This is a genomic window from Kitasatospora sp. NPDC023118 (genome assembly GCF_055560875.1).
In genome coordinates this window covers 115,344-169,545 of the sequence record NZ_JBVHHW010000015.1, presented here as the reverse complement: position 1 = coordinate 169,545, position 54,202 = coordinate 115,344, and the positions used below count along the sequence as shown (strand labels likewise).

Sequence of the window (54,202 nt, the reverse complement as noted above, 5' to 3'; positions counted from 1 at the left end):
GGTGACGCCATGGCGACGGTGAAAGCCCGTCTGGACGGCGGTCAGGAGATCACGGCGGCCGTCACCGCGGACGCCGTGAAGGACCTCGGGCTCGCCGAGGGCGCTGCCGTGCGCGCCATGGTGAAGTCCACGGAGGTCTCGCTCGCGACCGGACCGGTGGCCGGTCTGAGCATCCGCAACCAGATCCCCGGCACGGTGGTCGACGTGGCGGCGGGGGCCGCCATGGCGACGGTGAAGGTGTCCGTCGAAGGCGGTGAGTTGACCGCGGCCATCACCAAGGACGCCGTGACCGCACTCGGGCTGGCAGCCGGCTCGTCGGTCGTCGCGCTCATCAAGTCCACCGAGGTCTCGCTCGCCACGGCCTGACCCACCGCGGACAAGGCGCCCCTACCGCTCGTACGTCATCTCCGGGAACCGCGCCGAGGGCCCGTCCAGCAGGTGGTCGTCGTGGCCACGCAGCCAGCGGTCGAAGAAGGAGGCGACGTAGCTTCGGGTGGCCAGCTCGGCGCGGTCGGGGCGGATGTCGCCGACGTCCTCGGCCAGCTTCTCGGGGCTGATCGCGCCCTGGCGGGCGAGCTGCGGGAGCAGGGACTGCGCGTCGGTGTAGGACCCGTGCCGGGACCCGTCGAGGGTGAGGTCGGCGTGCCAGCCGGTGCTGTGCTGCCATAGGGCGTCCCAGCCGGGCTGCTGGTGGTAGCTGCCGGAGTCCGCGTTCCGCGTGCCCATCAGCAGGAAGGGACGGTCCAGGCCGTCCTGGGCGACGCTGGGCAGGAAGACACCGTTATTGCCGTCCGGGCCGGGGAAGTGCAGCTGCCCGTCCAGGTTGATCCCGGCCGCGATGCGGGGGTCGTCGTGCATGGTCTGCAAGGCGGTGAAGCCGCCCGCCGAGTGACCGACCATGCCGATCCGGTCGAGGTCGAGCGAGTCGGCGAGGCCGGCCGGCAGGCTGCGGTCGCGGCGCAGCCCGGCGAGCTGGTCGAGCACGAAGCGGGTGTCGTCGACGCGGGTCTGGAGCGAGGTGCGCAGCACGGCCCCGATGTCCAGGTCGGGTCGGCCCATCAGGTCGGGGAAGACGGAGGTCGCCAGGTCGCCGCCCGGGAACTGGACCTCGGAGGCCTCCCAGGTGTGGTCGACGGTGACCACGACGTAGCCGCGCGAGGCGAGGTCCTCGACCAGGGCGGTGCCCCAGGTGCGCGGGTCGCCGAGGCCGGGCGAGTACAGCACCACGGGGCGCCTGCCGCCGGCGAGGGCGGGCGCGTCGGCGCGCGCGTGGGTGCGGACGTCGGCCCAGTCGGTGCGGCCGGCTTCGAAGCCGTAGTTCGCCCGGCCGACGCTCCCGGCGCCGCCGAAGTGCGCGGCCGCGGCGGGTTCCATGTAGCGGGCGCGGTCGCCGCCGGTGGCGGGGCGGGCGGTCGGGTACCAGAAGCTGATCATCAGCTCGCGGGGCCGCCCGGGCCTCAGCGGGAACTCCCGCTCCTTGTCGGTCAGTTGCACAGTGGTGGTGCCGATCGGGTACGGCCCGGTCGGCTGCGGCAGCCACGCTGTGGCGTGCCGCTGGCCGCCGGTGTCCTCGGGCGCCGCCAGCGCCCCGGGCGCGCCCGCCAATCCGAGCGCTGCCGACGCTGCCAGCAGTACCGCCGCCACAGCCCGTCCCCGCCTGACCATCACGTCTCTCCTCATCTCCGGCCGATCTCTCCGTATCGACCTGGCATGCGGGAGACAGTACGGGCGCGGACGGGCCACGGCCGTCATACCGTGGAGCCAACTCACCCCTGGTTCCCAGGTATGACGCCTTCGGGTCACCGGTTGCGGGTCACCGGTACCTCTTGAGCTCCCGGCGGGCCAGCGAGCGCTTGTGCACCTCGTCCGGCCCGTCGGCGAGGCGCAGGCTGCGGACGCCGGCCCAGAGCTGGGCGAGCGGAGTGTCCTGGCCGGTGCCGCCGGCGCCGTGGGCCTGGACGGCCTTGTCGAGGATCCACTCGACGGTGATCGGGGTGGCGATCTTGATGGCCTGGATCTCGGTGTGCGCGCCGCGGTTGCCGACGGTGTCCATCAGCCAGGCGGTCTTGAGGACGAGCAGCCGCAACTGCTCGATGCGGACCCGGGATTCGGCGATCCAGTCCTGGATCACGCCCTGCTCGGCGAGCGGACGGCCGAAGGCGACGCGCGCGCTGGTCCGGCGGCACATCAGCTCCAACGCCCGCTCGGCCATGCCGATGGCGCGCATGCAGTGGTGGATGCGGCCGGGGCCGAGCCGGGCCTGGGCGATGGCGAAGCCCGTGCCCTCCTCGCCGATCAGGTTCTCCACCGGCACCCGGACGTCCTCGAAGAGCACCTCGGCGTGGCCGCCGTGGTCGGAGTCGTCGTAGCCGAAGACCGTCATGCCGCGTTTGAAGGTGACACCCGGGGTGTCGCGCGGGACGAGGATCATGCTCTGCTGACGGTGCGGGTCGGCGTCCGGGTCCGTTTTGCCCATCACGATCAGAATCTTGCAGTCCGGGTTCATCGCCCCGGTGATGTACCACTTGCGGCCGTTGATCACGTACTCGTCGCCGTCCCGGACGATCCGGGTGGCGACGTTGGTGGCGTCCGAGGAGGCCACCTCGGGCTCGGTCATCGCGAAGGCGGAGCGGATCTCGGCGTCCAGCAGCGGGCGCAGCCAGCGCTCCTTCTGCTCGGCGCTGCCGAACTCGGCGAGCAGCTCCATGTTGCCGGTGTCGGGGGCGGCGCAGTTGAGCGCGGGCGGGGCCAACTGGGGGCTGCGGCCGGTGATTTCGGCGAGCGGGGCGTACTGGAGGTTGGTCAGCCCGGCGCCGTGCTCGCCGGGGATGCTGTGCTTGTCCACAAAGAACAGGTTCCACAGGCCCTGCTTGCGGGCCTCGGTCTTGAGCTCGGCGATCACCGGCGGGACGGCCCAGGCTCCGCGGGCCGGGTCGGCGAGTTGCTGGGCGAGGACGGGCTCGGCCGGGTAGACGTGCTCGTCCATGAAGGCGAGCAGCTGCTCGCGGAGTTCGTTCGTCCGGGCGTCGTAGGCGAAGTCCATCAGTTCTCCTTGAGGGTGCTCAGGCCGTGCCGGGCGAGGATCGGGGCCATCTCGCCCGCGCGCTCGAACCCGGCGCCCAGGGTGCGGCCCTGCTGGAAGCGGAAGTAGATGCCCTCGGCGACGGCGGCGAGCTTGAACGAGGCGAAGGCCACGTACCAGTCGAGGTCGGCGGCTTGGCGTCCGGTCAACTCGGCGTAGTAGGAGACGATTTCGTCGGGCTTGGGAAAGCCGGGGGCGGTCATGGCGGAGGGGATGATGCCGCCGCCGACGCCGGCGAGCTCGGTGTACATCACGAGCAGGCCGATGTCGGTGAGCGGGTCCCCGAGGGTGGACATCTCCCAGTCGAGCACGGCGGTGATCGTGTCGCTGTCGTCGACCAGGACGTTGTCCAGCCGGTAGTCGCCGTGCACCAGGGCGGGCGCAGGCGAGGTCGGCAGGCGCTCGGCGAGCAGGGCGTGCAGCCGGTCGAGGTCGGGGAGGTCGCGGCTGCGGGAGGCGGCGAGCTGCTTGGACCAGCGGCGCAGCTGGCGCTCCAGGTAGCCATCGGGGTGTCCGAAGTCGGCGAGGCCGACGGCGGCCGGGTCGATCCGGTGCAGGGCGGCCAGGGTCTCGACCAGACGGCGGCCGAGCGCGTTGACGCGCTGCTCACCGAGCGTGGCCAGCGTTTCGCGGTCCCGGTGCGCCGTGCCGGTGACGTACTCCATGAGGTACCAGGGCGCGCCGAGCACGTCGGTGTCGTGGTCGATCAGCAGCATGCGGGGAACGGGCACGCCCGTGCCGCGCAGGGCGGACATGACGCGGTGCTCGCGGCCCATGTCGTGGGCGGTCGCCAGGACGTGCCCGAGCGGGGGACGGCGAAGGACCCAACGGGACACGCCATCGGTGAGGACGTACGTGAGGTTGGAGCGGCCCCCCTCGATGAGGTCGGCACGCAGCGGGCCCTGGACGGCACCGGGCAGCTCGCGGTCCAGGTGGGTGCGGAGGCGAGCCAGGTCCAGGCCCGGCGGGTCGGCGGGGGCGTCGGGCATCGGGCGGCTCCTAGGAGGTCGGTTCCGTCTCGTTGACTAAGCGCTTGCTTAGCATCAAGCCGAAGGAGGCCCCCTGTCAATGCGACGAGCCCCCGGACCAAGCGGTCCGGGGGCTCGTCGGCCAGGTCAGAGATCAGAAGTCGCCGAACTCGCCGGAGGCGGTCGCGGCGACGAAGGACCGCCACACATCGAGCGGGAAGACGAGCGCGGGCCCTTCCGGGTCCTTCGAGTCACGGACCGGAACCACACCAGGGAAGTCGGGCGATACCTCTACACAGGAACCGCCGTTACCGGAGTGCGACGACTTGAACCAGGAAGCTCGGGACAGGTCTGGGCGGGTCATGGGTCAAAGTTCCTTTCGGGCCTTGCGAATCAGGTCGAGGGACGCAGCTCTGGTCAGCGCTTCCACCTGCAACCGATCGTAGGCCCTTTCCCATGCCCTGACAGTCCTGTCTTCCCGCACGACATAACCATGCTCGGCAGATTCCGTGTAGCCGACCACAGAACGGTCGGCGAACGTCAACAAAGTGACGAAGGAACGGAACGGGGCATGCTCGGCCAGGCTGAACGGGGCCACCTGGAAGATGACATACGGCTTGGATGCCATGTCAGCCAGGTGATCAAGCTGCGCACGCATGGTCTCGGCGCCGCCCACCGGGCGGCGGATTCCACTCTCATCTATCACCGCATGGATGACCGGCGGCTCAGGCCGCTTGAGCAGCCGCTGCCGCGCAACAAGGAATCCCACTCGCTCCTCAGCCTGGTCCGGCGTGCTGCTTCCTCGCTGCACTGCTGCCGCTTCGATCGCGGAAGCATAGGCCTTGGTCTGAAGGAGCCCAGGGATGACGTTCGGTTCGTAGATCCTGATCTCCGACGCGCGGGCCTCCTGCCCAGCGTGCTCGGGGAAGCCCTCCAGGAACCCCTTCCGCCTCATCCCGACCCACATCAACTCAAGCGTCTGCCCCGTCCCGAGCGCCTTGTCGGCCGCCCTGACGAAGTCCCGACTGGTGGACTTGCGGCCCGTTTCCACTGCCGAGATGTAGCTGTCCGAGTACCCCATGGCTGCGGCCAGATCCTGCTGGGTCCAGCCCAACGCCTCGCGCGAGCTGCGAAGCAGTGCACCGAAGGACTCACGAGGGGATGACGTTGGATCAAGTTCCTTGCGGTTCACAGCTCACATCCAATTCCACTTGAGCCGCAGACAAGTTGAACGATTCCCAAGCTTAGCCGACAGTGGACACCACCGGTAGTCGTTTCGCTACAGAGAGGAGCGAGCGGTGAGCTGCTCCACGCCCCCGCAGACCCTGCACCGCCCCCAGGTGGTCATCTACCTGGCCAAGACCAACTCCCGGTTCCCCGAGCGCGAGTTGCGCATGTGCGAGGCCTACGCCCACGCCTTCCGCTGGGACATCTCGCTGATCGTCGTGGACGACGAAGCCGCCGTGAAGGGGCCCGAGCACCGCCCCATGCTCCAGGCCGCCCTCCAGCGCCTCCTCGAAAACCGCGCCGGCGCGATCCTCATCCCCAGCAAGGCCACCATCTCCCCCATCGACGGCGAGTTCAACGAGTTCGCCGAGCGCGTCGAGAAGGCCTCCGGCTTCATCCAGGTGGCGACCCGCCGATGACAACCGACCGCTACACCGCCGTCCCCGCCGACGCCCCGCACGGCGCCTCCTTCCAGGCCTGGGTCATCCGCGACCGCAGCACCGACCTCCTCGTCAAGGCCCTCCCCCCGGCCGAAGAGCCGCTGCGCTTCTACTCCTACGCCCACGCCCAGGCCTGGATCCGCAAGAACGAGCCGCCGCGCACCGCGTACGAGATCCGCCTGATCGACTCCACGAGCCCGCACTTCCTCCAGCTGGAGTGCTGGGGCCTCTGGGACCTCGCCAACCACGAGTACCTGCGCATGCCGGGCTCCTCGGACCGGATCCGGCGCTTCTACACCCGCGCGGGCGCCGAGGCCTTCCGGCGGCATCTCAGCCGCTCTGAAACGTAGGGAATGCGCTCCCAGGTCCAATGTCCCCGGTGCTCCGCGCTGCGCACCGGGGTGCACCGCCGGACCCGTGCGAGGTGCGACCGTCACCCGACGGGGCCGACGTCCTGCTCCCTCGACCGTCCCTCAAAAATCGGCTGTGAGCTGGAACACAGTTGAGGTTGACCTTGGGTCAGGCTGGAAGCTCGCCGCAACGGCCCGACGCCGACGCGGGCACAGCGGATCTGAAGGAGCAACATGTCCATCACCCTCCCCGGTCGGGGGCAGGATCGCCCGGAGCTGCAGAAGGCGATCGAGGAGATCGTCGAGTCCGGTCTTCTCGGGGTGCAGCTGCGGGTGAACGACGAGCAGGGCGAGTGGGTCGGCAGCGCCGGCGCGCGCGAGCTGGGCCGGAGCGCCGAGCCGCTGACCGACGGGCACTTCCGCATCGGCAGCAGCACCAAGAACTTCGTCGCGGCCTCGGTGCTCATGCTGGTGGCCGAGGGCAGGATCGGCCTGGACGCCCCGGCCGGTGACTACCTGCCCGGGTTCGGGCTGGACCGGCGGATCACGATGCGGATGCTGCTGCAGCACACCAGCGGGATCTTCAGCCACACCGGCGAGCTCTACGAGGACGGGACGGTCGCGCCCGGGGTCCCCTGGCGGGGCAAGGAGTGGGTGGACAGGCGATTCCACACCTACCCGCCAGAGGAGTTGGTGCGGCTGTCGTTGTCCAAGCCGACGCGGTTCGCGCCGGGGTCGGGCTGGAGCTACTCCAACACCAACTACGTGCTCGCCCGGCTGGTGATCGAGAGCGTCACCGGCCGGTCATTCGCCGAGGAGCTGCGGCGGCTGATCCTGGGTCCGCTGGGGATGACCGGCACCGTGGCGCCGGGCACCTCGCCGGAGATCCCCCGGCCTCACAACCACGGCTACTACCGCTACGAGGACGTCGGGCGGGAGAAGACGGTCGATGTCACCCGCCACAACCCTTCCTGGGTTTCGGCCGGCGGTGACATGATCTCGACCACTCAGGACCTGCACACGTACTTCTCCGCACTGATGGGCGGCAGGCTCCTGCCGACCGGACTGCTGGCCGAGATGCGTACCCCGGAGGCGACGATCGGCTACGGCCTGGGGGTGTTCGCCCAGGACCTGGGCCCGCGCGGCGGCACCGTCTTCCACCACAACGGCGCCACCATCGGCTCGGCGGCGCTGATGTACAGCACGCCCGACGGCAACACGACCCTGACCGCCGGGCTGACCTACGTGGACGACGCCGACATGTCCATAGCACCGGCATTCCAGAACGCCCAACAGCGGCTCGTCTGCGAGGTGTTCGGCGGCGGGCAGGCCGCTCCGGAGCGGCCGACGAGCTGACCGCCCGGGGCCCGTACGCTTCGAGGGCCGGCCCCTTCCGGTCGTGCGTCAGACAGATCGCGAACCGGGGCCGCGCCGGGCCGGACAGGCTCGGCGCGGCCCCTCCACCTGCTCGGCCACGCTGTGCGTCGTGGCCGAGCCCGAACACGAGGCAGGCTGAGCGGATGACGAGCGGGGTCACGATCGGGCAGGCGGCGGCGTTCGTCGGCGTCACGGTGAAGACGGTGCGGCACTACCACCAGCACGGGCTGGTCGACGAGCCGCGGCGCGACGCCTCCGGCTACCGGCGGTACGGATCGGAGGAGCTGCTGCGGCTGGTGCAGGTCCGGACGCTGGCCGCCGCCGGGGTGCCGCTGGCCGAGATCGGGCCGCTGCTCGACGCCGACGCCGGCCAGTTCGCCGATGCCCTCGCCGACGTCGCGCAGCAGCTCACCGAACGGATCGCGGACCTGGTCGCGCGTCTCGACATGCTGCACCGGCTCGCCGAAGGCGACCGGGCCCTGCTGCCCGAGCGTGCCTGCGCGATCCTGGACCGGATGCCCGGCCTCGGCTTCGGCCCCGACTACGTGGCCGCACAGCGCGAGGCCCTGGTGCTGGCCCGGGTGCTGGTGCCGGAGGGCTTCGACGGCTTCCTGGCCCAGCTCGAACACCGGTTGGAGGACCCCGAGTACATCGACCTGGCCAAGCGCGGCCAGGAGGCCGAGACCTGGGAACCGGACGACCCGAGGATCGAAGAACTCGCGGCCGCCATGGCCGACCACTACCTCGCCAATCCCGCGCAGTTGGGGAACCCCACCAGCCAGCGGGCCTGGACCAGGGCCTCCACCCAGTACCGGCTGATCAACAACCACCGCGGGGACCAGGCCCCGGTCTCAGCCCGCCTGACCTCGCTCACCGAGGCCAGACTGCGCTCCGCAGGCGTACCCATCCCACGCCGATGACGGGGCCCTGCGGCACATCGGCCCCGCGTCCGGCAGCATCTCAGCCGCCGGGAAACGTGGGGAACTCGCTCCCAGGTTCAATGCCCCCGGTGCAACCGTCCTCACCTCGACAGGCATCGATCAAAGTGTTCTGATGATCGAACTGTAGGCCTATTTGCGGAGGTACGGTGCGAAATGCTCGCGGCATGACCGGTCTGCTGGCCGTGGGGGTCCTCGCGGCCCTCGCCCTGGCCACAGGAGGCCCCGACTCCCAGGACAGACCCACCGCCGCCGGTACCACTCCCGCGAGCCCCGACCCCAGCCCGACCACCAATGACACCCCCACCCCCAACCCGACCCCGACCCCGACCTGGGACGGTCAGGTCAAGGTCCTCGGTGACGGCTCGACCTCCTACACCGGCCCCCAGCCCAAGCAGCCCACCCCCGAGAAGCTCAAACCGGGCGAGAAGCCGCCGCAGTTCGTCGTCTTCTCCTGGGACGGCGCACTCGAAGGCGACGACCACCTGTTCTCCCGCTTCCGCAAGCTCGGCGCGGAGAACAACGCCCAGATGACCTTCTTCCTCTCCGGCATCTACACCGTGCCCAAGTCCAAACGCACCCTCTACCACGCGCCCCAGCACGACCCCGGCGCCGCCTCGATCGACTTCGCCACCGACGCCCACATCAAGGACACCCTGGAGCAGCTGCGCCTGGCCTGGCAGGACGGCAACGAGATCGGCACCCACTTCAACGGGCACTTCTGCGGCCCCAAGGGCGGTGGCGACTGGAGCACCGAGGAGTGGAAGAGCGAACTCGACCAGGCCGTCTCCTTCGTGACCAGCTGGAAGACCAACACCGGCTACAAGGACCTCCCGCCCCTCCCCTTCGACTACACCAAGGAGCTGGTCGGCGGCCGCGCTCCCTGCCTGGAGGGCCAGAAGAACCTGCTCGCCGCCGAAAAAGCGACGGGTTTCCGCTACGACGCCAGCTCGCCGGGCGAGTTCCAGGTCTGGCCCGTCAAGAAGCAGGACATGTGGAACTTCCCGCTGCAGATGCTGCCCTTCCCCGCCAGGCAGACCCAGGGCCTCTCGATGGACTTCAACTTCCTCGCCGGCCAGTCCGGGAGCACCACCAAGGGTGACCCGAAGAAGTACGCCGCCTGGGAGAAGGAGGCCCGGGAGAGCTACCTCGCCGGCTTCGAGCGGGTCTACAACGGCAGCCGGGCCCCGCTCTTCATCGGCAACCACTTCGAGGACTGGAACGGCGGCATCTACATGCAGGCCATCGAGGACGTGATGAAGAGCGTCTGCAAGCGGGACGGCGTCCGCTGCGTCTCCTTCCGCCAGGTGGCCGACTGGCTGGACGCCCAGGACCCGAAGGTGCTCGACAAACTGCGCCAGCTGGACCCTGGGCAGCCGGGCGACTGGTCACGCCTGGTCAAGTGACCGTCGCGGTTGCGGACCCCCGCCGTACGGGGGGAACCAAAGGCGGCCATCCGGGCATCCATTAACCTGTTGACCCCAAAAGCGGTCAAACGGAAACGGGGAGGTCTGATGGCGGACGGGTTCAAGGTCGACCTGGATTCGCTCGACAAGGCGGCCTCGGGCATCACCGACACCCTGGCGAAGCTTCAGTTCAAGAAGGTCAGCGACCTCGACCACAAGAAGGAGGACGTCGGTCACGACCATCTGGCCGACGTCCTCGGGCACTTCTTGACCCGCTGGGAGATCGGTGTGGAGAACCTCGGCAAGGACGCCGCCCAGGTCTCCCAGCGCCTCAACGCGAGCGTGAAGGCCTACGGAAAGCTCGACGGGCAGATCGCCGGGCACCTGCACGGCACGCTCAGCCGTGACAGCGGCGACCCGGGGGTGAAGTAGTGGCGAAGGAACTCGGAGAGACGTCCGACCCGAAGGAGCTCATACCGGGCGACCCGGACGCGATCGGGTCGACCGCCGCCTGGCTGAAGAGCTACGGCGACACCCTGCACTCGACCGGTGAGGGGCTCAAGCGGATCGACACCACCGACGGGTGGTCGGGGAAGGCCGGCGACGCGTTCCGGGCCGCCTTCAAGGGCGAGCCCCAGAAGTGGCTGGAGGCCGGCGACTGCTTCCATGACGCCGCCACCGCGCTGACCACCTACAAGTCGACCCTGGAGTGGGCCCAGGGGCAGGCCAAGGACGCGATCCGGCAGTGGGGCGAAGCCCAGGCCGCGACCGACAAGGCCAAGACCGAGCACGACGCGCAGGAGAAGAGCGAAGGCCACAAGCTGCCGTTCACCGATCCCGGCGACGGCACCCGGACCACCGCCCAGCACACCCTGAGCAACGCGCGGAGCCAGCTCAAGACCGCGGGCGACACCGCGGCCGACGCGGTGGCCAAGGGCCGTGACAAGGCCCCTGAGGAGCCGGGCTGGCTGGACAAGGTGGGCGACTTCTTCTCCGACGCCGGGAACTTCCTCGAGGACGTCGGCAAGACCGCCGTCGCGGACCTGGCCTCCGTCGGCAACGCGATGATCCACGACCCCGGCTCCGTCCTGGAGATCGCGGGCGGCCTCGGTCTCGCGACGCTCGGCGCCGGCGGCGAGATCCTGGGCGTCGGCCTGGACCTCACCGGTGTCGGCGCGGCCATCGGAGTGCCCGTCAACATCGCCTCCGCCGGCGTCATCGCCACCGGCCTCGGCATGGCCGGGCTCGGCGCGGCCAACATCGCCCAGGACGCGGCAGGGCCCGACCGGGTCCAGATGGAGGGCAACGGCGGGGGCGGCGGAAGCAGCTCACCGGACATGCGGACCCAGCCCTCCAAGCCGGCCGACCCCAACGCCAGCCCCGAGGGACGCGTCACCAACATCCCCAAGAACGCGGATCCGACGACCGTGCGCGCGTTCACCCGGGAGAACGAGTCGGCCGACATCCTCGCGAAGAACGGCTACAAGGTCGAGCAGAACCCCGACGTCCCCGGCACGACCAAGAACCCCGACTACCGTGTCGAGGGCGAGGTGATGGACTGCTACGCGCCCACCGCGAAGAACCCCCGCTCCATCGCCACCGGCATCCAGAAGAAAGTCGACGAAGGGCAGGCGGACCGTATCGTTCTGAACCTGTCCGACAGCGACGTCGACGTGGGCGCCATGCGCAAGCAGCTGAACGACTGGCCGATCGACGGACTGAAGGAGGTCACCGTGATCGACAAGGCCGGCAAGGTGATCTCCCTCTACCCGTAGCAGAACAGAAAGACGGACATGGCAATCTCCTACAGCCTTGAGCTGGTGACCCCGTGGTCCACGGCCCAGGTCGCCCAGACGCTCGCCGACGTCGCCCGGTCCCTGCGGCTCGTCGACGACTCGGCGACCGCCGACGCACTGCTCGACGACGGCGTGCTGACGGTGTACGGCACCTGGCTCCGCGTGGCCGCGCGCAAGCCCACCCCGTGGGGGGACCCGGAGATCGGCGGCCGGGTCTTCACCCCGACCGTCTCGGTCGTGTTCCGGCTGGGCAAGGACGCCGACGTCTCCGGCCAGCAGGACGACATGACCCGCCTCGCCGACGGCCTGCTGGCGCAGGTGCCCGGCGACGCGGTCCTGCACCTCGACTACGAGGACGTCTGGATGGTGCGCCAGGACGGCGAGTTGTCCCTCAGCGAGCGCTCCGACTTCTGGCCGCCGAACCGCCTCGCCGGCATCTCGGGGCCCTACCGCCGCCGGAACCACGAGTTCGTCGACGAGGAGTGAGCAGTGCGCGAGGGCCCGGGAGCGTAGCCTGCTCCCGGGGCCGCTCGGCGAGCTCGTTCACCCGGCGGGCGGGCAGCGCAGTGCTGATCAGCCGGCCGCAATCGCTGGACCCACGCGCGGGAAGCCCGCCCCCAGGCTTTCGACATTGCCTTCGACGGCCGACTCTTCAACGGTCGCCGGTAACTCACACCGCACGAGTTACACCACTGGCTGTACAGGTCCCGTTGGGGACTGGCTGGTCGTGTTCGGGCTGGTCGTGGACGAGCCACTCGTGTTCGGGCCGGTCGTGTTCGGGCCACTCGTGTTCGGGCTGGTCGTGTTCGGGCCGGTCGTGGACGAGCCACTCGTGTTCGGGCCGGTCGTGTTCGGGCCACTCGTGTTCGGGCTGTTCGTGTTCGGGCCACTCGTGTTCGGGCTGTTCGTGTTCGGGCTGTTCGTGTTCGGGCTGGTCGTAGGAGCGCACGAACCGCAGCTCGGAGATGGTGTCTCCGTCGGCCCCGGATAGTACGGGTGCTCGGGAATCGGGTTAGAGGGTAGGGCGGGTCCGACCGCACCGCCAATGAGAGCGGCTATTTCACTCGTGTATCCGTCTTTTGTCCCCTGCAATACCCCGCTTTGATAGTTGTAGCTCGGGTCATTGCCCGACACCGTGGGGTGCTTCATAAATGTGCGGTTCATTTGGCCGTGCTTGAAGTCGGTAGTGGCCGTCTGCTTGCCGAGTTGCAAGCCAAGATTATAGCCGGCGTCATAGCTATTCGGTTGAGGCGGGTTTGACTGCTCGACGTACCGGGGGGCACTCAACCCGGCCGGAGCAGCGTCTGCAAGGGCCGTTCCACCGCTTCCCAGAAGCGTCACAACCCCCATCAGGGCGGCGGCGGTCAGACCGCTCGCCCGCCGCATTCCTGGGTGCCGTATGGGTTTGCCGTTCATTTCAGATACCTTATCCGTTGATCCTTCTACCTTTTCCTCCCTTGCTCTCCAACAACGGTAGCCCGAATGTATCGATACCAACAGGGCTGATGGCCCGCCCAGCTTTTAGCCGGACGGGTCGGCGTCTGTACTTTCGCATAAAAGCTGCAATATCTGCCGGCGGCGGCTGGCGACCGTGACGCCCCGCGCTGACGGTGCGGTCATGTGGGCTGGAGAGGGTGGCCAGCCCGCGAGCGGTCGCCGTGCCGGGCTTACAGAGTCGATCGAAGCGACGCAGAACCGGCCCGTCCTTCAAGGGCGGGCCGACTGGCCGGCCGCTTTCATGTACGAGGTCCAGATCCGCATCGGCAGCTCGGAGTCCGGGGTGCCCGGGGAAGCCCCGCCGACGCCCTCCAGGGAGAGCAGCTTCATGTCCTTCAGGTCCGCCCGGAACACCGTGACCGCCGTGGCCAACTGCCCGTTGTAGCCGACCGACCACCCCGCCGTACGGTCCACCGTGGTGCCGGGCTTCGCCGCCACCTCCGGCCCGGCCTCCGCCGCGGACCGCGCGCTCCCGCCGCGGACGGCGCCCTTGAGCGCCGCGTCCACCTCCCTCGCGGCCGCCGCGCTCAACGCCTGGACGGCGGTCGGCAGCCGCAGCGTCAGCGGCTCGCCGTTGCGGGTGATCCGCAGCACCGAGTACGGGTCGGTGTGGCTGCCCCGGGCGGCGAAGGCGGCGTAGGCGTCGGCGGCCCTGATCGCGCTCGGCGTGGAGTTCCCCACCCCGAAGGCCGGCACCAACTCGCCCATGCTGCTCGGCAGCAGGCCCAGGTCCGCGGCGGTCTGCTGCACCTTGTCCAGGCCGACGTCCATGGCGAGCTGCATCATCGGCCCGTTGACGGACTGCTCGACGGCGCTTCGCAGGCTCGTCGGACCCCAGCTGCGCTTGCCGTCGTTGGCGGTCTTCACGATCTTCCCGTCCCGCCCCCAGTACGGGCCCTCCGGGGTCATCACGTTCACCCCGTTGTCGCCGTCGTAGCTGGTGGTGGGCGCGACCGGGGTGCGGGTGCCGCCCCGCTCGCGCTGCACGCCCTGGCTGAGCCCGGCCGCGTACACCAGCGGGGTGAAGGCCGAACCGATCGGCACCGTCGAGGTGTTGGCGTTGTTGAAGCCCTGCTTCCGGTAGTCGGGGCCGCCGTAGAGCGCGACGACCCGCCCGTCCAGGGCCACCGAGGCGGCGCCGACCTTCAGCAGCTTGTCGACCTCCCGGCCGCCCGGGTCGACGCCCTTGGTGGCCTCCTGCACCGACGCTGCCAGGGCGTCGACCTTCGGCTTCTCGAAGGTGGTGTGGATCTGGTAGCCGCCGAGGTCGAACTGGGCCTGGGTGATGTCGCTGTGGCCCTCCACGTACGTCCTGGCCATGTCCACCAGGTACCCGACCTGGCCGCTCAGACCCGCCGCCTTCGGCTGCGGCCGTGGTTCGGGGAACACCGTGTACCCCGCCCGCTCGGCGGCGGAGAGCTTGCCGACCTCCACCATCCGGTCCAGGATCCAGGACCACCGTTCCTCGGCCCGCTGGTGGTTGTCCGCGCTGAGCGCCGGATCGTACTGCCCGGCGCCCTTCAACAGGGCCGCCAGGAAGGCCCCTTCGCTCGGGTTCAGCTGCGAGACGTCCTTGCCGTAGTACGCCGCCGCGGCCCGCTCGATGCCGTAACTGCCGCGCCCGAACCAACTGGTGTTCAGATAGCCGGCCAGGATGTCCCGCTTGCTCATCCGCTCGTCCAGCTTGATCGCGATGACGACCTCGCTGAGCTTGCGGGACATGTCCTGATGCTGGTTCAGGTAGGTGTTCTTGACGTACTGCTGGGTGATGGTCGAGCCGCCCTGGGTGTCGCCGCCCGTGGCCATCGCGTAGATCGCCCGGCCGATGCCCTTGAGGGAGATCCCCGGATCCGAGTAGAAGGTCTCGTTCTCGGCGGACAGCACCGCCCACTGCACCGACTCCGGCACCCGGTCGAGCGGCACCTCCTGACGGTTGGTCTCACCGATCCGGGCCATCTCGGTGCCGTCCGCCCAGTAGTAGACGTTGCTCTGCTGGGTGGCGAAGGCGTTCAGGTCCTCCGGCACCTGAGTGGTCGCGTAGAACCAGGCCGCCAGGCCCGTCAGCGCCACCGCCCCGGCCCCGGACACCAGGAGCAGCTGCCGCCAGGACGGAAGCCAGCGGCGGACCCCGCGCCGGCCTCTGCGCGGATAGTCGATCCGCCGCAGCGGACGCCATCGTCGGCGTCCGGGCTTCGCCTCCTCGGCTTCCCCACCCTGGTGTGCACGCATCCGGTCTCCGATCTCGTGGGACAAACCCCTCCACTCGGATAGACGCGTTTCGAGCCGTCCCACGGCAGCCCGAAACCGGTGTGATCATGGTCATATCGCGTAGGACCGCCCTACGAGAGCCGTACGCCGCGTCGCCGTCGACGGCGCCTGGCCTCACCACCACTCCCCGCGACCGCCAGAATGGCGCCATGAGGTTGATCCACACGCTGCTCGGCGTGCTCGTCCTGCTGACGGTCGTCGGCAGCATCCTGCGCACCCTGGTCGTCCCGCGCGGGCTCTACTCGGCCCTGGGCTACCGGCTCTGGGCGGTACTGCGCACAGCGCTGCGGCTCTGGGCCACGCCGTTCGGCAGCTACCGGGCGCAGGACCGCGCACTGACCTGGCTGGCGCCGCTCGTGCTGCTCGGCATGCTCGGGGTGTGGCTCAGCGGGATGCTGCTCGCCTACACGCTGCTGCTGCACGGCACGTCCGAACTCAACTGGTCGACCTCGATCCGGGAGGCCGGGTCCAGCCTCTTCACCCTCGGCTATGCCAGCGGCGAGAGGCTGCAGCTGTCCGCGATCGACTTCGTGGCCGCCGCCAGCGGCCCGCTGGTGATCGCCCTGCAGATCGCCTACCTGCCGACCATCTACGCCGCCTACCAGCGCCGCGAGACCGAGGTGACGCTGTTGCAGTCCCGGGCCGGCGAGCCCGCCTGGGGCCCGGAACTGCTGGCCCGCCAGTCCCTGGTGGACACCGAGACGGCGCTCCCCCAGCTCTACCGGGACTGGGAACGGCTGGCCGCCGACATCGGCGAGAGTCACTCCAACTACCCGGTGCTGCTCTCCTTCCGCTCGCCCAGGCCCAACCGCAGCTGGGTGGTCGGCCTGATCGCGGTGATGGACGCCGCCGCCCTCCACCTCGCGCTCTGCCCGCGCTCCGCCCCGGCCGAGGCCCGGCTGGTGATCCGGGCCGGCTTCACCGCGATGCGCGACATCGCCCTCGCGCTGCGCGTCGACTTCGACCCGGACCCGGACCCGGAGGAGACCCCGATCCGCCTCACCTACGCCGAGTACCTGGGCGCGGTCGCCATGATCACCGCCGCCGGCTTCCCCCGCGAACGCCCGGTCGAGGACGCCTGGCCGCACTTCCACGGCTGGCGGGTCAACTACGAGGCCCTGGCCTACGAACTGGCCCGCCGCAGCGACGCCGTCCCAGCCCTGTGGACCGGCCCCCGCGACTTCCACGCCCCGGTCATCCCCCCGGCCCGCCCCACCGACCGCCGCCCGAACGCCGCCAGGCCCTCCCTGCCGCCGGCCTGACGGGCCGGGTCGTCGCCGCCCACGGGCGGGGTTCCACCGGCGGGGCGGATGGAACGTGACCGAACCGTGCTGGTCGAGGTGGGGACAATCGAGAACGTCCCGCCGGGCCGAGCTCTCCACCCGCACCAGCTCTGACCGGCTGTCCGGCCCGGGAGCGGCCTCAGACCGCCACCGGGCCGCCGTCGGCCAGTGAGCGTTCCGCGCCGGCCAGGATCTCGACCACCCGCAGGCCGAAGTCCGCCCCGCAGGGGTGCGGCTCGCCGGAGGCGGCGGCGGACTGCAGGGCGTCCAGGGCGCGGTGCAGGGCGACCGTCGGGCCCTCGCCGCGCTCGGGCAGGTGCGCAACGCCGTGCTCGCCGCGCAGTTCCATCGCGACGCCGCCGCCCGCCATCGGGGCGGTCAGGCTGAGCGCGAGGGTGCTGGAGGCGCCGCCGGCGTGCCGCAGCACCAGGTGGACGGTGTCCAGCGGCCCGGCGACCGCCGTGACCTCAGTCGCGTCGCCCAGCACCGGCAGCAGGACGGACAGCGCGTGCGGGCCGACGTCCCACAGCGAGCCCTTCTCCCGGCGCCACGGCGAGGCCGCGTACGGGCTGGTGCTGCCCGGGGCGAACACCGAGCCGAGCCAGTCCGAGCGGCCGGTGAACCAGCCACCCAGCTCGGCCTGGCGCTCGATCCACGGGATCTGCTCGCCGCCGAAGCGCACCGTGAAGAAGACCACCGAGGCGACCTCGTGCTCGCGCACCGCCTCAGCCACCGCCCGGGCGTCGGGCACGGTGAACGCGACCGGCTTGTCCAGCAGCAGGTGGCAGCCGGCCTCGGCGGCCCGCACCGCCAGGCCGGCCTGGATGGACGGGGGCAGCGCGATGGAGACCGCGTCCACCTCGGCGAGCAGCCGGTCGAGGTCGGCGTACCCGGGCACGCCGTGCGCCGCGCCCAGCGCCTCGGCGGCCTCCGCCCGGCGGCCCCAGACGCCGGTGAACTCCAGCCCGGGGTGCTCGGCCAGTACGGGCGCGTGCACCCGCTCCGCCCAGGTGCCGGTGCCCAGCAGTCCGATCCGCACGATGTCTCCGTTCGTTCTGATTCTCGTTCAGCATGCAGGCGGACGTTCAGCCCTGCACGCGGGCGTTCAGCCCTGCACGCGGGCCAGCGTGAAGCCGTCGTAGCCCTTGCTGCCGACCGTCTGCACCGAGGTCGCGGTGACTCTCGGCTCGGCCGCGATCAGCTCGTGCAGGGCGCGGGTGGCGACGACCGCCGGGTCGGTGCTGGCGGCGTCGGCGATCGCACCGCCGCGCACCACGTTGTCGACGATGATCAGCGAGCCCGGCCGGGTCAGCTGGAGGGCCCGGCGGAAGTACTCGGGGTTGCTCGGCTTGTCCGCGTCGATGAAGACCAGGTCGAAGGGCTCCTCGCCCTGCTCGACCAGTGCCGCCAGCGAGTCGGCGGCCCGGCCGAGCCGCACCTCGGCGACCTTCTCCAGCCCGGCGCGGGCCAGGTTGTCGCGCGCCACCTCGGCGTGCTTGGGGTCCAGCTCCAGGGAGATCAGCGTGCCGTCCGCGGGCAGCGCCCGGGCCAGCCAGATCGTGCTGTAGCCGCCGAGCGTGCCGACCTCCAGGATCCGGCGCGCGCCCTGGGCCAGCGCCAGCAGGTGCAGCAGCTTGCCCTGATTGGGAGCCACCGCGATCCTCGGGAGCCCGGCCGCGTCGGCGGCGGCGGTCGCGGCCTCCAGCGCCGGGTCGTGCCCGACCAACTGCTCGGAGAAGTAGGCGTCCACGGCGTCCCACGTGGACTGCTGCGTCGGCTGCGTCATCGGGCCCTCCAGTGGTGCAAGACCGGCAGGTTCCCGCCGATGCTAACCCGGGGGCCCGACAACGCCGGGACGACGACCGACTACGTTCCGTTACTCCGCGACGGGAGCCTTGACGGCCCGTGCCGCCTCGGCGGTCCCCGCGCCCTCCGCGGCCTTGGCCGCCTCCTCCGCCTCGATCCTGGCGTGGGTCTTGGCGGCCCGGCGCTTCATCACCCAGGCCGAGGCGGCGCCGACCAGGACCGCCGCCGCCAGGCCCGCCCAGGAGAACCGGGAGAGCCACGGCTCGATGGCCTTGCCCACCTTGAAGACCAGCAGCGTCGTACCGCCGGCCCAGATCACGCCGCCCAGCACGTTGGCGATCAGGAACTTCCAGTACGGCATCTTCAGCGCGCCCGCCAGCGGACCGGCGAAGATGCGCAGCAGGGCGATGAAGCGGCCGAAGAAGACCGCCCACATGCCCCACTTGTGGAAGGAGCGCTCGGCGGTGGCCAGGTGTGAAGGCCCGAAGTGCTTGGGGAACCTGCGTCCCAGCTTCTCGAAGAGCGGCTTGCCCCCCTTGCGGCCGATCGAGTAGCCGATCGAGTCGCCGATGACCGCGCCCGCGATCGCACAGGCCGCGATCCCCCACGGGCTCACCACGCCCTTGACCGCCATCAGGGACGCCGTGACGAGCGCGATCTCGCCGGGCAGCGGGATGCCCAGCGATTCGATCCCGATGATCAGGCCGATCAGGGCGTACACCGCGGTCGGTGGAACGCTCTCGATCCAGGCGTCGATGTGCAAGGCCAGTACCTCCGTGGCAGGTCGGGACCGGTCCCGGCCCTCACAGGAGCCGCACGCCGTCCCGGCGGTTGTCCGATGGCGGCACCAGGCCGCTCCCCCGAGTCCCCCTCGGGCGCAGCCTAACGTGCCGGACGGCCCGTCCCCCCGACCGATCACCAGTCGTTAGGACGTGCGTCCCGGGGCCATGGTTCCAGCCTGACCAGCATTTCCTCAAGATTCGGCAAAACGCAGTGCGACCACCGACGGCCGCTGCTTGATCCAGCGCGCGAACGGCAGCAGGGCGCGCACCAGCCCGCGCCCGCCCTCCGGGTACACCTCGCGCACCCCGGTGACCGCCGGGTGCGCATCGGCCAGCTTGCCGAGCTCGTCCGCGTCCATGCCGAAGGGCATCGGCGGCGCCTGGTAGTACCGGTCCCGCAGCTTGCCCCGGACGGCCCGCTCGCTGAACCAGCGCGGCACCGCGTCCAGCACCATCGAGGCGCCCGGGAACCGCTCGGCGCAGGCCGCGATCAGCTCCCGGACCTCGCTCGGCTTGAGGTACATCAGCAGCCCCTCGGTGTTGATCAGCACACCGAGGCCCGGATCCACCTCGTCCATCCAGCGCGGGTCGGTGGCCGAGCAGGCGAGGATCCGGCGCCGCCCGTCCGGCGGGAGCAGCCGCTCCCGCAGCCCCGCCGTCTCCGGCAGGTCCACCGACAGCCAGCTGGCCCGCCCGTTGTCCACCCGCCAGGACTGGGTCTCCAGCCCGTCCCCCAGCCCGACCACGGTGCCGCGCGGGTTCCGGGCCAGGAAGTCCGCCACCTCCCGGTCGAAGCAGGCCGCCCGCAGCCCCTGCAACTGGCTGACCAGCGCGCGCTGCCCGAACCGCTCCGCGAAGGGGAAGTCGATCCGGTCCACCAGCTCGACCGCCACCGGGTCCGGCAGCACGGTGTCCGGCCGCCGGGCCTCCACCGCCCGGTGCCACAGCGTCCACAGCGCCGTCTCCGGCACCTGCCCCAACTCGGGCCGCTCCGCGCCGCTCATCGCTCACTCCCTCGGACGTGCACCACACTCCGGCATGAACCCGCCGATTCTGCCACCCCGGGCGCGGCGGGTGCGGGGGCGACGCGCGGCGCGGCCCTCGCCTCAGCCGACACCCGGGCCGATGCGCCCGCAGGTGCAGCAGCCCAGGCGCGAGCCCACGCCTCAGCCGATGCTGAAGGCGCCGTCCGGCGGGGGCGGGGAGTCGGTGGCGTCCGCGTCCGTGACCGGGGCGGCACGACCGACCAGGGCGGACAGCTCCTCGCCCTCGGTGAGGCGGGCCGGGAAGATGTCGCCCGCCAGCAGCCGGCTCAGCTCCGTCACCGGCAGCGGCGCCGTCGAACCGGCCAGCAGGATGTTGCCGTACCGGCGCCCGCGCAGCACCGGGGCCTCCGCGACCAGGCAGACGTACGGGAACACCGCCCGCACCGTCGCCGCCTGCGCCCTGGCGAAGGCCAGCGGCGGACCGTCCGCCAGGTTGGCGGCGTAGCAGCCGCCCTCGCGCAGCGCGCTCGCGGCCAGCCGCAGGAACTCCACCGAGGTCAGGTGCGCCGGGGTACGGGAACCGTGGAAGACGTCCGCGATCACCAGGTCCTGGCTGCCCGCCGGGGTCGCGGCCAGCGCCTCCCGGGCGTCGCCGACCGTCGCGGTGATGTCCGCCCCGGGCCCCTGCCAGGGCAGGTGCTCGGCGACCAGTTCCAGCAGCGGCCCGTCCACCTCCACCACCCGCTGCCGCGAACCGGGCCTGGTCGCGGCCAGGTAGCGCGGCAGCGTCAGCGCGCCCCCGCCGAGGTGCAGCACATCCAGCGGCCGCCCGGCGGGCGCGAGGGCGTCGGCGAGGTGGCCGAGCCTGCGGGTGTACTCGAACTCCAGGTGCGTCGGATCGGCGAGGTCGACGTACGACTGCGGAGTGCCGTCCAGGGTGAGCAGCCAGCCGCCGTCCCGGTCGATGTCCGGCATCAGCTTCGCGAAGCCGAGGTCGGTCCGCCGCCCGACCGGCACCGGCTCCTCCGTCACGCGTTCTCCCCCACCGGTCGCACGTCCAGGTACGCGGCCAGCCAGCGGTCCAACTCGGCGAACGCCTGGATACGGGCCGCCTCACCGGAAAGCACCAGGTCGTGCATGCCGCCCTTGATCCGCACGATCGTCACGTGCGAGCCCAGTCGCGGCCCCTGCGCGGCGATGTCGTCGGCGCGCAGCACGGCGTCGGCGTGGTGCAGGGCGTTGTGCCACTTGGTGGTGGAGATCGACCGCGTCGAGGCCATCAGCAGCACCGGCACATCGATCCCGAGCCCGTACCGCAGCTGCCGGTGCCCCTGGTGGATCGCCGACAGCCAGCCCGCGAACAGCGGGAAGCCCTCCGCCGGCTTCAGCGTCAGGTCGAAGTCCCACTCGCCCTTGTGGTCCTTGTGCAGGCTGTGGGTGTAGTGCGGGTTCAGCGAGGACGGCAGGATGCGGGTCGGCGCCAGCTTCCCGATCGCCGTCACCACCGGGCCCCCGGCGGTGCGGACGGCCTGCCCGGCCGGCATCGACAGGAACGGACTGTTCAGGAACAGCCCGTCCACCACCCCCCGGCCCGCCCGCCGGCCCGCCCACAACGCGGCCACCAGCCCGCCGGTGGAGTGCCCGTTCACCAGCAGCTGCCGGTGCCCGTCCGCCTCCCGGATGATCCGCACCGCCTCGTCGATCTCCTCGTCGTACTCGGCGAGGTCCCGGACGAAGTTCGGCGACTGGTGCGCTCGCAGGGAGCGGCCGTACTTGCGCAGGTCGAGGGCGTAGAAGGAGAAGCCGAGGTCGGTGTAGTGGTCCGCCAGATTGGTCTGGAAGAAGTAGTCGTTGTACCCGTGGATGTACAGGACGGCCCGGTCCGCCCCGGGCACCACCCGGCGAACCAGGGTCGCGCAGACGGCGCCCTCGTCATCGGGCCGCAGCGTCAGCTCGGCCGCCTCGTAGGGGGCACCGAGGATGTCTTCCCGAAACTCCATCTGCCCTGAACCCGTCCCTCTGCTCCGCCCGCCCGTTACGGCAGGTGACCACCCGTTCCGAGCCACGACGATACCGGCCGGTAGGGGCGGAGCGCTCGGTGGAAGGGTCCAGCACGATCCCGCTCTCAGTCCCGCGCCTCCTGACCGCTTCTCGTGCGCCTGCTGTGCGCCGGTGGTCATGTGGAACGCTTCCCGGACGGACGAGGCGAGTTGGGGAGTCTGCATGCAGCACGGGCATACCGATCCGTCGCTCTACCGGTCGGCCGCGGAGGCGATCGCCGCGCCGCCGGAAACGTTGGCGTACGTGGCCGGCTTCGACCGGTCGGCGCGGCAGCCGGATGCGTTGCTGACCGTCGACACGGATCCGGAGTCGGCGAGCTACGGGAAGGTGCTCAACTTCGCTGAACTGCCCACGGTGGGTGATGAGCTGCACCACTTCGGGTGGAACGCCTGCTCCAGTGCGCTCGCGCACGCCTGCCACGAGAACCCGGAGCGGCGGTTCCTTCTCCTCCCCGGGCTTCGGTCGTCGCGGCTGCATGTGATGGACACCCGGCCGGACCCGGTCCGTCCACGCCTGGTCAAGACCGTCGAGGCGAAGGAACTGGCCGCCATGGCGGGCTATTCGCGCCCCCACACCCTGCACTGCGGCCCGGACGGCGTGTTCCTGTCCTGCCTCGGTTCCGCCGAGGGCACCGACGGGCCGGGCGGGGTGGCGCTGCTCGACCACAGCACCTTCGAGGTGCTCCGCCCGTGGGAGACCGAGCGCGGTCCGCAGCACTTCGCGTACGACGTCTGGTGGCACCTCGGCACCGATGTCGGGGTGACCAGCGAGTGGGGCACCCCGTGGATGGTGGAGGACGGGGTGCTGCCCGAGCAGTTGTCGGCCCGCAAGTACGGGCACGCGCTGCACTTCTGGGAGTTGAGCACCGGGCGGCACCTGCAGCGGATCGATCTCGGGGACCAGTACCAGATGGTGCTGGAGCTGCGTCCCGCGCACGATCCGCAGGCGGAGTGGGGGTTCGCCGGGGTGGTGACGAATGTCGAGGACCTCTCCTCCTCGGTGTGGCTCTGGTACCGGGAGGGGCCGGCGTTCACCGCGCGCAAGGTGATCGAGATTCCCGCCGAGCCGGCCAGGGCGGAGGAACTGCCGTCCGCGTTGCGGCCGTTCGGGGCCGTGCCGCCGCTGGTGACGGACATCAACCTGTCGGTGGACGACCGCTGGCTGTACGTGTCGGCCTGGGGCACCGGCGAGTTGTTCCAGTACGACGTCTCGGACCCGTTCCACCCCCGGCTGGCCTCCTCCGTCCGGCTCGGCGGGGTGGTGGCCCGCACTCCGCACCCGGCGGAGCCGGGGCGGCCGTTGAGCGGGGCTCCGCAGATGGTGGAGATCAGCCGGGACGGGCGGCGGCTGTACCTCACCAACTCCCTCTACGGCGCCTGGGACGACCAGTTCTACCCGGACGGCATCGAACCGTGGATGGTCAAGCTGGACGCCGATCCCGAGGCCGGCGGGCTGAGCATCGACGAGCGGTTCTTCCCGCACGGCGACGACTTCCGGGGCCTGCGCGTCCACCAGACGCATCTGGCGGGTGGCGACGCCTCCTCCGACTCCTACTGCTACCGGTAGGCCGGCTACCGGTATGGCACCTGGTCGTACCGGACCTGTGCCGACGGCAGTGCGCCGAGGAAGAGGTGGACCCGGCGGCCGGTCGGGCGGTGGGCGGGCCTGCTGCTCGGTGATCGCCTTCATCGGGGCGAGCCCGCTGCCGCCGGGACCGGTGCGGCGGACGTGGAACTCCAACTCGTTGCCGGCGCGCGGGGCGCAGCCCATCGAGTACTGCCGCCAGGTGTGCGGCAGCGTGGGGTGCTCGACGAACCGGTCGACGAACCACGTCGATCAACCGGTCGAACGCCTACCGGCTCTGCTCGGCGGTCCGCTCAGCCGCGTCCGCGGACTCCGCGCGCAGCTCGGTGGCCGCCCAACTGGCCAGCAGCCGAAGGGACTCGGCGGAGGCGGAGCCCGGTTCGGCGTGGTAGGTGACGAGCACCTGGTCGCCGTCCCCGGCCGGGCGCAGCGTCTCGTACTGCAGGGTGAGCCGGCCGACCACCGGGTGGTGCAGGTGCTTGGTGCCGTGGCCCTTGTCCTGGATCTGGTGGGTGGCCCACAGGCGGCGGAAGTCATCGCTCTTCACGGAGAGTTCGCCGATCAGCGAGGCGAGCCGGGGGTCGTCCGGGTCGCGTCCGGCGTCCAGCCGCAGGATGCCGACCACGTCGGTGGCCTTGGTCTCCCAGTCCTGGTAGAGCTCGCGCGCGGCCGGGTCGAGGAAGACGTGCCAGGCCATGTTGCGCTGCTCGGGCGGCATGGTGGCGAAGTCGCCGAGCAGGGCGGTGCCGAGCCGGTTCCAGGCGATGATGTCCAGCCGCCGCCCGAGCACGTACGCGGGCACGCCCTCCATCGCGTCCAGCAGCTGCTGCAGCGCGGGCCGGACCCGCTGCGGGCGGGCGGCGGCGCGGCCGGCGCGGCGGCGGGCGGGCTTGGTGAGCCGGCCGAGGTGGTCGCGCTCGGCGGGGCTGAGCCGCAGCACCCGGGCGATGGCGTCGAGGACGGCGGCGGAGACGTTCTCGCCGTGGCCCTGTTCGAGCCTGGTGTAGTAGGCGGTGCTGACTCCGGCCAGCTGGGCCAGCTCCTCGCGGCGCAGTCCGGGCACCCGCCGGCGGGTGGTGGTGTCCGGCAGGCCGACGTCCTCGGGCCGCAGCCGGGCGCGGCGGGATCGGAGGAACTCGCTGAGTTCGGTGCGCTGGTCCATGACTGCAGTATGCGGGCGATCCGGCGCGCCCGGGTGCGGGTGAGGGTGATACTGCGGTGCGTAGGTTCCCCGGTCCTACGTTCCGCTTCCCTACGCCCTGCTGTCGTACGCCCCGCCTTCGTACGACGATCTCTGGTCTGGTTGGTCTTCCGGCGCCGCCGCAGTCTTGTGGTCATGACGAACGAGACGAACGAGACCACGCAGAACGCCGCCACCCGCACCGTCGCCGCCTACGCGGCTCAGCAGCCCCACGCCCCGCTGGCGAGGACCACCGTCACCCGCCGGGCCGTCGGCGAGCACGACATCGTGATCGACATCAAGTACTCCGGCATCTGCCACTCGGACATCCACCAGGTCGGCGAGGACTGGGGCACCGGGATCTTCCCGATGGTCCCGGGCCACGAGATCGCCGGCGTGGTCAGCGAGGTCGGCCCGGGCGTCACCCGCTGGAAGGCCGGCGACCGGGTCGGGGTCGGCTGCTTCGTCGACTCCTGCCGGGAGTGCGACAACTGCGAGGCCGGCCTGCAGCAGTACTGCACCGGTGAGGGCGGCGCCGTCTTCACCTACAACGCCATGGGCAAGGACGGCCTGCCGACCTACGGCGGCTACGCCGCGGAGCTGGTGGTGGACGAGGCGTACGCGCTCAGCATCCCCGACAGCCTGCCGCTGGACGCCGCCGCGCCGCTGCTGTGCGCGGGCATCACGCTGTACTCGCCGCTGGCGCACTGGGGCGCCGGCCCCGGCAAGAAGGTCGCGATCGTGGGCCTCGGCGGCCTCGGCCACATGGGCGTGAAGATCGCCCACGCGATGGGCGCGGAGGTCACCGTGCTCAGCCAGTCGCTGCGCAAGCGCGAGGACGGTCTGAAGCTCGGCGCCGACCACTACCGGGCCACCTCCGACCCGGCGACCTTCAGCGAGCTCGCGGGCAGCTTCGACCTGATCGTCAACACGGTCTCCGCCGACCTCGACCTGAGCGCCTACGTGGGCCTGCTGCGCACCGACGGCACCCTGGTGCAGGTCGGCATGCCGGAGAAGCCGCTCACGATGCACCCGTACCCGCTGGCCACCGGGCGCCGCTCGCTGGCCGGTTCGATGATCGGCGGGCTGCCGGAGACCCAGGAGATGCTGGACTTCTGCGGTGAGCACGGCATCGGCGCGGAGATCGAGGTGATCCGGGCCGAGCAGATCAACGAGGCGTACCAGCGGGTGCTGGCCGGCGACGTCCGGTTCCGCTTCGTGATCGACGCCTCGACCATCTGAGCGGCTCGACCGTCCGAGCCTCGACCTTCTGATCAGCCGACCAGTTGATCAGTTGATCAATCGACCGACTGACGCTACGCCCCGCGCCCCGGTGCTCTCCCATCACCAGGGCGCGGGGCGCCGCCGTTGATTCCCTGCCGCGGGTCAGGCCCCCGCCGCCCTGGCCCCGGCCGCCGCCCGGCGCTCCGCGCGCCGGTCCTCCCGTCGCTGTCGCCCACGGCGCAGCGGCTGGTCGGGCAGCCAGCCGAAGGTCAGACAGGCGCCCACCACCCCGAGCAGCATCCCCATCAGGAAGCCGCCCAGGTTGGAGGTCACCCAGCTGGCCAGCGAGGCGAGCACGGCGAGGACGGAGTAGAACAGCCGCTGCGCCGGGTTGAACAGGATCAGCAGGCCGCACAGCACCATCACCACCGGCACCAGGTACCCCGCCAGTCCGGCCATCCCGATGTGCAGGAGGACGGGCAGCGGGGCCCACAGCGTGAACAGGATCTCGGCGCCGCCGAGCGTGACCAGCAGCCCGCCCCAGAACGGTCGCCTGCCCCGCCAGTCACGCTTGACCGGGCCCGGTGGAACGGCGACGGGGGATGTGGCCGCGGCGGGCGCGGCGGCCGTCCCCTCGGCCGCCACCCCCTCGGTCCGCGGCGCGGCGCCCTCGCCGGTTCCGGCCGGCTCCGGTACGGACTCCGTCATGCTCAGCAGCCCTGGGAGCTGAAGCTCAGCCGCAGGTTGGGCAGCTTGAACCCGACGGCGGTGCTCGCGTAGTTGTGCTGCTTGAGGTGGGTCAGCTGGACGGTGTCGGCCTGCTGGCCGAAGACGCCCGGGTTGCCCTTGCCGACCGGGCCGGCCTTGGTGAAGGTGCTGGCGTCGCCGCCGATCTCGATGTTGGTGAACTCCGCGTCGCCGGAGAGCAGATCGGAGTCGGTGGTGAGGTTGGTGGCGGAGACGGGGGTGCCGCCGTCGCCGGCGTGGATCACCAGGTTGATGCCGCCGAGGTCGACGCTCTGGCACAGGTTGGTGATCTCGGCGGTCTTGATCGCCGACACCGCGACCAGTACCTGACCGCCGGTGGAGCCGGCGTTGGGGCTGTCGGGGATCATCGAGTCCAGGGCGCCGAACTGCGCGAAGCCCTTTCCGTCGAGCTTGTCGGCGGTGATCGTGAACGGCATGCCGGAGATGGAGAACTGCGCGGCGAGCACGCCCTGGGCGGTGAGGGTCATCAGGATGCCCCCGACCGCGACGGCCGGTACGGCCATCAGGGCGGAGCGCTTCAGCCGTACCCGGCCTCTTCTGGTCCCGGTCGGCGTCTGCGGGGTTTCCGCCGCGGCGGCGGCGTCCTCGGACATGGCCATGTGTGCTCCCTGTGGGTGGTTGGGTGTGCAGGCACCGGCACGTCGTCCTGGCGCGGACAGCGTCGCGCGTCCCGACCGGGACATCCACCCCTCGGCAGCGGGGCGGGTCCGGTCGGAGCGCGATGAGTAACTGGGAAGCTACTGCCGGGTATTGGCCGGGTCAATAGAAGTGCACGAAGGATCTTCACCAGCATCCGCCCCGAGCCGCCGGGCTGCCTCCGCCGGGCCGAGGAACGGAGCGAGGCAGAACATACTCAACACCGGTAGGAGTTCCGTAAGTTGATCGGTACGGCCGGAGGCGATCCGGCGGTAGACCGCGCTGTAGACGCCACCCACCACGGCGTCCACCATCTCCTCCACCCCGACTCCGTACGGCAGTCGGGGAACATCGGCGAAGAACGCCCGGAACCGGCTGAGGAGTTGGTCGCGCTCACAACGCCCGGCCGGCCCGACCGCCTCGATCTCGATCACCGCCATGGTGGCGAACGACGGTGTCCCGGCCAGGAGTTGGAGCATCGCCCCGAGCGCCTGCCGAATCCCGGTGCACCAGTCGGATTCGGCCGCGAAGGCCGCTGCCATCCGCCGGATCACCACCCCGGTCCCGTACCGGTGCGCGGCCAGGAAGGCGTCCTCCTTGCCGCTGAACAGCTCGTAGAAGACCGGCCTGGTCACCCCGGCCGCGCGACAGATGTCGCTCACCGTCGCGTGCTGGTAGCCGCGCTCGGCGACCGTCCGGACCAGCCCGTCCAGCAGCCGCTCGCGCTGGGTGGCGGCGACCACACCTGCGGGCAGCCGGCGCGGGCCCGGCTTGATCGACCTGGCCGGGTCCCGGCCGGTACGGGCACCCGGCAGCAGGACCACGTCGGCACTCCGACGGTACTTGGGCTCCATCACCAACTCCTGTGTCCTGTATTGACATTGACGGAACACCGGGTTTACAACACTGCCAGGTTTCCAACCGGTGGGTGAGCAGGCCGCCACCGGCCGACCTCCAGGGGCTCCGACTGCCCCGGGCCAGCCGCCCGGGCCACGCGACCACGGCGCACCCGGGCCCGCGGCGGTGGCAGCCGCCGACGTGCACCTCCACAGCACAGCACGCCCGCACCCATCCGGCTCCGTGCCGCTGTGCTCCGAACCGCCGTACGCCGCAAAGCCGCACCTCTGCACACCCGCCGTACCGCACGAGCGGGCCCGTGGCGCCGGGCCCGCCCGTATCGCGGTCCGCCGGAGCCCTCGGCACGCCGTACACCTCCCCCGTCGTGCACACCACCACACCCGCACGCCGGGATTCCCCCACCCGTCCCCGGACGGAGAGAGGCACCCTCATGCACATCCGTCGCACTCTCGCAGCCGCATCCCTCACCGCCCTCGCCCTCACCGGCGCCGCCGTCGCGCCGGCCCAGGCCGACGGCACCGCCGTCCTGACCACCGGCGACGCGTCCGGGCCGGCGGTCTCCGTCGGCGACACCCTGACCGCGAACCTGGCCTCCGGCAGCTACGCCACCTTCTACAACAGCGCCTCCGGGACGAGCGGCATCAAGTGCGCCAGCTCCTCCTTCTCCGCGACCGTGACGTCCAACCCGGCCGCCCCCGGCAGCGCGGTCGAGCAGCTCAACACCCAGACCTTCGGCTCCTGCACCTCCAACGTCTTCGGCGTCACGGGCGTGCGCAGCATCACCGTCACCCACCTGCCGTTCACCAACACGGTCAGCGACGCCCCGGGCAACCCGGTCTCGCTCACCCCCGGAGCAGCCGGCACGATGGGGACCACGGTGGTGCTCAGCACCATCCTGGGCAGCGTCACCTGCGTCTACTCCAACAGCACCGGGATCTCCGGCAGCGCCTCGAACACCGGCAACACCATCGGTTTCTCCGGCCAGCCGTTCGCCCTGGTCTCCGGCCCGGGCCTGTGCTTCTCCACCGGCTACTTCAGCGCCACCTACGGCCCGGTCACCGACACCTCGGTCGCCGGCAGCCCGGTCCTGTACGTCAACTGACGCTCCGGGGCCCGGACAGACGGGAGCGGCGTACGGCGGGTAGCTGCCCGCCCTACGCCGCTCCACCGCGCCCGGGGGCCTACACCTCAAGCGCGGCCGGTAGGGTGGCGCCGCACGGACACGGCGAACCGGAACGGGGCGGGCAGATGGCCAGCGGCAGCAGCGCGAACGGTGACGGCACGGGGTTCTTCGCGTCGGTGGCGGACACCGCCGACCGACTCGCCGCGACCGGGTACCTGGCCTCCACCGCCGTGGCCACCACCGTCTTCCTCGCCGACCGGCTCGGCAAGCCGCTGCTGGTCGAGGGCCCGGCCGGGGTCGGCAAGACCGAACTCGCCAAGGCCGTGGCCGAACTCGGGCAGGCGCGGCTGGTCCGGCTGCAGTGCTACGAGGGCATCGACGAGGCTCGCGCGCTCTACGAGTGGAACCACGCCAAGCAGCTGCTGCGGATCACCGCCGGCCGCGACGAGGGCTGGGACCAGGCCCGCACCGACATCTTCGGCGAGGAGTTCCTGCTCACCCGCCCGCTGCTCACCGCCATCCGCGGCGAGGAGCCCACCGTGCTGCTGATCGACGAGATGGACAAGGCCGACGTCGAGGTCGAGGCGCTGCTGCTGGAGGTGCTCAGCGACTTCCAGGTGACCGTCCCCGAGCTCGGCACCATCACCGCGAGCCGCCGCCCCTTCGTACTGCTCACCTCCAACGCCACCCGCGAACTCTCCGAGGCCCTGCGCCGCCGCTGCCTCTTCCTCCATCTCGACTACCCGGATGCCGAGTTGGAGTGCCGGATCGTCCGGCTCAAGGTTCCCGGCCTGGACGACACACTGGCCGCCTCCCTGGTGCGGGTGGTCGGCGCGCTGCGCGCGATGGAGCTGCGCAAGGCGCCGTCCGTCGCCGAGACCATCGACTGGGCCCGCACCCTGCTCGCCCTCGGCGCGGACACCCTGGACGAGACGGTCGTCCAGGACACCCTCGGGGTGATCCTCAAGCACCAGGACGACGTCCGGAAGGCCGCCCAGAAGCTCACCCCCGCATGACGGCGCCGCAGCCGGCCGACACCGCGGCCCGACTGACCGGCCTGGTCCGCGCCCTGCGCGGGCACGGCCTGCGGATCGGCCCTGCCGAGACGGTGGACGCCGCCGCCGTGCTCGACGTGCTCGGCTTCGCCGACCGCGAGCAGATGCGGGCCGGCCTGGCCGCCGCCCTGCTGCGCTCGGACGGCCAACGGGCCGTCTTCGACGCCTCTTTCGACCTGTTCTTCCCGCTCGGCGTCGGCACCCCCGAGGCCCTGCGCGCCGACCCGCCGCCGCTGCCGGACGACCCCGAGCCACCGCGCTTCGGCCGCCCCGACCCGCTCCGCGACCAGCTGCGCGAGCGCCTCGCCGCCGCCCTGGCCGCCGACGACCGGGCCGCCCAGGCCAGGCTGGCCGGCGAGGTGGTCGAGGCCTTCGGCCGGTACGGCACCGGCAGCACCCCGGGATCGGACGGCTGGTCCGCCCACCAGGCGCTCGGCCGCCTCTCCCCCGAGACCCTGCTTGCCCGCATCCTCGCCGCCCTGCGCGAGAACCGCGGACCGGAGGACCTCTCCGACCGCGTCCTCGCCGATGAGATCCGCCGCCGCATCCGGGACTTCCGCGCCCAGGTCACCGGCGAGGCCCGCCGCCGGGTCGCCGAACTGCGCGGCGCCGAGCGGATCGCCGAACGCGCCGTCGCCCCCACCGCCGACCGGATCGACTTCCTCCACGCCGGCCGCGAGCAGCTCGCCGAACTACGGCGCACCGTCCACCCGTTGGCCCGCAAGCTGGCCACCCGACTGGCCGCCCGACGCCGCCGCGCCGCCCGAGGGCAGATCGACCTGCGCCGCACCCTGCGCCGCTCGCTCGGCACCGGCGGGGTGCCGCTGCGCCCGGCGTACCGGCTGCGCCGCCCGGCCCGGCCGGAGCTGGTGCTGCTGTGCGACGTGTCCGGCTCGGTGTCGGGCTTCGCCGACTTCACCATGCTGCTGGTCGGGGCGATGAGCGAACAGTTCAGCAAGGTCCGGGTGTTCGCCTTCGTCAACCGCACCGCCGAGATCACCGGCCTGCTCCGGGAGGACAGCGCCGACCCGGCCCGGCTGGCCGCCCGGATCCTCGCCGAGGCCAAGGTGACGGGCTACCACGGCAACAGCGACTACGGCTCCGCGCTCGGCGAGTTCGCCGACCGCCACCTGGACGCGGTCGGCCCGCGCACCTGCGTGCTGATCCTCGGCGACGCCCGCAACAACCACCGCGACCCCGACCTGGACGCGCTGCGCCGGATCGCCGGCCGGGCCCGGCGGGTGTTCTGGCTCAACCCCGAACAACCCGCGCTCTGGCCGACCGGCGACTCCGCCGCCCTCGCGTACGCGGACGTCGTGGAGATGCACCCCTGTCGCAACGCCCGCCACCTCGGCGAGCTGATCGCCCGCCTGCTGCCGGTGTGAGAATGGCCTAGTCCAGCGTCTTCAGGAAGTCCAGCAGCGCCTCGGTCACCTCGGCCGGCCGCTCCTGCTGCGTCCAGTGCCCGGTCTCCGGCAGCCGGACGTGCCGGTGCAGCTTGGGCAGCCGGCCCAGCAGGTAGGCCAGGGCCTCCGGCGGCACCATCGCGTTGACCAGGTCCTGCTCGCCCGCGATGTACAGCGCCGGCACCTCGACCCCCACCCCGGTGAAGGCGGCCAGCAGTTCGGCGTTGCGGTCCATGTTGCGGTACCAGTTGAGCCCGCCGGTGAAGGCCCGCTCGCCGTGCGTGGCGTAGTCGGCCGTGAAGGCGTCCAGGTCCGCGTCGGTGAGCCAGTCCGGCAGCTTCTCCGGCTCCGGGACGGTGTCCAGCAGGCGCTTGCCCTCGGGGATGATCCACGGCCGCGGCACGCCGTCCGGCTGGATGCCGCACAGGATGCGGCGCAGGCTGGACTTGACGTCAGCGGCCAGTTCGGCGTCGGCCCGGCCGGGCTCCTGGAAGTAGAGAACGTAGAAGCCCTCGCCGAAGTTCTCCCGGAAGCCCTGCAGCGGCGGCGGCCCGCCCACCGGCAGCGGCGGCACGCTCAGCCCGGCCACCCCGCGCACCAGGTCCGGCCGCAGCGCGGCGGTGGCCCAGGCGACCGGCGCGCCCCAGTCGTGGCCGACCACCACGGCCCGCTCCTCGCCCAGCGCGCCGATCAGCGCGGTCACGTCCCCGACCAGGTGCAGCAGGCTGTACGCGTCCACGCCCTCGGGCTGCGAGCTGCGGGCGTACCCGCGCTGGTCGGGGGCGACCACCCGGTACCCGGCCTCGGCGAGCGGTGCGAACTGGTGCCGCCAGGAGTACCAGCTCTCCGGGAAGCCGTGCAGCAGCAGGACCAGCGGCCCCTCGCCCTGCTCCGCGAGGTGCAGCCGGACGCCGTTCACCTCGACGTGGCTGTGCTTGATCGCGTCGTTCAACTCCGCTCCCAATTCGCTCCGATGGATCCGTTCGGTGGGCCCGTCCGACCCCCTGCCCAGCCCAACGCCCCGGCAGTCCCCGCGCGTTCCCGTCCCGGCGCGGACACGCGGAAAGCAGCCGAGGCCGCCCCGGGAATTCCGGGACGGCCTCGGCCTCAGCGGCGCGCTGAACTGATTGAGCGTCAGTTCACCGTGTAGCTGTACGGGATCGCCGCGAGCACCGAACCGGTGGTGCCCAGGCTGTTGTTGGCGGTCGGCGTGAAGGTCGGGCCGGACACCAGGTAGAGAACACCCTTGACCGTGCTGCCCTTCGGGCCGGTCGGGGTCACGGTCACCTGCAGCGAGCCGGTGGCGCCCGGGGCGACGGTCACCGGGTTGGCGGCCGGAGCGGAGGCGTTGACACCGGAGGCGTACGGGTCACCGGTGCTGGAGGCCAGCGCCGGGTCGAACGCCAGGGTGTGCGCGCTGGCGGTGATGGTGGAGGTGCCGGCCGGCGCGGCGTTGTTGCCGAACGGGCCGATCTGCTGGACGAAGGTGCCCCAGGAGCCGGGGACGACCGGCTGCTCGGCGCTGCCCTTGTCGGTGACGACCGAGATGGTCGAGCCGTCCTGGGCCTTCTTCAGGTCACCGAACAGGTCCGGCGAGCCGGTGGTGGCGCTCAGCTCGATCTGCGCCGGCGTCGAGGACGCCGCCACGGCCTTGAGCTGGTCGGTGCCCGGGGGCACCAGGAAGCCGGGGACCGAGGAGGTGAGGCTCAGCGGCAGGTTGACCGAGGCCGAGGCGCCCTGCGGCACCAGCGGCAGGTCGACGCGCTTGTCGAGCCGGCCGTCGGCCGCGATGCGCTGGGTGGCCGCGGTGTTGTTGGTGTAGTTCACCTGGACGGTGACCGGCTTGCCGGCCTGCAGCTTGGTCTTCGCGTCGTTCGGCAGGCCGGCCGCGGTGGCCTGGTTCTGGTTGAACGCGATGGTGCCGGTGAAGTCCTGGGAGAGCTCCTGGCCGCTGACCGGGCCGAGCACGTTCAGGACGAACCGCCAGTGGCCCTCGGCCGGGTTGACGGTGGTGGCCGAGACACCGTTGGAGCTGCCGGTCAGGTTGCCCTGGGCGTCGAACAGCGCGTTGCCCTCGATGTCGATCGGGGTGCCGTTCGGGCTGATCAGCGCGCCCTGCATGAGCAGGTTGGCGTCCTTGGCGACGGTGACGCCGACCCGCAGGTCCTTCTGGCCCTTCGGGACGTCGAAGCCGTAGGTGAAGCTCTGCGTCGGCGAGGAGCCGCGGCCGTTGCCGCCGGTGATGGTGCCGGTGAAGGTACCGGTGCCGTTGGTGACCGGGACGAGGCTGCGCAGGATCACCGGAACGCTGGTGGTGTTGCCGTTCGCGCTGGAGACGGTGACCGCCTCGCTCGAGTCGCCGCTGGTCGCCGGGGTGGTGAGCTGGACCTTGAGGGTCTTGGTCTCACCGGGCCGCACGTCGGTGCTGTTCGGGCTCACCGCGCCGGCCGGAACCGCGCGCTGGGTGGAGGTGCCGAACTGGACGTCGCCGGTGTAACCGGCCTTGCCCGCCGGGGTGTACATGATCGCGGTCCACTCACCGGCGACCGGGTGCGGGACGTCCACCAGGCCGAAGTTGGCCGGGGTCGCGCCGCCCTGCGGACGGGTGTTGGTCTCGAAGCGGCCCGACGGGTCGAGCAGCGTCATGCGGACCACGGGACCGTTGGTGACCGGGTTCGGGCCGCCGTGCCAGGCGATCGACGCCGCGAGGCGGTCGGCACCGGCCGGAACCGTGAACTTGACCTGCTTCTGCACCCAGTCGGCACCGTTGGTGGCGTACTTGAAGGTGTCGGTGGAGGCCGAGTCCATCTTGACGGTCTGCTGGTTGTTCGCCAGCGGCGCGAAGCTGCGGGTCGCGGCGCTCACCGTCTGGGTCTCGTCACTGGTGTTGGTGACGGAGATGTCGGCGGTGTGGGTCGAGCCGGGGGTGCCGGAGATGCTCAGCTGGCCGGTGTTGACCACGACGGTCCTGGCACCGTCGGTGCCGTCGCCGTCGTCGTAGCCGCGGGCGGCCTCGACGGCGGCCCGGACGTTCAGCAGACCGGCGCCCTGCTCCTCGGCCGGAACGCCGAGGTCGGTGGCGGTACCGGTGATGAACTTCTTCACCAGCGCCGGGGACGGCGAGTCGCCGCCGTGGGTGTCGCGGTAGGCCTGGATGACCAGGGCCGCGGCGCCGGTGACGAACGGGGCGGCCTGGCTGGTGCCACCGAAGGGCTGGATCGCCGAGGGCTTGCCGTTGAAGTCGGTGCACTCGGTGTACTTGGTGGTGTCGGGGGTGCAGAGCGCCCAGTCCGACTCACCCGGGGCGACCAGGTCGACGGTCCGGCCGGCCTGGGTGAAGCCACCCGAGGACAGCGCGGAGATCCGGTTGTTGCTCCAGGTCTTGTTGGAGAACTTGGAGGCCGCGTAACCGGTCTGCTGGTAGTTCTGGTTGTCCGTCGAGGCACCGACCGCGATCACGTTCGGGTCGGTGGCCGGGGTGCCGATCGTCCCGCTCAGGCCCGCGTCACCGGAGGAGACGGAGACCGTGACACCGGCCTTGACGGCCTGGTCGTTGAAGAGCGAGATGGTGTCGTGCGCGCCGCTGTCCGGGGTGACGTTGCCACCGAAGGACTCGTTCAGCACGTCGACGTGGGCGACCCGCACCGCGTAGTCGATGGACTGCAGGATCGACGAGTTCGACATCATCTCGCCGCCGGCCTTCAGCGCGACCAGGTCCGCGTCCGGGGCGAGGCCCTTGATGCGGATGTTGCAGCCGGCCGGCAGCGGGTGCGAGGAGTTGACGAACTTGGAGACGTCGTAGGTCTGGCGCCCCTGGGCGATGACCGCCGAGGCGTCGCCGAAGGCCTCGGCGGCGCCGGACGGCGCACCCCAGCCGTCACCCGCGAAGTCCTGGTAGTCGACGACGGCGTGCGAACCGTCGGCCCGGATGAAGTCCGGGTTGTTCGGGTCGAGGCTGTCGGCGATGTAGGCGACCTTGACGCCCTTGCCGGTGGCCAGGTCGGCCGCGCCGGGCTGACCGTTGCCGGTCACGCCGCGCACCGAGTACAGGCCCTCCGGCTCCAGCAGCGGCTTGGAGGGGTCGGAGGGGCAGACCGCGTTGGTCGCGTTCTCCTCGGGCTGGCCGTTGCTGCCCGAAACGGCCTCCGGAGCGGCGCCGCTCTTGGCCGCACCGGCCGTGGCGTCGTCCGCGTTCTTCGCCTTGGTCGCGGCGACCGGGGCCACCTGGACCTGCGTGTCCGCCACCACGGTGGCGACCGCCGGGTCGGCCTGCAGCTTGGCACGCAGCGCCGGGCTGACCGTGGCCGAGAAGGCGTTGCCGACCACGAAGCTCTTGATGTTGGTGCCGCCGTTGGCCTTGACCTTGTCCAGCAGCGGCGCCTGGGAGTTGGCGGTCTTCTGCTGGCGGTCGCCCAGGTGGCCGTGGTCGGCCGGGGCGTCCGCTATCTGGTCCTTCAGGATCACGATCACCGGTGCCGGCGCCCCGTCCGCGGACGCCGCCTGGGCGTTCTGCGGGTCCTGGAGCGGGGCTGCGTTGGCGATGGTCCCGAGAGTCAGGACCATGGACGCGGTGGTGACCGTGACGGCGGCTGCAAGCTGGGTCTTCCGCCAGCCGATCAATGGACATCCTTTCGTCTGATGAGACGTCAGGTTGCACGGCCCAGCGTACGCGGATCCTGGTCGGACGCACGGTTGCTCCGGACCGCGCGTCCCGACAGCGGTCGCATTCCAGCGCATCCGACACGACCGCGACAAGGGGGGAAATCCCCATCAGGAAGTAAAAATGACCATCGGAAAGTAAAATTCACAGTATAAATCGCGCCGAGTCCGTCCCTTTTTCACCGATCAGAGCCGGTCAGGGACGGTCAAAACTGCCCGCTGCGGCAGCAAAAGTGCCGGTGGCGGACTCTCGACAGTGGCGGAACATCGCCACCGTCCATCCGCTCGCCACCTGCTCGCTACCTACTTGTCGACACTTCGACCCTTCCTTCCCCGTCGACCGCGATCGAAACAACGCACAGCGGCGAGGCCGTCCGGGCAGCCGGGGAATTCGTCCACACCCCCGGGCATCCGGGCGTTTCCGCAGGGAGTTTCACCGGGCGGCATTCCACGAGGCGCTTTCAGGACGAGCCGCCGGCCCGCTCCTGAGCCTCCGCCAGGTCCTCGGCGGTCGGCGCGTCGTCCTGGGTCAGCCGGTGGCGCCAGTACCCGGTGAAGTCGATGTCCGACTTCGGCACCCCCTGCTCCTCGATCAGGCACCGGCGGATCGCCCGGACCGCCCCCGCCTCCCCGGCCAGCCAGACGAAGGGCTCACCCCCCGGCAGCACGGCGCCCCGGAACGCCTCGGTCAGCACGGTGCCCGGGGCCGCGCCGTCCCGGTACAGCCACTCCACCTCCAGGTCGGCGCGGCTCTCCAGCTCCTGACGTTCCGCCCGGTCGGCGACCTCGATCCACACGTACGCCCGCTCTCCCTCGGGCAGCGCCTCCAGCAGCGTCGCGATGGCCGGCAGCGCGGTCTCGTCCCCGGCCAGCAGCACCCAGTCGGTGTCCGCCGCGGCCTCGGCGAGCGGCACCGACGGGGCGTACAGCGCGGACGGCCCGACCATCCCGAGCCGGTCCCCCGGCGCGGCCCGCAGCGCCCAGCCGGCGGCCGGCCCGGTGTCGCCGTGCAGCACGAAGTCGATCTCGATCCGCCGGGTTCCCGGCTCCCGGCGGCGCAGGGTGAAGCTGCGCAGCAGCGGACGTTCGACCTCGGGGATCGCCAGGTAGGCCTGGTACCAGCCCATCGGGTCGTCCTGCGGCGCGGGTAGGACCGGCTCGCGCTGCCCGGGGCGCGGGAAGCAGAGCTTGAGCTGCTGGTCGGGCGCGGTGCCGACGGTGTCGGCCAGGGCCTCGGCCTCGAAGGTGACCCGGGCGGTGCGCGGCGTGATCCGGCGAACCGCCACGACCTCGACGAAGGTGACGGGCAGTGTCATCGCGAAACCCCTTCGATTGGTAACCTTACGGCATAAAGAGTTGCCGCCGCGAGGACACTTTACGCCATAAGGAGACACCGGATGACCGTCTACGCCGGGCAGGGTGACGCCCGCCGCTCGCTCGCCCTGCTCTGGGGCACGCCTGAGGAACCGCGCACCGGACGCAGCGGCCCCAAACCGGGCCTGAGTGTGGACGCGATCGTGTCCGCCGGAATCGCGGTGGCCGACGCCGAGGGCATGGCCGCACTGTCCATGCGCGCCGTGGGCGAACGGCTCGGCCGCACCGCGATGGCGCTCTACACGTACGTGCCCGGAAAGGCCGAACTGCTCGACCTGATGCACGACCGGGCGCTCGCCGAACTACCGGGCGACCTACCGCTGTTGGACGGCTGGCGAGTCGCCGTCGAAGCCTGGGCCGAGCAGTTGTACGCCTGCTACCTGCGCCACCCCTGGGTGCTCCAGGTCTCGCAGGCCCGCCCGGTACTCGGACCCGCCGAACTGACCGCGATGGAGGGCCTGTTGGCCGCCCTGCAACCCACCGCGCTCACACCGGAGCGGTTGCGCGGGGCCGTCGCCGCACTCTGGCAGTTCGTCCGCGGCACGGCCGCCACCACCGCCGACACGCGCGGCGCGGCCGCCGCCACCGGCATCACGGACGAGGACTGGTGGACCGCTCGATCCGCCCAACTCGCCCAGTTGGCACCGGACTTCCCGTCGCGCTTCCCGCTGCTGACCGCACTGCAGAGCGCCACCGGCGGCGCGCCCGAGGACAGCGGCCGGGAGGCCTTCCGCTCCGGACTCGCGGTGCTGCTCGACGGCATCGCGGCCGGGGTCCCCGCATAGCCGCGCCGGGCGGCGGGGGTGTCCGCCTAGCCCCGGCGGGCGGCGGGGATCGCCAGCAGCACGCCGAGCACCAGCAGGGCGGCGTACCCGACGGTCTCGTGACCGTCCGGCACCAGGAGGCGGACGAAGCCGAACAGCCGGAACCCCCCGAGCCGGTCGGCCAGCAGGCCGGAGCCCCCGCCGAGGATCAGCACGAAACCGAGGTAACCGAGCAGGTTCTTCATACCCGTGAGCCTAGGAATACGCGACCGCCAGTTCATCCGACTTTCGGCGCGGACCGGGGCCACCAAAGTCGCGGCCCCTCTCCCCGCGCCCGCGTCCCGGTGGCTCCGGACGGAGCAGCAGCACCGGCGGCCCGGCGGCGGCGCCGGTACGTTCGCGGTGTGCAACCAAAGCGGATACAGCAGAAGTCACTTTCCGTCACCGGCCTCGCCGCCGCCTCCGCGGCCTCGGCCCTGGTGCTCGGCATCGGCGCCACCGCCGCCTCCGCGCAGGACGCCGGCTCCACCGTCGGCGGCGAGCGGCTCGGCCGCCCGTCCGTCCAGGTCGCCCCGCTGGCCGGGGCGCCCGCCCTGCCCTCCGGGCTGAGCGGCCGCTCCTGGCTGGTCGCCGACGCCGCCACCGGCGAGGTCCTCGCCGCCCGCGACGCCCACCGGCCGCTGCCCCCGGCCAGCACCCTCAAGATGCTGTTCGCGGACACCGTGCTGCCCAAGTTCGACCGCTCGCTGGAACACCAGGTCACCCCCGCCGAACTCGCCAACCTCGGCGTCGGCAGCAGCCTGGTCGGCGTCAAGGAGAACATGCCGTACCGGGTCGAGGACCTCTGGCGGGGCGTCTTCCTCAGCTCCGGCAACGACGCCGTGCACGTCCTGGCGAACATGAACGGCGGCGTCGCGCAGACGGTCGCCGAGATGCAGACCCGCGCCCACTCCCTGCAGGCCCTGGACACCAAGGTGGTCTCCCCCGACGGCTACGACATGGACGGCCAGGTCTCCTCCGCCTACGACCTCACCCTGTTCGCCCGCGCCGGGCTGCGCAACGCCGACTTCCGCTCCTACTGCTCCACCCGCACCGCGCGCTTCCCCGGCGGGCTGGACAAGACCACCGGCCAGCGCACCACCTACGACATCGCCAACACCGACCGGCTGCTCGGCAAGTACCCGGGCCTGATCGGCGTCAAGAACGGCTACACCACCAACGCGGGCGCCACCTTCACCGGCGCGGCCGAACGGGACGGCCGCACCCTGCTGGTGACGGTCATGCACCCCGATGCGCAGAGCAAGGTCTACGACGAGGCCGCCAGCCTGCTCGACTGGGGCTTCGCGGCAGCCGGCAAGGTCCAGCCGGTCGGCCGGCTGGTCGAGGACCTCGGCGTCCTGACGGCCGCCTCCCCCGACGCCGCCCCCGACGCCGCCCCGGAGGCCGCGGCCGCCGACCAGCTGCCGCCCTGGTCCCGCCAGCCCGTCCTGCACAACAGCGGACCAGGCCTCACCCCCGCGCTCTGGTCGGCCGGCATCCTCGGCACCGCCCTCGCCGTCTGGGGCGCCGCCCGCGCCGCCACCCGCAGCCGCACGGCCCCCGCGTCCGCCCCCGCCCCCGCGTCCGCCCCCGCCCCCGGTGCGCCCGGCGAGCCCGCTGTCGGCTCCACCGGCACCGCCGAGATCGGCTCCACCGGCACCGCCGAGATCGGCTCGACCGGCGTCGGCGGTCCCAGCCACCGTCGCCTGACCCGCCGCGCCCGCGCCCTGTTCCACGAGGCCCGCGCCCGCCGGACCTCCTGAGCCGCGGACGTTCCCTCTACACTTCGGGCCATGACCACGCCTGACCCCGCCGCCCCGGACCGGCTCGCCCGGATCGTCAGCCTCTCCTCCGGGAGCTACCTGCTCGTCACCACCTTCAAGAAGGACGGCACCACGGTGCCGACCCCGGTGTGGGTGGTGCGCGACGGGGAGGCGCTCGGCGTCTGGACCGTCGCGGACTCCTGGAAGGTCAAGCGGATCCGCAACCGCCCGGACGTCCTGGTCGGCCCCTGCGACGTCAAGGGCCGCCCGACCGGCAAGCAGTACCCGGCCACCGCCGAGGTCCTCGGCCCCGAGCGCACCGCCGCCTACCGCACCCTGCTGCGGCAGAAGTACGGCCTGCTCGGCGTGCTCACCCTGCTCGGCAGCCGGCTGCGCCGCGGCGAGCGCGGCACCGTCGGAATCCGGATCACCCTGACCTGATCGCTCCAGGGGGGTGGGGGTCCGTCGGCACGCCCGGCAGGCCGACAAGCTCCGTGGCAGGCTTGACGGCCATGGAAGAGAACGAGGCCGCGCCGCCGGTCCTGCTGGTGGTGGACGGCGCGAACGTGGTCGGCTCGGTGCCCGACGGCTGGTGGCGCGACCGGCGGGGCGCCGCCGAGCGGCTGCGGGACGCGCTGGTCCCGCTCGCCGCCCGGGGGCTGCCGGACCTGCCCGGCCCGCTGGAGGTGGTGCTGGTGGTCGAGGGCGCCGCCCGGGGTGTGACCGGCCTGCCCGAGGTGCGGGTGGTCGCGGCGGGCGGCAGCGGCGACGACCGGATCGTCGAGCTGGTGCGGGAGGCCCGTACCGAACAGCCGGAGCGGGAGTGCCTGGTGGTCACCGCCGACCGTGAACTCCGCGCCCGGGTCGGCGCGTTGGGTGCGGCGGTGACCGGTCCGCGCAGCGTGCGGCCGTGATCCGGCCTCGGGTCAGCGGGGCTGGACGGCGTACATGCCCCAGTGGATCGACGGATCCGAGGTATCCACGGTGAACTGGAGGTCCCGGCCCTCACGGGCGGGGACCTCCACGGAGCCGACGCCGGTGGCGTCCACCGGGCACTGCACCGTGAAGTCGGCCGGGGCCAGGCCTCCGACGTGCACCTGCACCGAACCGCCGCCCCGGCAGCCGACCTTGACGGTGAACGGCAGTGTCGGGATCACCGCGGCAATCACCGCGCCACCGTTCCCGGTCCAGTCCGGAATCGAGAGGATGACGTCCTCCGTCTCCGGGGCGGGCAGGATCTCACCCGTTCCCGGCTGACCGATCGGCCCGTGCGGAGCCGACCCCCCGGCGTCGGTCGGCTGCGCCGACGCCGTCCCGGCGAGCGCCACCGTCGCCCCCAGCACTCCGGCCGCCGCGGCGAGCACCCGCTTCTTCGTCCGCTTCATCACTGTCCCCCTGCCGTGTTCATGCGTCGCGCCGGTCTTCGGCACACGAAGTGATCGTACGAGGCCGAACGGCGCCGGGGGACAGTGACGAACACCACCCCGAGGATCTCCGGCCGCGTCTGCGAACCGGATCCGGGAATCTCGTCAGCGCGGGAACCAGCGGCTCCGGTCGTCCGACTGCTGTGGGGTGAGTGCGAAGTCGCCGGGTGTCCGGCCGTTGAGTGTGCTGGTGGGGTTCGCCCTGCTGCTGGTGGTGGTGTTCGTGGTGGCGTTTGCGGTGGGAAGGCAGGCGGGGCCGGTGGCGCCGGGGCTGTCGCCGAGCCGGGGCGGCGGGGCGTCGCCCGGGATGGGCGGGCACGACATGGGCGGGATGCGGTGAGCCCGGTCGCGGGGGCCGACGCCGGGGCGCTGGTGTCCACCGATCTGGCGGTCGGCGGGATGACCTGCGCGGCCTGCGTGGGCCGGGTGGAGAAGCGGCTGGCGCGGATCGACGGGGTGACGGCCGGGGTGAACCTGGCGACCGGACGGGCCCGGGTGCTGCACCCGGCCGGGGTGTCCGTCGAGGATCTGGTCACGGCGGTCGAACGGGCGGGCTACACCGCCGAGTTGGCGTCGGCGGGGGTGCCCGGCGGGTTGGCGGAGGAGGAACCGGACGAGCGGTGGCGGCTGTTGGTCACCGCCCTGCTGGCCGTCCCGGTGCTGGTGCTGTCGATGGTGCCCGCGCTGCAGTTCACCGCCTGGCAGTGGGTCTGCTTCGCGCTGGCCGTGCCGGTGGTGACCTGGGGTTCGGCGGGCTTCCACCGCCGGGCCCGGCAGGGTCTGCGGCACGCCGCCGCGACCATGGACACCCTGGTCAGCCTGGGTGTGGTGGCCTCCTTCGGCTGGTCGGCGTACGCGCTGCTCCTCGGCGGGGCAGGCCAGTTGGGCATGCGGATGCCGTTCTCGCTGACCGCCGACGGCGGCGGCACGGCGCACGTCTACCTGGAGGCGGCAGTCGGCGTGCCGCTGTTCGTGCTGGCCGGGCGGCTGCTGGAGGGCCGGGTGCGGCGGCGCAGCGGCTCCGCGCTGCGGGCACTGGCCGAGCTGGGCGCCAAGCAGGTATGCCTGCGGGCGGAGGACGGCGAGGAGCGGCTGATACCGATCGAACTCCTGCTGCCGGGGCAGGAGTTCGTGGTACGGCCGGGAGAGCGGGTGGCCACCGACGGGGTGGTGGTCGAGGGCGGTTCGGCGCTGGACCTGAGCCTGCTGACCGGGGAGAGCGTGCCGGTCGAGGTCGGCCCGGGCGACCAGGTGGCGGGTGCGACGGTGAACGTCGGCGGCGCGCTGGTGGTCCGGGCGACGGCGGTCGGCGCGGACACCCAACTGGCCCGGATCACCGCGCTGGTGGCGGACGCCCAGGCCGGAAAGGCGCGGGCCCAGCGGCTGGCGGACGCGGTGGCCGGGGTGTTCGTGCCCTGCGTGCTGACGGTCGCGGTGTGTGTGCTGGGCTTCTGGCTGGGCGCGGGCGCGGCCCCGCAGGCGGCGGTCACGGCGGCGGTCGCGGTGCTGGTGGTGGCCTGCCCGTGCGCGCTGGGTCTGGCGACCCCGACCGCGCTGCTGGCGGCCACCGGGCGCGGCGCCGAACTCGGCGTGCTGGTGCGCGGCCCGGAGGTGCTGGAGAGCCTGCGCCGGGTGGACACCGTGGTGATGGACAAGACCGGCACGCTCACCACCGGCCGGATGGAGCTGGCGGCGGTGACGGTGGCCCGGGGCTCCGCCGAGGAGTTCACGGCGGAGCCCACCGGTGAGTTCACGACGGAGTTCACAGCGGAGTTCACAGCGGAGTTCACGGAGGAGGAGGTGCTCCGGCTGGCCGGCGCGGTCGAGCACCGCTCGGAGCACCCGATCGGACGGGCCGTCGCGGCGGCCGCCCGGGAGCGGTGTGGTCCCCTCCCGCCGGTGGAGGGCTTCGCGGCCACGGCCGGTCTCGGGGTGTCCGGCACGGTCGAGGGCCGCGCCGTCCGGGCGGTACGGCCGGACGGCGTCTCCCTGCCCCCGGAGCTGGCCGAGGCCGTGGCGGCCGCCGGGGAGGCGGGCCGCACGGCGGTGCTGGTGGAGCTGGACGGGCGGGGCGCGGCAGTCCTGGCAGTCGGCGACACGGTGCGCTCGGGCAGCTGGCGGGCGCTCCACCGGCTGCGCGGGATGGGCCTGGAGACCGTACTGCTGACCGGCGACGGCCCGGGCGCGGCCCGCGCGGTGGCGGCCGAGCTGGGCATCGAGCGGGTGCACGCCTGCGCCTCGCCCGAGCGCAAGGCCGAGGTGGTGGCCGAACTGCGGGCCGCCGGACGGACGGTGGCGGTGGTCGGCGACGGCGTCAACGACGCGGTGGCGCTGGCCTCGGCGGACCTCGGGGTGGCCCTGGCCTCCGGCAGCGACGCCGCGATCGGCGCGGCCGGGCTGACCTTGGTGCGCGGGGACATCGAGGCCGTGGTGGACGCGGTGCGGCTGGCCCGGCAGACCTTGGCGACGATCCGGGCCAACCTGCTCTGGGCCTTCGGCTACAACCTGGTGCTGATCCCGCTGGCGGCCGTCGGACTGCTGAACCCGATGCTGGCGGCGGTCGCGATGTCGCTGAGCTCGCTGCTGGTGGTGGGCAACAGCCTGCGGCTGCGCACCTGGCAGCCGGGGCGCGGCCGGCAGACGGGGGGTCGACGATGAGGACGACGAGGGTGTTCGAACAGCTCAAGGTGGTCGGCCCGCCGGTCGCAGCGGCGACGCTCGCACTGACCCTGCTCACCGGCTGGACGGCGGTCGGCGGGGCCGGCGGACCCCGGCCGGTGGCGGCCGGCGCCGGCTGGGTGCTGCTGCCCACGGCCGGCGCGGTCTCGGCGACGGCGGCCTTCTTCACGGTCCGCAACCCGGGCGACATCCCGGACGAACTGACCGGCGCCAGCTGGGAGTTCGGCGGCCCGATTACCCTGAAGCGACACCTCCACCAGGGCGCGGCGGGCCGCTGGGAACCGGTCGCCGCCCTGCCGGTGCCCGCCCGGGGCGAACTGGCGATGTCCCCCGAGGACGCCGACCTGATGATCGCCGCCCCGCCCTCGCTGAAGCCCGGCCAGTGGGTGGGCTTCACCCTCACCTTTCGGCACAGCCCCCCGCTGCGGCTGGTCGCCCGGGTGCTGCCGCCGGGCGCGCGGCCGCGCTGAGGCCGGGCGGCAAAACGGGCGGCAGAACGGGCAACGGACTGGGCCGGGCGCCGGGTCGGGTGAACCCCGGCGGTGCCGGGCCCCGTTGGAGACAGTGGTGGGCGGCCCGTGTGTGGGGCGCGGCCGCACACCACTTTCACGCGGGCGGGCCACCGCCCAGGGGCCGACCGAGCGCGTCCCGGGCCGGCCGGGTGTGACCGCGCCGGCCGTACGTCGCGCGCGCGTGAGCCCATGCGTCAGCCCGTACGTCGCCCGTGCGTCAGCCGTGCGGGACGACCGCGACCGGCGCCTCGGCGTGGTGCAGCGCCGCGTGCGCGACCCGGCCGAGCCGGGGGCCGGGCTCGATCGGGCGGCGGCGCCGGCCGGCCACGACCAGGGCGGCCCCGGCGGAGGTCTCCACCAGGCGCGGGCGGCGCCGAGCCGGGTCGGCGGGCCCGAACCGACCCTGCCGGCAGGGTCGTTGGCGGTGAGGTGGGGTCGCCCTGTGCCTGGGTGGCGCTCAAGGACGCACTCCTTCGGAACGTCGTGCGAATGATGACGCTCCGTGATCCGAACGCACCGCCACCGCACCGCCGCCGCACCGCCGCCGCATCCCAGGGCCCTTGGGCCCGCCCGACCGGGGCCGCTGGGCCCGAGTCCCGGCCCGCGGCGGGACCTCCCGACCGGGCCCCAAGCGCGCCGTCGCGCTCGCTCAGCCCGCCAGCCGGGCGATCTGGCCGCGCTCCAATGCCGCGTACACCGCGCCGTCCGGGCCGACGGCGATCCCGTGCGGCTCGGCGCCCGGGCCTGGGATCGGGTACCCGTCCAGCCGCCCGTCCTGGGTCAGCACCCCGATCCGGCCGGCGCCCCACTCGGTGAACCAGAGCCGCCCGTCGGGGCCGGCGGCGATCGCGTGCGGCTTGGCGGCCCGGTCGGCCAGCGGGTACTCGGCCACCTGTCCGTCCACCGTGATCCGCCCGACCAGCCCGCCGCCGATGCCCACGTACCAGAGCGCGCCGTCCGCCCCGGCTGTGATCCCGACCGGCGCGGTGCCCTCGGTGGGCAGCCGGTGGACGGTCACCTCGCCCTCGACGCCCACCCGGGCGATGGCGTTCGCCTGGTTGAGCGTGCACCACAGCGCGCCGTCCGCCCCGGCGGTGATCAGCGACGGGAAGGCCCCGGCCAGCGGCAGCGGGAACTCCGTCACCTCCCCGTCCACGGTGATCCGCCCCACCCGGTCGGCACTCAACTCGGTGAACCAGAGCGCCCCGTCCGGCCCGGCGGTGATCCCGTACGGCCCGGCGTTCTCCGTCGGCACCCCGTACGAGCCCACCTCGCCGTCCACCGTGATCCGCCCGATCCGGTGGTCCCGCATCCGGCTGAACCACAAGGCCCCGTCCGGCCCCACGGTGATCACCGAGGGCCCGCACCCCGGCGCCCCCAGCCCGAACCGCTCCACCGAGCCGTCCGCCGACAGCCGCCCGATCTCCCCGGCATGCACCAGCGTGAACCACACGCCCCCGTCGGGCCCCACCGCGACCCCGTACGGCCCGGCCCCTGCCTCGGCCACCTCGAACAGTTCCATCCACACCCCTTAAACGCTATTGCGACTGGCGTCGCATTAGTGATGCTCGCACGTCCGCCCCTCCCAGGGCAACAGGCTTATTCGGGGGCGGTCACCAGGCCCCTGAGCACCGAGATCACTCCGCTGCCCGCCGCGCAGACCGGGACGGCCAGGAGGGCGCCGATGATGCCCGCGATGCCGGAGCCCGCGACCACGGCGACCATGATCGTCGCCGGGTGCAGCTCGACCGTGCGGCTCTGGATGACCGGCTGCAGGATGTTGCCCTCGATCATCTGGACCGTCAGCACCACGCCGAGCGCCCACAGCGCCGTCCCGAGGCCGCCGTCGGCGAGGGCGACCAGCACGGCCACCGTGCCGGACAGGAAGGCCCCGACGAAGGGGATGTAGGCACCCATGAAGACCAGCGCGCCGAGGCCCGGCGCACCGGGGACTCCGAGGGCGAGCAGGCCGGTGGTGATGAAGCCGGCGTCGATCAGGGCGATCAGGGTGGTGCCGCGCATGAAGCCGGCCATCGCCTCGAAGGCACGCACGGCGCAGGTGATCACGGTGTCGGCGCTGCGCCCGGGCAGGTAGGAGCGGATGGCGTCGCCGGTGCGGTGGCCGTCGCGGAGGAAGAAGAAGACCAGGGCCAGCGCCAGCACCCCGCCGGTGATCAGCTGGGTGAGCAGGCCCAGGCCCGAGAGCACGCCGTTGGTGAGCGTGGAGACCAGCGAGTTGGTCTCGCCCTTGGCGTTGGTCAGGGCGTGCTGGATCCTCTCCCCGAACGGGCCCAGCCAGTCGGCCAGCCGTTTGCCGGCCGCCGGAAGCGAGGCGGCGATGTGCGGGGCGCTGTGCACCAGGGAGTTGACCAGCAGCACGATCACTCCGACCACCGCCGCGACCAGCACGATGCAGGTCAGCCCGGCCGCCAGGCTTCGGCTCGCGCCCCGGCGGACCAGCCAGGGCACCACGGGGTGCAGCAGCGCGGCCCCGAGCAGCGCCAGGACGAACGGCACGGTCGCCGCCCGCAGCTCGACCAGGGCGAAGACCACCAGTGAGGCGACGGCGATCAGCAGGATCACCGCCACCGACCAGGCCGCCGCCGCCCGAACGGCCGGCGGCAGCATCAGGTACGGCCTGCGGTGGTCGGGCTGCCCACCGGGCGGGCGCTCCACGGACACGGCCACCTCCGCCGGGGATCGTCGTTGAGTCCGAACCGGCCCATCTCAGCAGAGAATCTGACGGTCTGCCCGTTTTGCGGCTAAGCGGGCGCCTCGATCCGCACCACCCCGCCCGCGCCCCCGCCCGCACCCGCACCAGCACCCGCGAAGGCCAGCACCCGCCGCGCCTCCGCCTCCGCCGCCTCCCGGTCGGCCCGCGCCAGCCGGACGAACGGCTGGACGACGACCTCCTGCTCCCCCGTCAGCCGCCACGTCCCGGCGACCAGCCCGTCCACCAGCAGGGTGCCGAGCACGAGCCCGTTCCGGGTCATCACCCGCCCCTTGTACTCCTCCGGCAGCACCCGGCCGCGGTCGGCGTGCGAGAGCAGCAGGTTGTCGAACGGCGCGACCAGCCGTACCGGCGCCGGGACGTCCGGCTCCGGCCGGGGCGCCTCCGGCAGGTCGTACAGCAGCCGGCCCCGCTCGTCCCGGAAGGTCAGCAGCCGCGGCGCGAGCCGCCCCAGCACCGGGCTGAGCCCAGTGAGCCCGCACCACTTCCTGAGGTCCGCCGCGTCGGCCGGGCCGAAGGCCGCCAGGTAGCGCAGCACCAGCCGGTCCAGCGCGGGTGCGGGGTCCATCGGGCGGCCGAGCCAGGCCTCGGCGGTAGTGTGCGCGGCCGGGCCGCTGCGCCCCCACAGGCCGCGCGGCGGCACCTGCACCAGCGGCAGCAGGCACCGCGCCGCCTGGGCGAGCGCGGCCGGGTCGCGGTCCGGGCGGCTCGCGGCGAGCAGCGCGCCGAGCTGCTGGAAGGTGCGCGGCTCCGCCTCGACCAGCGCCCGGGCCTCGGCCGCCAGCGCGTCGAGGTCCAGCCCGGCCAGCCGCTTGCCGTAGGTGGTGCGCAGCGCCTGGTCCAGGACGGGCTGGAGCAGCGGGCGCAGCGTCCGGCAGTCCTCGGCGGTGACCAGGTGGATGGTGCCGCGCTGGAGGGCGATCCGGACGACCGCCCGCTGTTCGATCAGCGTGCTCAGCCGCTCCGGGGAGAAGGCGTCCAGCCGGGAGAGCAGCCCGAGGTAGGGCGGCTGGGGTACGGCCTGGGCCTGGAGCCCGCCGAGGTGGTGGATGACCTCAAAGGGCTCCAGGTCGGTGCGGGCGAGCAGGTGCTGACGGGCCAGCAGGGCCCGGCCGAGCGCCCGGGTGCTGAGCACCGTCACCGGCGGCCGTCCAGCACCGAGCGCAACAGGGAGATCCGGTTGGTGGTGATGGAGTGGACCCCGGTGTCGTGCAGCCGGCGCATGGTGCGCCGCAGGTCGGCCGTCCAGGTGGAGACGGCGAGCCCGGCGTCCGCCGCGGCGCCGACGAACTCGGGGGTGACCAGGCCGAACGGCGGGTTGAGGAAGGCCGGGCGCAGGTCCTTCAGCAGCGCGGGCGCGGGCATCCGGGGCTGCTTCCAGGTGAGCGCGATGGAGGCGTCCGGGGTGAGTTCGCGCACCGCGAGCATGGCGGTGACGGGGCCGCAGAAGGCGACCAGCCGTTCGGCGCCGAGCCCGGTGACAACGGACCAGGTGGCGGCGGCCGGGCCGGGCTCGTCCAGGTCGATCAGCAGCCGGGGGCCGTTCGCGGCCGCGACGCTCTTGACCGCCTCGGCGAGGGTGGGGATCGCCAGGTCGCCCCGGCGCAGCTCGTCCAGCTGCTCGACGGTGACCCGGTCGATGGAGCGCGGGTCGCCCCAGAGCCGCTCCAGGGTGCGGTCGTGCAGCAGCACCGGCACCTTGTCGCGGGTGAGCTGGACGTCCACCTCGACGGCGTCGGCCCCGGCGGCGAGCGCGGACTCGACCGAGGGCAGGGTGTTCTCCCGGTAGCGGTACGGGTCGCCGCGGTGGGCGACGGCGAGCACCGGGCGACGGTCGGCGGGGGCGGGCACGGAGGCGGTGCGGGCGAGACTCATCGAATCAGTCCAGAAAGCCAGGGTCGGGTGAAGGACAGGGCTAGCGTCGTTCGATCATCACATTGGTGGACTTGATGACCGCCGTGGCCGGTGCGCCGGGGACCAGGTTCAGCTCCTCCGCCGACTCCCGGCTGATCAGCGACACCACCCGGAAGGGCCCGGCCTGCACCTCCACCTGGGCGGCCACGTCGCCGAGCCGCACGTCGGTGACGATCCCGGGGAAGCGGTTGCGGGCGGAGGACGGGCGGCCCTCGGCCTCGGCGACCTCCGGCCGGGCCAGCTCGCGAGCGAAGGCGGCGAGCTCGGCGCCGGGGATGATCCGGTGCCCGTGCTCGTCCCGCACGGCGGCGATCTTCCCGGCGTCCACCCAGCGCCGCATGGTGTCCGAGCTGACGCCGAGCAGCGCCGCGGCCTCGCCGATGCGGTACGGGTTGACCGGCACCCCGGGCTGGCCCATGTGCGACTCCTGACGATGGTTCGAGGTACGGAGGTACGCGCCCCCGGCCGCCATCCTGCCGTACCGGGGACACTGACGGGAAACTCCCCTACGGCTCGCCGAACAGGTCCCGGCGGACCGCGTCGCCCGCGGTGAGGACGGCCCCGGCGAGCACCGCGCCGCCACCCGCCGTACCGGCCCGCACCTCGGTGCGCAGCGGGGAGAACCCGGCGAGGCGCCGTTCCACCCGTCCGGCCAGTTCGGCGCCGCCGGCCCGGCCGGTCTCGCCGCCGAGCACCACGCAGCCGGGGTCGAGCACGACGCAGACGCCGGCCGCGCCGAGCGCGATCCGCTCGGCCAGCTCGTCCAGGAACGGTTCACCCCGCGCCCCGGCGGCCAGCGCGGCACGCACGGCGCCCTCGGCGGCGCCCGCGTCCCCCGCCGGGTCGGCGGGCAGCCCGTGGGCGCGGGCGAGTTCGCAGACGGCGGCACTGCCGACCAGCCCGTGGAAGCCGCCCTCGCAGCTGTCGGCGCTGGGCAGGCCGTCGGTGCCGGGGACGGGCAGGAAGCAGATCTCGCCGGTGCCGCCGGAGAAGCCGCGGCGCAGCCGCCCGTCCAGGATGACGGCGGCGCCGACGCTGTGGCCGAGCCACATCAGCACGAAGGTGTCGCGGTCCCGGGCGGCGCCGACCCGGTACTCGGCCCGGCCGGCCAGGTTGACCTCGTTTTCCAGGATCACCTCGGTGTCGGGCAACTCCCGTAGTGCGGCGAGGAGTTCGGCGTGCCAGCGGGGGAGCTTTCCGGTGCTGTGCAGGCGACCGGTGGCGGGGTCGACCAGGCCGGGGGCGCCGACCGCGACGGTGTGCAGGCGCTCGACGCCGGCGCCGCGCGCGCTCTCCCGCAGGGTGGCGACGATCGCCCCGGCGGTGTCGGGCGCGCCGTCGCCCTCGACCGGGACCTCGGCGGTGGCGAGGGTGCGTCCGGCCAGGTCCGCGACGACCAGGCTGACGCCGCCGGAGCGGACGTCGAAGGCGGCGATGTGGGCGCGGGAGGCGACCAGGGCGTAGAGCCTGGCGTTGGGGCCACGCCGCTGCTCGCCGCGTTCGCCGACGACGGCGACCAGGCCGGTGCGCTGGAGGCGGTCGAGCAGGTCGGCGACGGTCGGCCGGGACAGGCCGGTGAGGTCGCGCAGCTCGGTCGCGGTCAGCGGGCCCTGTTCGAGCAGGAGGTTGAGCGCCAGCCGGTCGTTGATCGCCCGGGCGGTGCTCGGCGTGGCCGTACGCGCGGTGGTCATGGCAGCTCATCCTTCCAGAGTGTTTCTATCAGGGTCCCTTCCTGATAATTTATCGAACCATCCGCCGGACGGCCTCGTCCGCCGCGCGGACCGATCGGCCTGCACGTAGACCACCCACAGGGCACCGTCGCGCCCCGCTCCGCGCGACCGGGAGGGAAGCCGTATGACCGTCAAGACACTCGAACCACTGGAGGCCCCGCGGCGGGCCCGGGCGAGCATCGCGCTGGTCTTCGCCGTGCACGGCGCCGTCGGCGGCACCTTCGTCACCCGCATCCCGTGGATCCAGGACCGGCTGGACCTCTCCCCCGGCCAGCTCGGACTGGCGCTCGTCATGCCCGCCGTCGGCTCCTCCCTCGCGATGCCGCTGGCCGGACGCCTCGTCCACCGCTACGGCGGCCGGGCGGCGATGCGCGGGCTGATCTCGCTCTGGTGCCTGGCCCTCACCCTGCCCGCGCTCGCCCCCGCACTACCGGTGCTGTGCGCGGTGCTGCTGGTGTACGGCGCCACGGCGGGCATGGCGGACGTCGCGATGAACGCCCAGGGCGTGGAGATCGAGCAGCGGCTCGGCCGCTCGATCATGTCCGGGCTGCACGGGATGTGGAGCGCGGGCGGCCTGCTGGCCTCCGGCTTCGGCATCCTGGCCGCCCACCTCGACCTCGACGCCCGGCTCCAGCTGGCCGTCACCGCACTCGTCCTGCTCGCCCTCGCCCAGCCCGTCTGCCGGGGCTTGCCCGACCTGCGGGCGCCCGAGGAGGCGCAGGCGCCGCCGCGCTTCGCACTGCCGCCGCGCAGCTCGCTGGTGATCGGACTGGTCGGCTTCTGCGCGGTGTTCGGCGAGGGCGCCTCGATGGACTGGAGCGGCGTCTACCTGAAGGACGTCACCGGCTCCTCCGCCACCGTCGCGGCCGCCTCCTACACCGCCTTCTCGCTCACCATGGCGGTCAGCCGGCTCGTCGGGGACGCGGTGATCCGCCGCCTCGGCGCCGTCCGCACCACCCGGCTGGGCGGGGCGATCGCCACCGTCGGCGCGGTGCTGGTGGTGGCCGCCGACCACCCGGCGGTGGCCATCCCGGGCTTCGCACTGATCGGCGTCGGCGTCGCGGTGATCGTCCCGCTCGCCTTCGCCGCCGCCGGACGGATCGGCGGCAACCCCAGCCAGGCCATCGCGGGCGTCGCCACCGTCACCTACACCTCCGGACTGATCGCCCCCGCCGTGATCGGCGCCCTCGCCCAGGCCACCTCGCTGACCGTCTCCTTCGGCCTGGTCACCCTGCTCGCCTTCGCCCTGCTGCTGAGCGCCGGGGCACTGCGCCGGGCCGAACCGGATTTCACCGCCGGAAACACGACCGCGATGCCACCGGAGGGCACTGCCGGAAAGGATCTCTCCGCCCGGAGGTGACGACCGCGGTCGGCGGGCTCGTTCCGGCGGACGACAGCGGACAGCAGGAGCCCTTCCGCCTTCTCCCGGCACACCGCCGCCCTGGCCCCGCCTGCGCGGCCAGGTACGCCGCCGAAACGAGGAGGAACCCCGAGAACGCCCACACGATGCCACCCCCTCCGGTCAGGTCACCCCGGTGTGGGGACGCCCGCGCCGCAGGGCGACTCCCCTGCCGCGCCGACCGGTTCACGGCTGGTTCAGGTAGGTGAGCACGGCCCGCACCCGACGGTTGGTGTCCTCGTCGTCGGCGATGCCGAGCTTGCCGAACATCGAGGTGGTGTACTTGCTGATCGCGCTGTCGCTGAGGAACAGCCGCCGCCCGATGGCCTGGTTGGACAGCCCCTCGGCCATCAGGCCCAGCACCTCGTACTCGCGCTCGGTGAGCTGGCTGAGCCCCCGCTCCGGCGGGCTCGCCGACAGCAGCTTGGCGATGACGGCCGGGTCCATCGCCGTCCCGCCGGCCGCGACCCGCTCCAGCGAGCCGATGAACTGGTCGGCGTCGAACACGCTCTCCTTGAGCAGGTAGCCGACCCCGCCGGAGCCGTCGGCCAGCAACTCCCGCGCGTACAGCTGCTCCACGTGCTGGGAGAGGATCAGCACCGGCAGCCCGGGCAGCTCCTGGCGCGCGGCCAGCGCCGCCCGCAGGCCCTCGTCCGACTGGGTCGGCGGCATCCGGACGTCGACCACGGACGCGTCCGGGCGGTGGGAGAGCAGCGCTTCGAGCGTCTCGGGCCCGGTGGAGGCGGTGGCCACCACCTCGTGCCCGCACGCCTCGATCAGACGGACCATCCCGTCGCGCAGCAGGTAGAGGTCTTCGGCTACGAGGATTCGCATGGCACCGTCATCCTGACATGGGTCGGTCCGCCGGGCGGACTGGTGATCTCCAGAGTTCCGTCGAAGGCGCCGAGGCGTCGGCGCAGGCCCGCGAGCCCGCCGCCGGGCCGTTCCCGGACGCCGCCCGAGCCGTCGTCCTCGACCTCGACGACGAGTCCGAGCTCGTCCTGACGGAAGGTCACGCCCGCCCGGGTCGCCCTGCCGTGCTTGAGGGCGTTGGTCAGCAGCTCGGCGACGCCGAAGTAGACGGCGGACTCGATCGGCGTGTCCACCCGCACC

Annotated in this window: 54 protein-coding genes (2 of these 54 only partly in view); 22 read left to right on the top strand and 32 right to left on the bottom strand. The window is 72.4% G+C overall.

Going from position 1 to position 54,202, the window contains the following annotated elements; genetic code table 11:
- A protein-coding gene (locus ACZ3UD_RS21170) for a TOBE domain-containing protein (RefSeq protein WP_465589667.1) crosses the window boundary here: on the top strand, window positions 1-366 show its 3' portion. It extends 54 nt beyond the left edge of the window; 366 of the gene's 420 nt are visible here — the last part of the coding sequence; its start codon lies off the left edge, out of view; its stop codon occupies window positions 364-366.
- A gap of 21 nt (window positions 367-387) precedes the next feature.
- Here the strand turns inward: ACZ3UD_RS21170 and ACZ3UD_RS21165 are convergent, their stop codons facing one another.
- The 5 genes from ACZ3UD_RS21165 to ACZ3UD_RS21145 all read right to left on the bottom strand — a co-directional run bounded on the left by ACZ3UD_RS21165 (window position 388) and on the right by ACZ3UD_RS21145 (window position 5,242).
- Window positions 388-1,665 carry an alpha/beta hydrolase family protein gene (locus ACZ3UD_RS21165; protein ID WP_465589664.1) on the bottom strand — a complete coding sequence of 426 codons (1,278 nt, stop codon included), beginning with the start codon at window positions 1,663-1,665 and terminating at the stop codon, window positions 388-390.
- A gap of 148 nt (window positions 1,666-1,813) precedes the next feature.
- A complete protein-coding gene (locus ACZ3UD_RS21160; RefSeq protein ID WP_465589661.1) occupies window positions 1,814-3,043 on the bottom strand; it encodes an acyl-CoA dehydrogenase family protein in 1,230 nt (409 codons plus the stop codon).
- On the bottom strand, window positions 3,043-4,071 hold the full coding sequence (locus tag ACZ3UD_RS21155) for a phosphotransferase family protein (protein ID WP_465589658.1): 1,029 nt from the start codon (window positions 4,069-4,071) through the stop codon (window positions 3,043-3,045). Before ACZ3UD_RS21155 ends, ACZ3UD_RS21160 begins: the two co-directional genes overlap by 1 nt.
- A gap of 133 nt (window positions 4,072-4,204) precedes the next feature.
- Window positions 4,205-4,414: a DUF397 domain-containing protein gene (locus tag ACZ3UD_RS21150; RefSeq protein WP_465589655.1), complete on the bottom strand. Its 210-nt coding sequence runs from the start codon at window positions 4,412-4,414 to the stop codon at window positions 4,205-4,207.
- A 3-nt stretch (window positions 4,415-4,417) separates the two neighbouring features.
- Entirely contained in the window at window positions 4,418-5,242 is an 825-nt protein-coding gene (locus ACZ3UD_RS21145; protein WP_465589652.1) for a helix-turn-helix domain-containing protein, read from the bottom strand.
- 106 nt (window positions 5,243-5,348) lie between these two features.
- Between ACZ3UD_RS21145 and ACZ3UD_RS21140 the strand changes: the two genes are divergently transcribed.
- The 8 genes from ACZ3UD_RS21140 to ACZ3UD_RS21105 all read left to right on the top strand — a co-directional run bounded on the left by ACZ3UD_RS21140 (window position 5,349) and on the right by ACZ3UD_RS21105 (window position 12,070).
- Complete coding sequence (locus ACZ3UD_RS21140) at window positions 5,349-5,696, top strand: recombinase family protein (protein ID WP_465589649.1); 348 nt, start codon at window positions 5,349-5,351, stop codon at window positions 5,694-5,696.
- Window positions 5,693-6,067, top strand: coding sequence for a hypothetical protein (locus ACZ3UD_RS21135; RefSeq protein WP_465589646.1), 375 nt, complete (start codon window positions 5,693-5,695; stop codon window positions 6,065-6,067). The genes ACZ3UD_RS21140 and ACZ3UD_RS21135 overlap by 4 nt, the downstream gene beginning before the upstream one ends.
- Window positions 6,068-6,301: 234 nt before the next feature.
- Window positions 6,302-7,423 (top strand): serine hydrolase domain-containing protein, encoded by a 1,122-nt coding sequence (locus ACZ3UD_RS21130; protein WP_465589643.1) that lies wholly within the window; start codon window positions 6,302-6,304, stop codon window positions 7,421-7,423.
- 164 nt (window positions 7,424-7,587) lie between these two features.
- Window positions 7,588-8,364, top strand: a complete 777-nt coding sequence (locus ACZ3UD_RS21125; RefSeq protein WP_465589640.1) for a MerR family transcriptional regulator — start codon at window positions 7,588-7,590, stop codon at window positions 8,362-8,364.
- A gap of 185 nt (window positions 8,365-8,549) precedes the next feature.
- Window positions 8,550-9,788, top strand: coding sequence for a polysaccharide deacetylase family protein (locus ACZ3UD_RS21120; protein WP_465589637.1), 1,239 nt, complete (start codon window positions 8,550-8,552; stop codon window positions 9,786-9,788).
- A gap of 108 nt (window positions 9,789-9,896) precedes the next feature.
- Window positions 9,897-10,220, top strand: coding sequence for a hypothetical protein (locus ACZ3UD_RS21115; protein ID WP_465589634.1), 324 nt, complete (start codon window positions 9,897-9,899; stop codon window positions 10,218-10,220).
- Window positions 10,220-11,563 (top strand): putative T7SS-secreted protein, encoded by a 1,344-nt coding sequence (locus ACZ3UD_RS21110; protein ID WP_465589631.1) that lies wholly within the window; start codon window positions 10,220-10,222, stop codon window positions 11,561-11,563. Before ACZ3UD_RS21115 ends, ACZ3UD_RS21110 begins: the two co-directional genes overlap by 1 nt.
- Window positions 11,564-11,581: 18 nt before the next feature.
- Window positions 11,582-12,070 carry a SitI3 family protein gene (locus tag ACZ3UD_RS21105; protein WP_465589628.1) on the top strand — a complete coding sequence of 163 codons (489 nt, stop codon included), beginning with the start codon at window positions 11,582-11,584 and terminating at the stop codon, window positions 12,068-12,070.
- A 184-nt stretch (window positions 12,071-12,254) separates the two neighbouring features.
- On the opposite strand, the gene ACZ3UD_RS21100 is transcribed toward ACZ3UD_RS21105, so the two are convergent.
- Both ACZ3UD_RS21100 and ACZ3UD_RS21095 read right to left on the bottom strand, forming a co-directional pair.
- Window positions 12,255-12,533, bottom strand: coding sequence for a hypothetical protein (locus ACZ3UD_RS21100; protein ID WP_465589625.1), 279 nt, complete (start codon window positions 12,531-12,533; stop codon window positions 12,255-12,257).
- Window positions 12,534-13,291: 758 nt separating this feature from the next.
- A complete protein-coding gene (locus tag ACZ3UD_RS21095; protein WP_465589622.1) occupies window positions 13,292-15,310 on the bottom strand; it encodes a transglycosylase domain-containing protein in 2,019 nt (672 codons plus the stop codon).
- A gap of 188 nt (window positions 15,311-15,498) precedes the next feature.
- On the opposite strand from ACZ3UD_RS21095, the gene ACZ3UD_RS21090 reads away from it, so the two are divergent.
- Window positions 15,499-16,611 (top strand): hypothetical protein, encoded by a 1,113-nt coding sequence (locus ACZ3UD_RS21090; protein ID WP_465589619.1) that lies wholly within the window; start codon window positions 15,499-15,501, stop codon window positions 16,609-16,611.
- A gap of 160 nt (window positions 16,612-16,771) precedes the next feature.
- On the opposite strand, the gene ACZ3UD_RS21085 is transcribed toward ACZ3UD_RS21090, so the two are convergent.
- The 6 genes from ACZ3UD_RS21085 to ACZ3UD_RS21060 form a co-directional block, all read right to left on the bottom strand.
- Window positions 16,772-17,671, bottom strand: a complete 900-nt coding sequence (locus ACZ3UD_RS21085) for a Gfo/Idh/MocA family protein (protein WP_465589617.1) — start codon at window positions 17,669-17,671, stop codon at window positions 16,772-16,774.
- A 66-nt stretch (window positions 17,672-17,737) separates the two neighbouring features.
- On the bottom strand, window positions 17,738-18,418 hold the full coding sequence (locus ACZ3UD_RS21080; protein ID WP_465589614.1) for an O-methyltransferase: 681 nt from the start codon (window positions 18,416-18,418) through the stop codon (window positions 17,738-17,740).
- Between the two features lie 90 nt (window positions 18,419-18,508).
- Window positions 18,509-19,201 (bottom strand): DedA family protein, encoded by a 693-nt coding sequence (locus ACZ3UD_RS21075; protein WP_465589610.1) that lies wholly within the window; start codon window positions 19,199-19,201, stop codon window positions 18,509-18,511.
- A gap of 210 nt (window positions 19,202-19,411) precedes the next feature.
- Window positions 19,412-20,224: a class I SAM-dependent methyltransferase gene (locus ACZ3UD_RS21070; RefSeq protein ID WP_465589608.1), complete on the bottom strand. Its 813-nt coding sequence runs from the start codon at window positions 20,222-20,224 to the stop codon at window positions 19,412-19,414.
- A 162-nt stretch (window positions 20,225-20,386) separates the two neighbouring features.
- A complete protein-coding gene (locus ACZ3UD_RS21065; protein ID WP_465589801.1) occupies window positions 20,387-21,181 on the bottom strand; it encodes a spermidine synthase in 795 nt (264 codons plus the stop codon).
- Between the two features lie 53 nt (window positions 21,182-21,234).
- Entirely contained in the window at window positions 21,235-22,206 is a 972-nt protein-coding gene (locus tag ACZ3UD_RS21060; RefSeq protein ID WP_465589605.1) for an alpha/beta hydrolase, read from the bottom strand.
- Window positions 22,207-22,429: 223 nt separating this feature from the next.
- Here ACZ3UD_RS21060 and ACZ3UD_RS21055 point away from each other — a divergent pair, with 223 nt between their 5' ends.
- Window positions 22,430-23,833, top strand: coding sequence for a selenium-binding protein SBP56-related protein (locus ACZ3UD_RS21055; protein ID WP_465589601.1), 1,404 nt, complete (start codon window positions 22,430-22,432; stop codon window positions 23,831-23,833).
- Between the two features lie 286 nt (window positions 23,834-24,119).
- Here ACZ3UD_RS21055 and ACZ3UD_RS21050 read toward each other — a convergent pair whose 3' ends face one another.
- Window positions 24,120-25,013 carry a helix-turn-helix domain-containing protein gene (locus ACZ3UD_RS21050; protein ID WP_465589598.1) on the bottom strand — a complete coding sequence of 298 codons (894 nt, stop codon included), beginning with the start codon at window positions 25,011-25,013 and terminating at the stop codon, window positions 24,120-24,122.
- A 174-nt stretch (window positions 25,014-25,187) separates the two neighbouring features.
- Here ACZ3UD_RS21050 and ACZ3UD_RS21045 point away from each other — a divergent pair, with 174 nt between their 5' ends.
- Window positions 25,188-26,273 carry an NAD(P)-dependent alcohol dehydrogenase gene (locus ACZ3UD_RS21045; protein ID WP_465589595.1) on the top strand — a complete coding sequence of 362 codons (1,086 nt, stop codon included), beginning with the start codon at window positions 25,188-25,190 and terminating at the stop codon, window positions 26,271-26,273.
- A 144-nt stretch (window positions 26,274-26,417) separates the two neighbouring features.
- Here ACZ3UD_RS21045 and ACZ3UD_RS21040 read toward each other — a convergent pair whose 3' ends face one another.
- From ACZ3UD_RS21040 to ACZ3UD_RS21030, 3 genes are all read right to left on the bottom strand, one after another.
- Entirely contained in the window at window positions 26,418-26,963 is a 546-nt protein-coding gene (locus ACZ3UD_RS21040) for a DUF6114 domain-containing protein (protein WP_465589592.1), read from the bottom strand.
- A gap of 2 nt (window positions 26,964-26,965) precedes the next feature.
- A complete protein-coding gene (locus ACZ3UD_RS21035; RefSeq protein WP_465589590.1) occupies window positions 26,966-27,622 on the bottom strand; it encodes a DUF6230 family protein in 657 nt (218 codons plus the stop codon).
- A 138-nt stretch (window positions 27,623-27,760) separates the two neighbouring features.
- The gene (locus tag ACZ3UD_RS21030) at window positions 27,761-28,513 is read right to left on the bottom strand and encodes a TetR/AcrR family transcriptional regulator (protein ID WP_465589587.1); all 753 of its coding nucleotides are present in this window, start codon (window positions 28,511-28,513) and stop codon (window positions 27,761-27,763) included.
- 434 nt (window positions 28,514-28,947) lie between these two features.
- Here ACZ3UD_RS21030 and ACZ3UD_RS21025 point away from each other — a divergent pair, with 434 nt between their 5' ends.
- The 3 genes from ACZ3UD_RS21025 (at window position 28,948) to ACZ3UD_RS21015 (ending at window position 32,080) form a co-directional block, all read left to right on the top strand.
- Window positions 28,948-29,619 carry a Tat pathway signal sequence domain protein gene (locus tag ACZ3UD_RS21025; RefSeq protein WP_465589584.1) on the top strand — a complete coding sequence of 224 codons (672 nt, stop codon included), beginning with the start codon at window positions 28,948-28,950 and terminating at the stop codon, window positions 29,617-29,619.
- Between the two features lie 146 nt (window positions 29,620-29,765).
- The gene (locus tag ACZ3UD_RS21020; protein WP_465589581.1) at window positions 29,766-30,656 is read left to right on the top strand and encodes an AAA family ATPase; all 891 of its coding nucleotides are present in this window, start codon (window positions 29,766-29,768) and stop codon (window positions 30,654-30,656) included.
- Window positions 30,653-32,080, top strand: a complete 1,428-nt coding sequence (locus ACZ3UD_RS21015; RefSeq protein ID WP_465589578.1) for a vWA domain-containing protein — start codon at window positions 30,653-30,655, stop codon at window positions 32,078-32,080. Before ACZ3UD_RS21020 ends, ACZ3UD_RS21015 begins: the two co-directional genes overlap by 4 nt.
- Before the next feature lie 7 nt (window positions 32,081-32,087).
- Here the strand turns inward: ACZ3UD_RS21015 and ACZ3UD_RS21010 are convergent, their stop codons facing one another.
- The 3 genes from ACZ3UD_RS21010 to ACZ3UD_RS21000 form a co-directional block, all read right to left on the bottom strand.
- Window positions 32,088-33,053, bottom strand: coding sequence for an alpha/beta fold hydrolase (locus ACZ3UD_RS21010; RefSeq protein ID WP_465589575.1), 966 nt, complete (start codon window positions 33,051-33,053; stop codon window positions 32,088-32,090).
- Window positions 33,054-33,235: 182 nt separating this feature from the next.
- Window positions 33,236-36,664: a S8 family serine peptidase gene (locus ACZ3UD_RS21005; RefSeq protein ID WP_465589572.1), complete on the bottom strand. Its 3,429-nt coding sequence runs from the start codon at window positions 36,662-36,664 to the stop codon at window positions 33,236-33,238.
- 557 nt (window positions 36,665-37,221) lie between these two features.
- A complete protein-coding gene (locus tag ACZ3UD_RS21000) occupies window positions 37,222-38,076 on the bottom strand; it encodes a siderophore-interacting protein (protein ID WP_465589569.1) in 855 nt (284 codons plus the stop codon).
- An 81-nt stretch (window positions 38,077-38,157) separates the two neighbouring features.
- Between ACZ3UD_RS21000 and ACZ3UD_RS20995 the strand changes: the two genes are divergently transcribed.
- Window positions 38,158-38,919: a TetR/AcrR family transcriptional regulator gene (locus tag ACZ3UD_RS20995; protein ID WP_465589566.1), complete on the top strand. Its 762-nt coding sequence runs from the start codon at window positions 38,158-38,160 to the stop codon at window positions 38,917-38,919.
- Window positions 38,920-38,945: 26 nt separating this feature from the next.
- Here the strand turns inward: ACZ3UD_RS20995 and ACZ3UD_RS20990 are convergent, their stop codons facing one another.
- Window positions 38,946-39,143, bottom strand: coding sequence for a hypothetical protein (locus tag ACZ3UD_RS20990; RefSeq protein WP_465589563.1), 198 nt, complete (start codon window positions 39,141-39,143; stop codon window positions 38,946-38,948).
- Between the two features lie 159 nt (window positions 39,144-39,302).
- Here ACZ3UD_RS20990 and ACZ3UD_RS20985 point away from each other — a divergent pair, with 159 nt between their 5' ends.
- The 3 genes from ACZ3UD_RS20985 to ACZ3UD_RS20975 all read left to right on the top strand — a co-directional run bounded on the left by ACZ3UD_RS20985 (window position 39,303) and on the right by ACZ3UD_RS20975 (window position 41,614).
- Complete coding sequence (locus tag ACZ3UD_RS20985) at window positions 39,303-40,700, top strand: D-alanyl-D-alanine carboxypeptidase family protein (protein WP_465589560.1); 1,398 nt, start codon at window positions 39,303-39,305, stop codon at window positions 40,698-40,700.
- Between the two features lie 30 nt (window positions 40,701-40,730).
- Window positions 40,731-41,141, top strand: a complete 411-nt coding sequence (locus tag ACZ3UD_RS20980; protein WP_465589557.1) for a PPOX class F420-dependent oxidoreductase — start codon at window positions 40,731-40,733, stop codon at window positions 41,139-41,141.
- Window positions 41,142-41,212: 71 nt separating this feature from the next.
- On the top strand, window positions 41,213-41,614 hold the full coding sequence (locus ACZ3UD_RS20975; RefSeq protein ID WP_465589554.1) for an NTP pyrophosphohydrolase: 402 nt from the start codon (window positions 41,213-41,215) through the stop codon (window positions 41,612-41,614).
- A gap of 12 nt (window positions 41,615-41,626) precedes the next feature.
- Here ACZ3UD_RS20975 and ACZ3UD_RS20970 read toward each other — a convergent pair whose 3' ends face one another.
- Window positions 41,627-42,085 (bottom strand): hypothetical protein, encoded by a 459-nt coding sequence (locus tag ACZ3UD_RS20970; RefSeq protein WP_465589552.1) that lies wholly within the window; start codon window positions 42,083-42,085, stop codon window positions 41,627-41,629.
- 144 nt (window positions 42,086-42,229) lie between these two features.
- Window positions 42,230-42,448, bottom strand: a complete 219-nt coding sequence (locus tag ACZ3UD_RS20965; protein WP_465589549.1) for a hypothetical protein — start codon at window positions 42,446-42,448, stop codon at window positions 42,230-42,232.
- Between the two features lie 12 nt (window positions 42,449-42,460).
- On the opposite strand from ACZ3UD_RS20965, the gene ACZ3UD_RS20960 reads away from it, so the two are divergent.
- Both ACZ3UD_RS20960 and ACZ3UD_RS20955 read left to right on the top strand, forming a co-directional pair.
- Complete coding sequence (locus ACZ3UD_RS20960; RefSeq protein ID WP_465589546.1) at window positions 42,461-44,782, top strand: heavy metal translocating P-type ATPase; 2,322 nt, start codon at window positions 42,461-42,463, stop codon at window positions 44,780-44,782.
- 11 nt (window positions 44,783-44,793) lie between these two features.
- On the top strand, window positions 44,794-45,273 hold the full coding sequence (locus ACZ3UD_RS20955) for a copper chaperone PCu(A)C (RefSeq protein WP_465589543.1): 480 nt from the start codon (window positions 44,794-44,796) through the stop codon (window positions 45,271-45,273).
- Between the two features lie 259 nt (window positions 45,274-45,532).
- Here the strand turns inward: ACZ3UD_RS20955 and ACZ3UD_RS20950 are convergent, their stop codons facing one another.
- The 7 genes from ACZ3UD_RS20950 to ACZ3UD_RS20920 form a co-directional block, all read right to left on the bottom strand.
- Entirely contained in the window at window positions 45,533-45,673 is a 141-nt protein-coding gene (locus ACZ3UD_RS20950) for a universal stress protein (protein WP_465589541.1), read from the bottom strand.
- A 291-nt stretch (window positions 45,674-45,964) separates the two neighbouring features.
- Window positions 45,965-46,837, bottom strand: a complete 873-nt coding sequence (locus ACZ3UD_RS20945) for a Vgb family protein (protein WP_465589538.1) — start codon at window positions 46,835-46,837, stop codon at window positions 45,965-45,967.
- Between the two features lie 77 nt (window positions 46,838-46,914).
- Complete coding sequence (locus ACZ3UD_RS20940) at window positions 46,915-47,997, bottom strand: AI-2E family transporter (protein WP_465589535.1); 1,083 nt, start codon at window positions 47,995-47,997, stop codon at window positions 46,915-46,917.
- An 80-nt stretch (window positions 47,998-48,077) separates the two neighbouring features.
- Entirely contained in the window at window positions 48,078-49,187 is a 1,110-nt protein-coding gene (locus ACZ3UD_RS20935; RefSeq protein ID WP_465589532.1) for a winged helix DNA-binding domain-containing protein, read from the bottom strand.
- A complete protein-coding gene (locus ACZ3UD_RS20930; RefSeq protein ID WP_465589529.1) occupies window positions 49,184-49,921 on the bottom strand; it encodes a glycerophosphodiester phosphodiesterase in 738 nt (245 codons plus the stop codon). Before ACZ3UD_RS20930 ends, ACZ3UD_RS20935 begins: the two co-directional genes overlap by 4 nt.
- 40 nt (window positions 49,922-49,961) lie before the next feature.
- Complete coding sequence (locus ACZ3UD_RS20925; protein ID WP_465589526.1) at window positions 49,962-50,378, bottom strand: TOBE domain-containing protein; 417 nt, start codon at window positions 50,376-50,378, stop codon at window positions 49,962-49,964.
- Window positions 50,379-50,466: 88 nt separating this feature from the next.
- Entirely contained in the window at window positions 50,467-51,651 is a 1,185-nt protein-coding gene (locus tag ACZ3UD_RS20920; protein WP_465589523.1) for an ROK family transcriptional regulator, read from the bottom strand.
- A gap of 163 nt (window positions 51,652-51,814) precedes the next feature.
- Here ACZ3UD_RS20920 and ACZ3UD_RS20915 point away from each other — a divergent pair, with 163 nt between their 5' ends.
- On the top strand, window positions 51,815-53,050 hold the full coding sequence (locus ACZ3UD_RS20915; RefSeq protein WP_465589519.1) for an MFS transporter: 1,236 nt from the start codon (window positions 51,815-51,817) through the stop codon (window positions 53,048-53,050).
- Between the two features lie 225 nt (window positions 53,051-53,275).
- Here the strand turns inward: ACZ3UD_RS20915 and ACZ3UD_RS20910 are convergent, their stop codons facing one another.
- Together ACZ3UD_RS20910 and ACZ3UD_RS20905 are read right to left on the bottom strand one after the other, a co-directional pair.
- Window positions 53,276-53,923, bottom strand: coding sequence for a response regulator transcription factor (locus ACZ3UD_RS20910; RefSeq protein WP_465589516.1), 648 nt, complete (start codon window positions 53,921-53,923; stop codon window positions 53,276-53,278).
- Window positions 53,908-54,202: the 3' end of a sensor histidine kinase gene (locus ACZ3UD_RS20905; protein WP_465589513.1), read on the bottom strand. 965 nt of this gene lie beyond the right edge of the window; only the last 295 of its 1,260 coding nucleotides appear in the window; the start codon falls outside the window, past its right edge; the stop codon is at window positions 53,908-53,910. Before ACZ3UD_RS20905 ends, ACZ3UD_RS20910 begins: the two co-directional genes overlap by 16 nt.

What these genes read in the sequence shown, in the direction of transcription:
- ACZ3UD_RS20915 (WP_465589519.1), top strand. Translation starts at nt 51,815, where the DNA reads ATGACCGTCAAGACACTCGAACCACTGGAGGCCCCGCGGCGGGCCCGG.
- ACZ3UD_RS21120 (WP_465589637.1), top strand. Translation starts at nt 8,550, where the DNA reads ATGACCGGTCTGCTGGCCGTGGGGGTCCTCGCGGCCCTCGCCCTGGCC.
- ACZ3UD_RS21095 (WP_465589622.1), bottom strand. Translation starts at nt 15,310, where the DNA reads ATGCGTGCACACCAGGGTGGGGAAGCCGAGGAGGCGAAGCCCGGACGC.
- ACZ3UD_RS21005 (WP_465589572.1), bottom strand. Translation starts at nt 36,664, where the DNA reads ATGGTCCTGACTCTCGGGACCATCGCCAACGCAGCCCCGCTCCAGGAC.
- ACZ3UD_RS20945 (WP_465589538.1), bottom strand. Translation starts at nt 46,837, where the DNA reads ATGGAACTGTTCGAGGTGGCCGAGGCAGGGGCCGGGCCGTACGGGGTC.
- ACZ3UD_RS21030 (WP_465589587.1), bottom strand. Translation starts at nt 28,513, where the DNA reads ATGGAGCCCAAGTACCGTCGGAGTGCCGACGTGGTCCTGCTGCCGGGT.
- ACZ3UD_RS21015 (WP_465589578.1), top strand. Translation starts at nt 30,653, where the DNA reads ATGACGGCGCCGCAGCCGGCCGACACCGCGGCCCGACTGACCGGCCTG.
- ACZ3UD_RS21000 (WP_465589569.1), bottom strand. Translation starts at nt 38,076, where the DNA reads ATGACACTGCCCGTCACCTTCGTCGAGGTCGTGGCGGTTCGCCGGATC.
- ACZ3UD_RS21080 (WP_465589614.1), bottom strand. Translation starts at nt 18,418, where the DNA reads ATGACGCAGCCGACGCAGCAGTCCACGTGGGACGCCGTGGACGCCTAC.
- ACZ3UD_RS21165 (WP_465589664.1), bottom strand. Translation starts at nt 1,665, where the DNA reads ATGGTCAGGCGGGGACGGGCTGTGGCGGCGGTACTGCTGGCAGCGTCG.
- ACZ3UD_RS21020 (WP_465589581.1), top strand. Translation starts at nt 29,766, where the DNA reads ATGGCCAGCGGCAGCAGCGCGAACGGTGACGGCACGGGGTTCTTCGCG.
- ACZ3UD_RS21150 (WP_465589655.1), bottom strand. Translation starts at nt 4,414, where the DNA reads ATGACCCGCCCAGACCTGTCCCGAGCTTCCTGGTTCAAGTCGTCGCAC.
- ACZ3UD_RS21155 (WP_465589658.1), bottom strand. Translation starts at nt 4,071, where the DNA reads ATGCCCGACGCCCCCGCCGACCCGCCGGGCCTGGACCTGGCTCGCCTC.
- ACZ3UD_RS21035 (WP_465589590.1), bottom strand. Translation starts at nt 27,622, where the DNA reads ATGGCCATGTCCGAGGACGCCGCCGCCGCGGCGGAAACCCCGCAGACG.
- ACZ3UD_RS21090 (WP_465589619.1), top strand. Translation starts at nt 15,499, where the DNA reads ATGAGGTTGATCCACACGCTGCTCGGCGTGCTCGTCCTGCTGACGGTC.
- ACZ3UD_RS21125 (WP_465589640.1), top strand. Translation starts at nt 7,588, where the DNA reads ATGACGAGCGGGGTCACGATCGGGCAGGCGGCGGCGTTCGTCGGCGTC.
- ACZ3UD_RS21025 (WP_465589584.1), top strand. Translation starts at nt 28,948, where the DNA reads ATGCACATCCGTCGCACTCTCGCAGCCGCATCCCTCACCGCCCTCGCC.
- ACZ3UD_RS21160 (WP_465589661.1), bottom strand. Translation starts at nt 3,043, where the DNA reads ATGGACTTCGCCTACGACGCCCGGACGAACGAACTCCGCGAGCAGCTG.
- ACZ3UD_RS21050 (WP_465589598.1), bottom strand. Translation starts at nt 25,013, where the DNA reads ATGGACCAGCGCACCGAACTCAGCGAGTTCCTCCGATCCCGCCGCGCC.
- ACZ3UD_RS20980 (WP_465589557.1), top strand. Translation starts at nt 40,731, where the DNA reads ATGACCACGCCTGACCCCGCCGCCCCGGACCGGCTCGCCCGGATCGTC.
- ACZ3UD_RS20965 (WP_465589549.1), bottom strand. Translation starts at nt 42,448, where the DNA reads ATGTCGTGCCCGCCCATCCCGGGCGACGCCCCGCCGCCCCGGCTCGGC.
- ACZ3UD_RS20910 (WP_465589516.1), bottom strand. Translation starts at nt 53,923, where the DNA reads ATGCGAATCCTCGTAGCCGAAGACCTCTACCTGCTGCGCGACGGGATG.
- ACZ3UD_RS20920 (WP_465589523.1), bottom strand. Translation starts at nt 51,651, where the DNA reads ATGACCACCGCGCGTACGGCCACGCCGAGCACCGCCCGGGCGATCAAC.
- ACZ3UD_RS21055 (WP_465589601.1), top strand. Translation starts at nt 22,430, where the DNA reads ATGCAGCACGGGCATACCGATCCGTCGCTCTACCGGTCGGCCGCGGAG.
- ACZ3UD_RS21135 (WP_465589646.1), top strand. Translation starts at nt 5,693, where the DNA reads ATGACAACCGACCGCTACACCGCCGTCCCCGCCGACGCCCCGCACGGC.
- ACZ3UD_RS21040 (WP_465589592.1), bottom strand. Translation starts at nt 26,963, where the DNA reads ATGACGGAGTCCGTACCGGAGCCGGCCGGAACCGGCGAGGGCGCCGCG.
- ACZ3UD_RS20970 (WP_465589552.1), bottom strand. Translation starts at nt 42,085, where the DNA reads ATGAAGCGGACGAAGAAGCGGGTGCTCGCCGCGGCGGCCGGAGTGCTG.
- ACZ3UD_RS21045 (WP_465589595.1), top strand. Translation starts at nt 25,188, where the DNA reads ATGACGAACGAGACGAACGAGACCACGCAGAACGCCGCCACCCGCACC.
- ACZ3UD_RS20930 (WP_465589529.1), bottom strand. Translation starts at nt 49,921, where the DNA reads ATGAGTCTCGCCCGCACCGCCTCCGTGCCCGCCCCCGCCGACCGTCGC.
- ACZ3UD_RS20995 (WP_465589566.1), top strand. Translation starts at nt 38,158, where the DNA reads ATGACCGTCTACGCCGGGCAGGGTGACGCCCGCCGCTCGCTCGCCCTG.
- ACZ3UD_RS21060 (WP_465589605.1), bottom strand. Translation starts at nt 22,206, where the DNA reads ATGGAGTTTCGGGAAGACATCCTCGGTGCCCCCTACGAGGCGGCCGAG.
- ACZ3UD_RS21105 (WP_465589628.1), top strand. Translation starts at nt 11,582, where the DNA reads ATGGCAATCTCCTACAGCCTTGAGCTGGTGACCCCGTGGTCCACGGCC.
- ACZ3UD_RS20925 (WP_465589526.1), bottom strand. Translation starts at nt 50,378, where the DNA reads ATGGGCCAGCCCGGGGTGCCGGTCAACCCGTACCGCATCGGCGAGGCC.
- ACZ3UD_RS21070 (WP_465589608.1), bottom strand. Translation starts at nt 20,224, where the DNA reads ATGAGCGGCGCGGAGCGGCCCGAGTTGGGGCAGGTGCCGGAGACGGCG.
- ACZ3UD_RS21115 (WP_465589634.1), top strand. Translation starts at nt 9,897, where the DNA reads ATGGCGGACGGGTTCAAGGTCGACCTGGATTCGCTCGACAAGGCGGCC.
- ACZ3UD_RS21065 (WP_465589801.1), bottom strand. Translation starts at nt 21,181, where the DNA reads ATGCCGGACATCGACCGGGACGGCGGCTGGCTGCTCACCCTGGACGGC.
- ACZ3UD_RS20990 (WP_465589563.1), bottom strand. Translation starts at nt 39,143, where the DNA reads ATGAAGAACCTGCTCGGTTACCTCGGTTTCGTGCTGATCCTCGGCGGG.
- ACZ3UD_RS20975 (WP_465589554.1), top strand. Translation starts at nt 41,213, where the DNA reads ATGGAAGAGAACGAGGCCGCGCCGCCGGTCCTGCTGGTGGTGGACGGC.
- ACZ3UD_RS21130 (WP_465589643.1), top strand. Translation starts at nt 6,302, where the DNA reads ATGTCCATCACCCTCCCCGGTCGGGGGCAGGATCGCCCGGAGCTGCAG.